At 53.4% G+C, this 55479-nt stretch carries 58 protein-coding genes, 1 pseudogene and 1 riboswitch (1 of these 60 only partly in view); of the genes and pseudogenes, 43 read left to right on the plus strand and 16 right to left on the minus strand.

All coding sequences use genetic code 11. The features are described from left to right. Both E0L35_RS18300 and tal read right to left on the minus strand, forming a co-directional pair. A pseudogene (locus tag E0L35_RS18300) lies at positions 1–298 on the minus strand (transketolase); the annotation flags it as partial. A gap of 39 nt (positions 299–337) precedes the next feature. Next, the gene (gene tal, locus E0L35_RS18305; RefSeq protein WP_138801060.1) at positions 338–1285 is read right to left on the minus strand and encodes a transaldolase; all 948 of its coding nucleotides are present in this window, start codon (positions 1283–1285) and stop codon (positions 338–340) included. A gap of 356 nt (positions 1286–1641) precedes the next feature. On the opposite strand from tal, the gene E0L35_RS18310 reads away from it, so the two are divergent. From E0L35_RS18310 to E0L35_RS18350, 9 genes are all read left to right on the plus strand, one after another. Then, entirely contained in the window at positions 1642–2115 is a 474-nt protein-coding gene (locus E0L35_RS18310) for an RpiB/LacA/LacB family sugar-phosphate isomerase (protein WP_138801061.1), read from the plus strand. Positions 2116–2208: 93 nt separating this feature from the next. Further along, positions 2209–3939: a dihydroxyacetone kinase family protein gene (locus E0L35_RS18315; protein WP_138801062.1), complete on the plus strand. Its 1731-nt coding sequence runs from the start codon at positions 2209–2211 to the stop codon at positions 3937–3939. Positions 3940–3977: 38 nt separating this feature from the next. Further along, positions 3978–4946, plus strand: coding sequence for a sugar-binding transcriptional regulator (locus tag E0L35_RS18320; RefSeq protein ID WP_022522469.1), 969 nt, complete (start codon positions 3978–3980; stop codon positions 4944–4946). 434 nt (positions 4947–5380) lie between these two features. Next, entirely contained in the window at positions 5381–6487 is a 1107-nt protein-coding gene (locus E0L35_RS18325) for an alcohol dehydrogenase catalytic domain-containing protein (protein WP_138801064.1), read from the plus strand. A gap of 58 nt (positions 6488–6545) precedes the next feature. Beyond that, positions 6546–7190, plus strand: a complete 645-nt coding sequence (locus E0L35_RS18330) for a DUF2291 domain-containing protein (RefSeq protein WP_022522471.1) — start codon at positions 6546–6548, stop codon at positions 7188–7190. 9 nt (positions 7191–7199) lie between these two features. Next, positions 7200–8747 carry a sugar ABC transporter ATP-binding protein gene (locus E0L35_RS18335; RefSeq protein WP_138801065.1) on the plus strand — a complete coding sequence of 516 codons (1548 nt, stop codon included), beginning with the start codon at positions 7200–7202 and terminating at the stop codon, positions 8745–8747. A gap of 25 nt (positions 8748–8772) precedes the next feature. Beyond that, entirely contained in the window at positions 8773–9870 is a 1098-nt protein-coding gene (locus E0L35_RS18340) for an ABC transporter permease (RefSeq protein WP_249362158.1), read from the plus strand. Positions 9871–9948: 78 nt separating this feature from the next. Continuing rightward, the gene (locus tag E0L35_RS18345) at positions 9949–10902 is read left to right on the plus strand and encodes a D-ribose ABC transporter substrate-binding protein (protein ID WP_138801067.1); all 954 of its coding nucleotides are present in this window, start codon (positions 9949–9951) and stop codon (positions 10900–10902) included. Between the two features lie 105 nt (positions 10903–11007). Further along, a complete protein-coding gene (locus E0L35_RS18350) occupies positions 11008–11913 on the plus strand; it encodes a ribokinase (RefSeq protein ID WP_171051190.1) in 906 nt (301 codons plus the stop codon). 104 nt (positions 11914–12017) lie between these two features. On the opposite strand, the gene E0L35_RS18355 is transcribed toward E0L35_RS18350, so the two are convergent. From E0L35_RS18355 to E0L35_RS18370, 4 genes are read right to left on the minus strand one after another with little or no spacing between them, the layout of a single operon-like run. After that, positions 12018–12806: an aldolase/citrate lyase family protein gene (locus E0L35_RS18355; RefSeq protein WP_138801069.1), complete on the minus strand. Its 789-nt coding sequence runs from the start codon at positions 12804–12806 to the stop codon at positions 12018–12020. Then, complete coding sequence (locus E0L35_RS18360) at positions 12803–14329, minus strand: tripartite tricarboxylate transporter permease (protein WP_138801070.1); 1527 nt, start codon at positions 14327–14329, stop codon at positions 12803–12805. Before E0L35_RS18360 ends, E0L35_RS18355 begins: the two co-directional genes overlap by 4 nt. A gap of 4 nt (positions 14330–14333) precedes the next feature. Then, positions 14334–14804 (minus strand): tripartite tricarboxylate transporter TctB family protein, encoded by a 471-nt coding sequence (locus E0L35_RS18365; RefSeq protein WP_138801071.1) that lies wholly within the window; start codon positions 14802–14804, stop codon positions 14334–14336. Positions 14805–14834: 30 nt separating this feature from the next. Beyond that, positions 14835–15833 (minus strand): tripartite tricarboxylate transporter substrate binding protein, encoded by a 999-nt coding sequence (locus tag E0L35_RS18370; RefSeq protein ID WP_249362159.1) that lies wholly within the window; start codon positions 15831–15833, stop codon positions 14835–14837. A gap of 264 nt (positions 15834–16097) precedes the next feature. On the opposite strand from E0L35_RS18370, the gene E0L35_RS18375 reads away from it, so the two are divergent. The 11 genes from E0L35_RS18375 (at position 16098) to E0L35_RS18425 (ending at position 25788) form a co-directional block, all read left to right on the plus strand. Continuing rightward, a complete protein-coding gene (locus E0L35_RS18375; RefSeq protein ID WP_009288683.1) occupies positions 16098–17120 on the plus strand; it encodes a LacI family DNA-binding transcriptional regulator in 1023 nt (340 codons plus the stop codon). Between the two features lie 3 nt (positions 17121–17123). Then, positions 17124–17378, plus strand: a complete 255-nt coding sequence (locus E0L35_RS18380; protein ID WP_138801073.1) for a hypothetical protein — start codon at positions 17124–17126, stop codon at positions 17376–17378. Between the two features lie 342 nt (positions 17379–17720). After that, positions 17721–18581, plus strand: coding sequence for a transketolase (locus tag E0L35_RS18385; protein WP_039860238.1), 861 nt, complete (start codon positions 17721–17723; stop codon positions 18579–18581). A 12-nt stretch (positions 18582–18593) separates the two neighbouring features. After that, on the plus strand, positions 18594–19589 hold the full coding sequence (locus E0L35_RS18390; protein WP_009288166.1) for a transketolase family protein: 996 nt from the start codon (positions 18594–18596) through the stop codon (positions 19587–19589). 89 nt (positions 19590–19678) lie between these two features. Then, positions 19679–20659 (plus strand): TRAP transporter substrate-binding protein, encoded by a 981-nt coding sequence (locus E0L35_RS18395; protein WP_009288167.1) that lies wholly within the window; start codon positions 19679–19681, stop codon positions 20657–20659. A 15-nt stretch (positions 20660–20674) separates the two neighbouring features. Further along, positions 20675–21238 (plus strand): TRAP transporter small permease, encoded by a 564-nt coding sequence (locus E0L35_RS18400; protein WP_009288168.1) that lies wholly within the window; start codon positions 20675–20677, stop codon positions 21236–21238. Continuing rightward, entirely contained in the window at positions 21235–22494 is a 1260-nt protein-coding gene (locus tag E0L35_RS18405; protein ID WP_009288169.1) for a TRAP transporter large permease, read from the plus strand. The genes E0L35_RS18400 and E0L35_RS18405 overlap by 4 nt, the downstream gene beginning before the upstream one ends. Before the next feature lie 7 nt (positions 22495–22501). Then, complete coding sequence (locus tag E0L35_RS18410) at positions 22502–23383, plus strand: NAD(P)-dependent oxidoreductase (protein WP_051052158.1); 882 nt, start codon at positions 22502–22504, stop codon at positions 23381–23383. Between the two features lie 9 nt (positions 23384–23392). Further along, a complete protein-coding gene (locus tag E0L35_RS18415) occupies positions 23393–24244 on the plus strand; it encodes a TIM barrel protein (RefSeq protein WP_009288171.1) in 852 nt (283 codons plus the stop codon). A 12-nt stretch (positions 24245–24256) separates the two neighbouring features. After that, positions 24257–25009, plus strand: coding sequence for a glucose 1-dehydrogenase (locus E0L35_RS18420; protein ID WP_039860240.1), 753 nt, complete (start codon positions 24257–24259; stop codon positions 25007–25009). Positions 25010–25068: 59 nt separating this feature from the next. Next, a complete protein-coding gene (locus E0L35_RS18425; protein WP_039860242.1) occupies positions 25069–25788 on the plus strand; it encodes an FCD domain-containing protein in 720 nt (239 codons plus the stop codon). Between the two features lie 128 nt (positions 25789–25916). On the opposite strand, the gene E0L35_RS18430 is transcribed toward E0L35_RS18425, so the two are convergent. Continuing rightward, positions 25917–26393 carry a 6,7-dimethyl-8-ribityllumazine synthase gene (locus tag E0L35_RS18430; protein WP_039860244.1) on the minus strand — a complete coding sequence of 159 codons (477 nt, stop codon included), beginning with the start codon at positions 26391–26393 and terminating at the stop codon, positions 25917–25919. Between the two features lie 97 nt (positions 26394–26490). Beyond that, a riboswitch (FMN riboswitch) is annotated at positions 26491–26659 on the minus strand. Positions 26660–26889: 230 nt separating this feature from the next. Here E0L35_RS18430 and E0L35_RS18435 point away from each other — a divergent pair. The 3 genes from E0L35_RS18435 (at position 26890) to E0L35_RS18445 (ending at position 30967) form a co-directional block, all read left to right on the plus strand. After that, positions 26890–27930: an AbrB family transcriptional regulator gene (locus E0L35_RS18435; protein WP_138801074.1), complete on the plus strand. Its 1041-nt coding sequence runs from the start codon at positions 26890–26892 to the stop codon at positions 27928–27930. Positions 27931–28019: 89 nt separating this feature from the next. Beyond that, positions 28020–29912, plus strand: coding sequence for an ABC transporter ATP-binding protein (locus E0L35_RS18440; protein ID WP_009288174.1), 1893 nt, complete (start codon positions 28020–28022; stop codon positions 29910–29912). Between the two features lie 47 nt (positions 29913–29959). Beyond that, complete coding sequence (locus E0L35_RS18445; RefSeq protein WP_009288175.1) at positions 29960–30967, plus strand: NAD(P)-dependent alcohol dehydrogenase; 1008 nt, start codon at positions 29960–29962, stop codon at positions 30965–30967. A gap of 83 nt (positions 30968–31050) precedes the next feature. Here E0L35_RS18445 and E0L35_RS18450 read toward each other — a convergent pair whose 3' ends face one another. After that, positions 31051–31317 (minus strand): hypothetical protein, encoded by a 267-nt coding sequence (locus E0L35_RS18450; protein WP_027959997.1) that lies wholly within the window; start codon positions 31315–31317, stop codon positions 31051–31053. A gap of 172 nt (positions 31318–31489) precedes the next feature. Here E0L35_RS18450 and E0L35_RS18455 point away from each other — a divergent pair, with 172 nt between their 5' ends. Next, positions 31490–32638 (plus strand): hypothetical protein, encoded by a 1149-nt coding sequence (locus tag E0L35_RS18455; protein ID WP_009288176.1) that lies wholly within the window; start codon positions 31490–31492, stop codon positions 32636–32638. A 39-nt stretch (positions 32639–32677) separates the two neighbouring features. Next, positions 32678–33514, plus strand: a complete 837-nt coding sequence (locus tag E0L35_RS18460; RefSeq protein WP_009288177.1) for a mechanosensitive ion channel domain-containing protein — start codon at positions 32678–32680, stop codon at positions 33512–33514. A 6-nt stretch (positions 33515–33520) separates the two neighbouring features. Here E0L35_RS18460 and E0L35_RS18465 read toward each other — a convergent pair whose 3' ends face one another. Next, positions 33521–34255, minus strand: coding sequence for a YebC/PmpR family DNA-binding transcriptional regulator (locus E0L35_RS18465; RefSeq protein ID WP_009288178.1), 735 nt, complete (start codon positions 34253–34255; stop codon positions 33521–33523). Positions 34256–34490: 235 nt separating this feature from the next. On the opposite strand from E0L35_RS18465, the gene E0L35_RS18470 reads away from it, so the two are divergent. Then, positions 34491–35108, plus strand: coding sequence for a LysE family translocator (locus tag E0L35_RS18470; protein WP_022522487.1), 618 nt, complete (start codon positions 34491–34493; stop codon positions 35106–35108). A 58-nt stretch (positions 35109–35166) separates the two neighbouring features. Continuing rightward, positions 35167–35658 (plus strand): glutathione peroxidase, encoded by a 492-nt coding sequence (locus tag E0L35_RS18475; protein ID WP_039860245.1) that lies wholly within the window; start codon positions 35167–35169, stop codon positions 35656–35658. A gap of 20 nt (positions 35659–35678) precedes the next feature. Here E0L35_RS18475 and E0L35_RS18480 read toward each other — a convergent pair whose 3' ends face one another. Beyond that, positions 35679–36065 (minus strand): hypothetical protein, encoded by a 387-nt coding sequence (locus E0L35_RS18480; protein ID WP_027960003.1) that lies wholly within the window; start codon positions 36063–36065, stop codon positions 35679–35681. A 289-nt stretch (positions 36066–36354) separates the two neighbouring features. Here E0L35_RS18480 and fabV point away from each other — a divergent pair, with 289 nt between their 5' ends. From fabV to E0L35_RS18495, 3 genes are all read left to right on the plus strand, one after another. Then, positions 36355–37566 carry an enoyl-ACP reductase FabV gene (fabV, locus tag E0L35_RS18485; protein WP_027960004.1) on the plus strand — a complete coding sequence of 404 codons (1212 nt, stop codon included), beginning with the start codon at positions 36355–36357 and terminating at the stop codon, positions 37564–37566. Positions 37567–37621: 55 nt separating this feature from the next. Beyond that, positions 37622–37837 carry a hypothetical protein gene (locus tag E0L35_RS18490; protein ID WP_022522490.1) on the plus strand — a complete coding sequence of 72 codons (216 nt, stop codon included), beginning with the start codon at positions 37622–37624 and terminating at the stop codon, positions 37835–37837. A 178-nt stretch (positions 37838–38015) separates the two neighbouring features. Then, positions 38016–38993, plus strand: a complete 978-nt coding sequence (locus E0L35_RS18495) for a GlxA family transcriptional regulator (protein WP_171051191.1) — start codon at positions 38016–38018, stop codon at positions 38991–38993. Between the two features lie 6 nt (positions 38994–38999). On the opposite strand, the gene E0L35_RS18500 is transcribed toward E0L35_RS18495, so the two are convergent. Further along, positions 39000–39794: an SDR family oxidoreductase gene (locus E0L35_RS18500; protein WP_027960006.1), complete on the minus strand. Its 795-nt coding sequence runs from the start codon at positions 39792–39794 to the stop codon at positions 39000–39002. A gap of 233 nt (positions 39795–40027) precedes the next feature. On the opposite strand from E0L35_RS18500, the gene E0L35_RS18505 reads away from it, so the two are divergent. The 9 genes from E0L35_RS18505 to E0L35_RS18545 all read left to right on the plus strand — a co-directional run bounded on the left by E0L35_RS18505 (position 40028) and on the right by E0L35_RS18545 (position 48869). Next, entirely contained in the window at positions 40028–41242 is a 1215-nt protein-coding gene (locus E0L35_RS18505; protein WP_009288183.1) for an aspartate aminotransferase family protein, read from the plus strand. Between the two features lie 50 nt (positions 41243–41292). Next, positions 41293–42357, plus strand: coding sequence for an arginine N-succinyltransferase (locus E0L35_RS18510; protein WP_027960008.1), 1065 nt, complete (start codon positions 41293–41295; stop codon positions 42355–42357). Beyond that, complete coding sequence (gene astA, locus E0L35_RS18515) at positions 42357–43388, plus strand: arginine N-succinyltransferase (RefSeq protein WP_138801075.1); 1032 nt, start codon at positions 42357–42359, stop codon at positions 43386–43388. Before E0L35_RS18510 ends, astA begins: the two co-directional genes overlap by 1 nt. A gap of 22 nt (positions 43389–43410) precedes the next feature. Further along, positions 43411–44883, plus strand: a complete 1473-nt coding sequence (gene astD, locus E0L35_RS18520) for a succinylglutamate-semialdehyde dehydrogenase (RefSeq protein ID WP_138801076.1) — start codon at positions 43411–43413, stop codon at positions 44881–44883. Continuing rightward, a complete protein-coding gene (astB, locus tag E0L35_RS18525) occupies positions 44880–46247 on the plus strand; it encodes an N-succinylarginine dihydrolase (protein WP_138801077.1) in 1368 nt (455 codons plus the stop codon). The genes astD and astB overlap by 4 nt, the downstream gene beginning before the upstream one ends. A 164-nt stretch (positions 46248–46411) precedes the next feature. Further along, complete coding sequence (locus E0L35_RS18530; protein ID WP_161463062.1) at positions 46412–47311, plus strand: alpha/beta fold hydrolase; 900 nt, start codon at positions 46412–46414, stop codon at positions 47309–47311. 74 nt (positions 47312–47385) lie between these two features. Beyond that, a complete protein-coding gene (locus E0L35_RS18535; protein WP_138801079.1) occupies positions 47386–47850 on the plus strand; it encodes a GNAT family N-acetyltransferase in 465 nt (154 codons plus the stop codon). A 63-nt stretch (positions 47851–47913) separates the two neighbouring features. Further along, entirely contained in the window at positions 47914–48420 is a 507-nt protein-coding gene (locus tag E0L35_RS18540) for a DUF523 domain-containing protein (protein ID WP_138801127.1), read from the plus strand. Positions 48421–48443: 23 nt separating this feature from the next. Continuing rightward, positions 48444–48869 (plus strand): GNAT family N-acetyltransferase, encoded by a 426-nt coding sequence (locus tag E0L35_RS18545; protein WP_138801080.1) that lies wholly within the window; start codon positions 48444–48446, stop codon positions 48867–48869. A 36-nt stretch (positions 48870–48905) separates the two neighbouring features. Here E0L35_RS18545 and E0L35_RS18550 read toward each other — a convergent pair whose 3' ends face one another. Further along, entirely contained in the window at positions 48906–49289 is a 384-nt protein-coding gene (locus E0L35_RS18550; protein ID WP_233974290.1) for a helix-turn-helix domain-containing protein, read from the minus strand. Between the two features lie 168 nt (positions 49290–49457). Here E0L35_RS18550 and E0L35_RS18555 point away from each other — a divergent pair, with 168 nt between their 5' ends. Beyond that, positions 49458–50684 carry a YbfB/YjiJ family MFS transporter gene (locus E0L35_RS18555; protein ID WP_138801082.1) on the plus strand — a complete coding sequence of 409 codons (1227 nt, stop codon included), beginning with the start codon at positions 49458–49460 and terminating at the stop codon, positions 50682–50684. Positions 50685–50867: 183 nt separating this feature from the next. Here the strand turns inward: E0L35_RS18555 and E0L35_RS18560 are convergent, their stop codons facing one another. Beyond that, entirely contained in the window at positions 50868–51506 is a 639-nt protein-coding gene (locus E0L35_RS18560; RefSeq protein WP_138801083.1) for an NAD(P)H-binding protein, read from the minus strand. Between the two features lie 21 nt (positions 51507–51527). Next, positions 51528–52454, minus strand: coding sequence for a DMT family transporter (locus E0L35_RS18565; RefSeq protein ID WP_138801084.1), 927 nt, complete (start codon positions 52452–52454; stop codon positions 51528–51530). 96 nt (positions 52455–52550) lie between these two features. On the opposite strand from E0L35_RS18565, the gene E0L35_RS18570 reads away from it, so the two are divergent. Beyond that, positions 52551–53039 (plus strand): MarR family transcriptional regulator, encoded by a 489-nt coding sequence (locus E0L35_RS18570; protein ID WP_027960018.1) that lies wholly within the window; start codon positions 52551–52553, stop codon positions 53037–53039. 19 nt (positions 53040–53058) lie between these two features. Here E0L35_RS18570 and E0L35_RS26890 read toward each other — a convergent pair whose 3' ends face one another. Next, the gene (locus E0L35_RS26890) at positions 53059–53217 is read right to left on the minus strand and encodes a LysR family transcriptional regulator (RefSeq protein ID WP_223828122.1); all 159 of its coding nucleotides are present in this window, start codon (positions 53215–53217) and stop codon (positions 53059–53061) included. Positions 53218–53305: 88 nt separating this feature from the next. Between E0L35_RS26890 and E0L35_RS18580 the strand changes: the two genes are divergently transcribed. Together E0L35_RS18580 and bluB are read left to right on the plus strand one after the other, a co-directional pair. Continuing rightward, complete coding sequence (locus E0L35_RS18580; RefSeq protein WP_138801085.1) at positions 53306–54061, plus strand: NAD(P)H-dependent oxidoreductase; 756 nt, start codon at positions 53306–53308, stop codon at positions 54059–54061. 57 nt (positions 54062–54118) lie between these two features. Beyond that, complete coding sequence (gene bluB, locus E0L35_RS18585; RefSeq protein ID WP_138801086.1) at positions 54119–54796, plus strand: 5,6-dimethylbenzimidazole synthase; 678 nt, start codon at positions 54119–54121, stop codon at positions 54794–54796. A gap of 8 nt (positions 54797–54804) precedes the next feature. Here bluB and E0L35_RS18590 read toward each other — a convergent pair whose 3' ends face one another. After that, on the minus strand, positions 54805–55479 hold the 3' portion of the coding sequence (locus E0L35_RS18590) for a GGDEF domain-containing protein (protein WP_171051192.1). It continues 846 nt past the right edge of the window; 675 of the gene's 1521 nt are visible here — the last part of the coding sequence; the start codon falls outside the window, past its right edge — the gene reads right to left on this strand; it ends in the stop codon at positions 54805–54807.

Below are 55479 nucleotides of genomic sequence, written 5' to 3' on the forward strand. Positions count from 1 at the left end.
GTCCGGCAGTAGGCGAGTGCAACTGGCGGAAATTCTGCAGCTGTTCCAGGCTCAGCTCGTAGCCGCTGAGGTGGAGCAGCGAGTAAAGCAGCATGGAGCCGTGGCCATTGGAGAGCACAAAGCGGTCGCGATCGGCCCACTTGGGGTCTTCGGGGTTGTGCTTGAGGTAGTCATTCCATAGCACCTCGGTGATATCAGCCATACCCATGGGGGCGCCCGGGTGGCCGGATTTGGCCTTCTGAACGGCATCCATGGACAGGGCGCGAATGGCATTGGCTAGCTCAAAACGGCTATTCATAGCAGTGGTACCTTGGTTGTTATATTGCGTAGCGTCTCGTTAGGCACGAGCAGTCAAGCGTTGAGTAATCAACGACTCTAATGTTTGCTGGTCGTTGGCGAAGCGTCGGATCCCGTCAGCCAGCATCTCGTTGGCCATTGCATCTTGGTTATGCTGCCAACGAAAGTCAGCTTCTGATAACGGTGTGAATGCTTTACGAGCGACGGTTTTCTGTTGGATTTTTGAGGCCACCTCTCCTTCCATGCTATCAAGCTGTTCTAGCAGTGCGGGAGAGATGGTCAGGCGATGGCAGCCCGCCAACGCTAATACTTGATCGGTGGTACGAAAACTTGCCCCCATGACGACAGTGTCATAATGACCAGTGGCAGCTCTCTCGCAAATCCCCTTTACAAATAGCACGCCAGGGTCTTCTTCTGGTGTGAACTGTTCACCTGTTGTCTTTTGATACCAATCGCTAACGCGGCCAATGAAGGGCGATATCAGGTACACCCCAGCATCAAAGCAGGCCTGTGCCTGAGCATCGCTGAACAAGAGTGTTAAGTTGCAGTTGATGCCTTCACGCTCTAATTGCTGAGCCGCACGGATCCCTTCCCAGGTAGACGCGAGCTTGATCAGCACACGGCTGCGGTTAATGCCCATTTTTTCATAGCGCTCAATCAGTTCGTAGGCCTTGTGAATACTGGCTTGGGTATTAAAAGAGAGGTGTGCGGACACTTCTGTCGATATTCGTCCAGGTACCACATTGGCAATTTGCCCGCCAATCGCAACCGAAAGTTGGTCAACTATTCGGCTCAGGTCGCTCTCATCACGACATAATTCAGCAAGCACCTTGTCGATCAACTCTTGATAACGAGGCAGTTCGAAGGCCTTGAGAATCAATGAGGGGTTAGTGGTAGCGTCCTGCGGTTGATAGCGCTTTATGGCATCCAAGTCGCCCGTGTCGGCCACGACCAGTGAGTGTTCGCGTAATCCATCCAGAAGCGACATTGCCTACTCTCCTTAAAAATGAACATGCTGTGTTCAAATGATTGTCCATTTAGACCGATTTAGTCAAATCAGCGTGCCACTGAAATCGATTTTAAGGTCATTGAACAAAAGTATAGTGCTTGGTAGATAATGCTTTATATTCATATAATTCTTTTATTATCAATATATTATTGATTGTTTCTTGGTTTTTATCCTGAATCCTCCAAAAAAATACAACTAGATCTTATGATCGGCGTGTTTACAAATGCTCGGTTAGTGATAGATTGAATAGCGTCAGTAGACGGCTGGCAACTGCGTGGTGGTATTCATCGTTGTTAGTCGTCCGCGTTTCTATTTCCTAGAAAGGGAGAGCATGAATGTCTAGTGCGACGTCTTCTCTCAGAGTCGCCATTGGCGGTGATGAGGCCGCTTACGACTTGAAAGAGATTCTCATTGGTTATATTCGAGAGTTAGGCTACGAGGTTGAAGATTTTGGCACTTTTAATGCCCAGCCGGTGCTGTACCCCGATATTGCCTTTGAGGTGGCTACGGCGATTAAGGAGGGGCACTTCGATCGTGCAGTACTGGTATGTGGCACGGGAATCGGAGTGGCTATTTCTGCCAATAAGGTGCCCGGTATCCGCGCTGCGCAGGCGCACGATACTTACTCAGCAGCAAAGGCGCGCACCAGTAATAATGCACAGATTGTCACGCTGGGATCCAGAGTGATTGGGCCAGAGTTGGCTAAATCAATAGTGGCAACCTTTTTGGGCAGCAACTTTTCGGGTGGAAATTCCGAATTAAAAATAGCAAAGATTGACGAATATGAGTCTCGATTGAATACTCCGTAACCGTGGTATCGCTCATATTCGTCGACGCTGATTAATAACAACAGCATGCAAGCTGTGATCACGCAGTTTGGCCTCACTCCAGAGGATATAATAATGACACGCCTATTTAATGATCCAAATGATTTCCCTGAAGAAGCTCGTTTAGGTTTAGTAGCTGCTCATCGCGATAAGCTGATGGCTGTGCCGGGAGGTGTCGTACGCAGTACGCGCAGCCAGCCAGATAGTGTTGCGGTCGTGGTTGGTGGTGGTAGCGGCCATTACCCCACCTTTGCGGGGTTGGTGGGGCAAGGGTTGGCCCATGGGGCGGTCATGGGCAATCTGTTTTGCTCGCCTTCTGCACAGCAAGTTTATTCCGTCGCCAAAGCCGCCAACAACGGCGGTGGTGTGCTGCTCTCTTTTGGTAATTATGCGGGGGACGTGCTGCATTTTGGTGAGGCGCGCGAGCGTTTGATTGCGGACGGTATTCCCTGTGAAATCGTGCTGGTCACTGATGATGTCGCCAGTGCACCCTTGGCGGAGATTGATAAGCGCCGGGGCATCGCAGGTGATCTAACCGTTTTCAAGGCCGCCGCCGCTGCAGCAGAAAAGGGATTATCACTGGAAGAAGTAGTTCAAGTGGCGAAAGAGGCAAATCGCTGCACGCGCTCTTTTGGAGTGGCGTTTGAGGGATGCACGTTACCGGGTGCAGCCGATTCGCTCTTTCATGTGCCCGAAGGCAGGATGGCCATAGGGCTGGGGATTCACGGCGAGCCGGGTATTAGTGAGACGGATATTCCTTCCGCAGATGGCTTGGCAGAAATCCTCGTTGCCCGATTATTGGAAGAAGTTCCTGACGGTATCAGGCTCCAAGGAGCTCGGGTGGCACCGATACTCAATGGCCTGGGTACTATTAAGTATGAAGAGCTGTTCGTTATTTATCGCAAGGTTGACGAGTTGCTGCAGGAAGCTGGATTAAGCATTGTGGAGCCCGATGTGGGCGAGCTGGTGACCAGTCTTGATATGGCCGGGGTTTCGCTGACGTTGTTCTGGCTTGATAAAGACATGGAGCCGCTGTGGACTGCCGCTGCGGATGCGCCGGGCTATCGAAAAGGCAGCGTGACGCCAGCGCAGGCGCTGGATCCTGCCGAGGTAGAGGTGGTTGTCCAAGATGAGATTCCCAAGGCGAGCGATGCCTCGCGAGCATTAGCCAGGGGCGTTGTTGAGGCGCTTGAAGTGCTCGCAAATACGGTCAATGAAAACTGCGAGATGCTGGGCCAGATTGATGCTGTGGCGGGCGATGGTGATCACGGCATTGGTATGCAGCGGGGTAGCAAGGCAGCGCTTGAAGCGGCCAAAGAGGCGCTCAATGGCGGGGCGGGCGCCGAGACAGTGCTGCATTGGGCTGGTCAGCGCTGGTCTGATAAGGCGGGCGGTACCTCTGGTGCTATCTGGCGGGTGATCTTAAAAGCGATGGGTGAATCGCTTGGCAATGAGCAGCCGCTCTCAGGGCAGCGTCTTGCTGCTGGTGTGGTCAATGCCCGCCAGCAAGTCATGGCATTCGGTAAGGCAGAGTTGGGCGATAAAACGCTTGTCGATGTGTTGGTGCCTTTTGCCGATGCCTTGTCTTGGGAAGCTGAGAAAGGCCAGACAGCTTTGGCTTGCTGGGAGTCCGCTGCACGCATAGCGAGTGAGGCGGCTGAGGCTACCAAGCAATTAATTCCCCGTGTTGGCCGCGCGCGCCCATTAGCCGAAAAAAGCGTGGGTACACCGGATGCTGGTTCAGTTTCATTGGCACTGATTGTTCAGGCGCTGATTCCTGTGTTGAAAAAGTGTCAAGCAAACTGACATGATACATGCCCTCCAACAACTCCTGGATGCCGAGGATGAACGGTCAAGACGCTGCAGATATAGACTTAATGACAGAGATTTCAACGCTCTACTATGTGCAGGGGGAAACGCAGGAAGCGATCGCCAATAGGCTCGGGCATTCGCGTGTGCGAATAGGGCGGCTGCTCAAGCGTGCCCAGGCAGAAGGAATTGTCGATGTTCGCGTGCGCCTGCATCCCGCTGTGAGTGTTGAGATTGAGCAGGAGCTCAAACGGCGCTTTGGCCTGAAGCGAGCGTTGATTGCTCTGGATAATGCCGACCCGGATGTGCAGCGCTCGTCAGTCGCTAGTCTAGTGGCAGACCATCTGTCGCGCAGTTTGACCGATGGCCAGATCGTAGCCGTTGGCATGGGTCGTAACGTGGCCGCCGTGGCGGATAACGTTTTCCTGGCGGAGTCGTTGAAGGTTTCATTTGTGTGCGCAATTGGTGGCTCGCTGCGCGCAGGCGAGCATATGAATCCCGATCATATTTGTCGACGTTTGGCGAGTAGGTTTGGCGGTGATAGTGAGACGCTTTATGCCCCTGCGCTGGTACAGAGCGGTGAACTTAGGGATGCATTGTATGAAAACTCTACCGTGCGCCAGACGCTAGACCGGGCTCGCCGTGCGGATACCGCTTTGATTGGCGTGGGTGACGTAAGTGAAGACAGTAATATGGTGCGTATGGGGTGGTTTTCGGCCCAGGAAATTGCAGAAGCACGGCTCTCTGGAACCGTGGGCGATATGATGGGCTATGACTTTATCGATATCCATGGGAAGCCTTCCGCAACGCAGATGCAGGGGCGTGTAGTGGGGCTTAATATACAGGATCTCACGCGTATTCCAGACGTTATTGCTATCGCCAGTGAAAATACTAAAGCGGTCGGCATACTGGGGGCGCTGCGTACCGGGGTTATCGATACCTTGGCGACTAGTGTCACTAACGCGCACACCATTCTGCGTCTCGATGAAGCGACTACCGGGTAAGTGCGCGCTTGATTTGTATTCAAAACCTAAGGTTTCTCGGCATCTTACGCTTAGGTCGGCCCAGCTTTCTCTGTTGCATTTATTGGCTTTTCTTGGGCATGTGGGCACTCTTTGGCATGCTTGGTTTCCCCCTTGTTCCTCGCTCCGATGCCTGTGGTATTTGACAGGTGCTTGTACATTTGATCGATGCTGGAACATATAGAATGGCTTAGGGCGATGTTTTTACATGGCCGAAATAATAAATAATTTCCATTTTTAAAATTTAGATATAAAAAACAAACAATTATGTTATTGGTCTAAAGTATAAGATTAGAAAATTCCATTATGGATTGACTCAGCTATGCTTAAAGCAGTTAATTCATATGTACACAACAAGATCTTTTGTAAAGCGTGCGCCGCTAGCCAAGCAATACAAGATATATTAGGAGTGAGTAATGCATAACGCCGATAACAACAATCACACCGAACTGCCTCTGACCATGCAAGCCGTCGTAGCCTACGCGCCTGGTGATTATCGTCTTGAAGAGGTGGGCGTGCCGAAGGTGGGAGAGGGTGAAGTCCTGATAAAGGTTGAAGCGTGCGGAATCTGCGCAGGCGATCTCAAAGCCTATGAAGGCGCCCCCAGCTTTTGGGGAGACGAAACCCAGCCCGCTTATATCAAGGCACCGATGATTCCAGGCCATGAGTTTATTGGTCATGTGATGGCTTTAGGAGAGGGCGTTAAAAACCTTGAGGTCGGTGATCGCGTTATTTCCGAGCAAATCGTGCCTTGCTGGGAGTGCCGTTTCTGTAACCGTGGGCAGTACTGGATGTGCGAAAAGCACGATGTGTATGGATTTCAGCACAACGTAAATGGCGGTATGGCTGAATATATGGTCTTTCCTAAAGAAGCCATTAATCACAAGTTGCCAGATGAGATTCCGATGGAGAAAGCGGTTCTTATTGAACCCTATGCTTGTTCGTTACATGCCGTTAAGCGTGCGCAGATTGAACTGGGAGATGTGGTTGTCCTCTCCGGGGCAGGCACCTTAGGGCTAGGAATGATCGGTGCGATCAAAAAGTCCGGGCCTTCCAAGCTGGTCGTACTGGATCTCAATAACAAGCGCTTAGAACTTGCTAAACAGTTTGGTGCTGACATTGTCCTGAATCCCGCTGAAATTGATGTTATTGACTACGTTAAAGGCATAACGGAAGGCTATGGTTGCGATATTTATATTGAGGCGAGCGGTGCGGTACAGTCGGTAGAGCAAGGTCTTTATATGATCCGTAAATTGGGTCGCTTTGTCGAATTTAGTGTATTCAAAGAGCCAGTGACTGTTGATTGGAGCATTATTAGCGATCGTAAAGAGCTGGATGTGCTGGGTGCGCATCTAGGCCCTTATTGTTACCCACCTGTCATTGAAGGCATTGGTAATGGTGATTTCCCAACGGATCATGTGGTGACCCATAAGCTGCCGTTAGCCGAATTCCATCAAGGGCTAGATCTAATGCGCAATGACCCTAACGCATTAAAGGTTGTGCTTATACCTGACGGGAAGTAGGTAGTGGAAGTTTCTTATTTATAACTTTTTTATAACTACAATGATAACCGGAGTGATTATGTCGGCGACATTAAATTCGGTGCCCGGTGATAAGCGTATAAAGGTCTATGTGGCAGCTGCTTTTGCGTTAGTGCTGTTTGCACTCATGGCGCTCGATACTAAAGTCATTAGTCTTACTGAACTTGAGAGCGCGGTGGGGTTTTCACCACAGCAATTTGCTCAGGAAACATTTCCAGAGATCCAAGCGTATGTCGAGAATAACGCTGTAAATGCATCGGTATTGGCGCCAGAGGTTCTCCAGGATGCCGGAGCGGCAGGTGAGAAATACGGCGTCGCTGCCGGCATTGGCCATATTGTGCCGGTCTCTTTATCCGGAGTTGCTGTAGAAAGCCGGGGGGGCGTTTACACCCTAGAGGTTGCCGATGTGCCTTCAGATATCGTCATTCGTGTGCAAACAGGCCCAGCCATTAATGGCACTACGCTGAGAGATACAACCGGCAATATTCAATTTGGCGACTTTACCAATCAGATTGAGTACCAAGATGTCGGCGCAGCGCTCAATGATGAAATGAAGCGTCAAGTGCTTGCGGATATTTCCGGGCAAGAGTTAACCGGAAAAACGTTAGAAGTAGTCGGCTCCTTTACCATGATAAATCCCAAAAACTGGCTAATTACTCCTGTGAGTATAGTGACCATTGAGTGAGGGGCGGCTATGAATATCGATACATCAACAGTGGAAGTGGCTCCACCCGAGGTGATTCTTTCTGCACGCAATATCGAAAAGCGTTTCGGTGCCGTGCAAGCCCTCAAAGAAGTGAACTTCGATATATATCGAGGACAGGTGACAACGCTGTTTGGCGAAAATGGAGCTGGTAAATCTACGCTGATGAAAATTTTGTCTGGTGTCATTGCTCAGACGGCTGGGGAGATTGTATTGGAAGGAGAGAGCGTCAGCTTTTCGTCGCCGTCGGATGCTGAAGCGCTGGGGATTACCATTATTCATCAGGAGTTAAGCTTGGCCCCTAACCTGAATGTGCGCGACAACATTTTTATGGGGCGTGAGCTGACTAAAGGAAGAGGCAGCGTCGACTATAAAGAGGAGGCGCGTCAGGCTGAATTGTTAATGGAGGAGCTGGATGAACCGATCCACCCTCTTACCCTGGTCGAAGATCTACGGGTTGGGCAGCAACAAATCGTTGAAATCGCGAGAGCGCTGTCCAAGAACTCTCGCATTTTGATTATGGATGAACCGACTTCCGCATTGAGTGCCACGGAAGTCGAGACGTTATTTAAAGTCGTCCAGGATCTCAAAAACAAGGGTGTCTCGATTGTTTATATTTCTCACCATTTGGAAGAGGCGCTACAGATTACCGATCATGCCGTTGTTCTCCGCGATGGGGTCATGACTGCTTACGCTCCACGTAGTGATATCGACCTGCAGTGGATCGTCAGGCATATGGTAGGAGAGAGTTTCGATCTTGGCTCACCGCCCACAGGGTATGAGCAGGGCTCCACCGCGCTCTCTATCCAGAACCTTTACATAAGCGACGATAAAGTGGCAGGTCGCTATGTTGTTGAGGATCTTTCTCTTGATGTGCGCGCAGGCGAGATTGTCTGCATTTATGGGCTAATGGGCGCTGGCAGAACTGAGTTATTGGAGTGTGTGGCAGGGCGAACCCGGCAGTCCAAGGGAGATATCTTGCTCAACTCAACTGACGTATCCCATTACAACATTGCACAGCGAATCGAGAGAGGGTTGGTGTTAGTGCCTGAGGATCGCCAGCGTGATGGGTTAGTACCCACCCTGTCAGTCGGTAGAAATCTGTCGCTAGCCAGTATCCATGCGTTTACTCGCAAGGGGCTTACTTCTTCCAGCTTGGAGGCAGAAATGATTAATTCAGCTATCGATAAGGTGCACATTAAAACAGACGGCGGGGAGGCTTCCATTGGTTCATTGTCTGGCGGTAACCAGCAAAAAGTGGTGATCGGTAAGATGTTGGCTACCCATCCAGACGTCATCATACTTGATGAGCCAAGCCGTGGTATCGACGTGGGTGCCAAGGCCGAAGTGTTCAAGTTATTGAGCCAAGGGGCTCGGCGGGGGTTAGCGGTTGTCTTTACAACATCTGAAGTGAGCGAGTGCTTGAGTATTCCACACAGAGTGCTGGTGATGAGCAAAGGACGGATCTCCGCTGAATTCAAACCGGGTGTAACGAAAGATGAAATTATGGCTGCTTCGGGCGAATCAGTTGCTGCATGATTATTCAATCGGATAGGTAATGACTATGTCTCATCACAACAATAACGCGTTACAAGTTGAAAAAGGCAGTATCGATATCGTCAAGATTTTGCTGGAAGGTAGGGCTTTTTTTGCATTAATCGTGATCATTATTGTCTTTTCCATGCTCTCGCCTGTTTATTTTTCAACGGGTAATTTTTTAACCATGTCTTCGCATGTGGCTGTTTTTGGCTTGCTAGGCATCGGCATGCTGTTTGTCATTCTGACTGGCGGTATCGATTTATCGGTTGGCTCTACGTTGGCACTTTGCGGAGTGTTCGCGGGTATGTTGTTAGAAGGAGTGGAGATTGAAGCATTTAATTTGGCTTTCTTTCCTTCAGTGTGGGTCGTCGTGGTCCTTACCTGCTTACTGGGCGGCCTCGTGGGGGCTATCAATGGCGTATTAGTTGCCTACTTCAAAGTGCCTGCTTTCGTGGCCACACTGGGCATGTTGTATGTCGCGCGTGGAGCCGCACTGCTGCTAACCGATGGGTTAACGTTCAATAGTTTAAGTGGTGACCCTACATTAGGTAATACTGGGTTTGAATGGCTTGGGTTTAATAAACTATTCGGTATACCTGTAGGTGTTTTGATTCTCTTTTGTGCTGCGGTTATTTGCATGTTGGCGCTCAGTCGTACGCCGTTTGGCCGGTGGATTTACTCTACCGGTGGCAATGCGCGTGCTGCAGAGCTATCAGGGGTGCCCGTCAATCGCGTTAAGCTCTCCGTCTACATTATTTCCGGCGTGTGCGCAGCCCTGGCTGGGATTGTGCTTGCCTCACAGTTGACCTCTGCTGGGCCTACGGCAGGTACTACCTATGAGCTGACAGCGATTGCTGCTGTTGTTATCGGTGGCGCCTCACTGATGGGGGGACGTGGCACGGTTCGAAATACTTTATTGGGCGCATTTGTAATTGGCTTTCTCGCCGACGGTCTGGTCATCATCGGTGTGTCTGCTTATTGGCAAATGGTCTTCACGGGTAGCGTGATTGTCTTTGCTGTCATGTTAAATAATGTCCAATACAGTGCTAAACACAAGTCCTCTCAACAAGCCGAGAAAACGACAGAAAGTAAGCGTGAAGGTTCTAGAGCAAGTGCTACTTAACGTAGCATTGCTTAGAAGTGTGGCCTGCTCAGGTCTACCGATTCAAAGACCAACAATCATAACTATGAGGTAATAATCATGCTTCCAAAAAGTAAAAAAATGCTTTTTACAGCTCTCGCCAGTGTCTCGATGCTCTTTAGTAGCTCTATAGTTGCTCAGGACAAGGGACTGATCTCAATTATTGTCAATGATATGTCAAACCCCTATTGGCAAACGGAAGGAACAATTGCTGAGCGTACAGCAGAAGAATTGGGCTATGATGCAAATGTAAGTTCCCATGTGGGTGACACCAACACTGAAAGCAATCAGGTCGATACGGCAATTACCAATGGGGCTAAAGCAATCATTCTCGACCCTGCTAATGCGGACGGTTCCATTGGCGCTGTGCGAAGAGCAATCGAGGCGGGAATTCCGGTATTTATTATTAACGCTGAGATTAACCAGCAGGGATTGGCCAAAGCGCAACTGGTTTCCAATAATGCGCAAGGAGCCGCGTTAGGAGCGCAACAGTGGGCAATGCAACTAGATGGCGAGGGATCCTATATAGAGTTAAAGGGACCCCCTTCTGATAATAATGCTGCGACAAGATCCAATGGCTATGAGACGGTGCTTAGCCAATACCCCGATCTTAGCCTTGCTGCGTCTGACATCGCTAACTGGGATCGGACGGAAGGGCGCAATAAAATGCAGAGCATGCTCCGTTCTCATCCTGATATTCGAGGCGTCATTAGTGGTAACGACGAAATGGCCTTAGGTGCCATTGTGGCTCTAAAACAGGAGGGGCGGCTAGACGATGTAATAGTAGGTGGTTTTGACGGTTCACCAGATGCTGTTGATGCGGTTCGCTCGGGTGAACTGGCCTATACCGTTCTACAGCCGGTGGCCGTATTTGCAGAACATGCAGTAAAAATTGCTGATCATTACATTAATACCGGAGAAACAGGGTTGGATAGTGAAAAACAGCTTTATGACTGTTTCCTTATTACTCAAGATAATGTAGATAGCTATACCTCCCCCTTTGTGTTGGAATAATAGGTTTTAGAAGAGTAAGCGTTAGAAGAGTAGGTGTTAGAGGAACTTGCCTAGAGGCCAGTCAGCTTTAAAGCTGGCTGGCTTTTTGAATAAGAGGGGGTGTCAATGATCTTTAATTTTGGTTCCATCAATATCGATTATACTTACCGTGTACCCTATTTTGTCCGCCCTGGCGAAACCTTGGAAAGCGGTGATTATAATATTGGGTTAGGTGGAAAAGGCGTCAATCAGTCACTGGCAATAGCGCGTGCCAAAGGAAGGGTGAGTCACTGGGGGCGAGTTTCATCGATAGATGCCTGGGTGACCAATGAGCTTGAGTCTGCGGGTGTTGGTGTGAAAGATGTCGAATTGACCTCAGAGCCAAGTGGGCATGCCATTATTCAAATTGACGCACTGGGTGAAAACGCTATTCTTTTGTTCTCTGGCGCCAATCATGGTTTTACGCAGGAGAAAATGACGGCTCTTATTGCGCAAACCGCTCCTGGCGACACAATACTTATTCAGAACGAATGTAACGGGCTTGATCAGCTTATTCCATTAGCAGTGAGCCACGGCTGCAAGGTGATATTTAACCCAGCACCAATGACCTCGAAGGTATCATCACTCCCTCTAGACCAATGTGAACTGCTTTTTTTTAACCGTACAGAGGCCGCCGCTTTATTAGAGGTGCCGGTAGAGTCGAGCGCCGCAGATTTGCTAAGGCGTTGTAAAGAATCGCTTGGCGATGTCGAGGTGGTTCTTACCCTAGGTAGCGAGGGGGCTTGGTATCAGTGCAGCAGTGAGACTCTTTTTCAAGCGGCTTTAAAGGTAAAGGCCATCGATACAACGGCCGCAGGCGATACCTTTGTGGGTTACTTCCTTGCTGCTAGGCAAGCTGGCCTAAAGCCTTCACAGTGCTTGCAAAGAGCAACAGCGGCGGCTGCTCTGGCAGTTCAAAAACGCGGCGCTGCCAGTAGTATTCCAATGGCGGAAGAGGTTGATAGATTGATGTGTCAACAAGAAGCGCTATAGAGTGCGCCAGCGATTTGTTTTCAGCATTATCTTAATCACTTTATCTTAGCGTCTTCAGAAGGTCGGCGGCAGTGACGCCCCGGCCACTAAGAACCATATCCGAATCAGGATCCTCCGAAATCAGCGGATTGCTCACGCCATAGTGCCGCCTCGTGGCGTAGGGTGCTGGCGAGCAGTGCGATGTCGTTGGGGCCGGCCACGAAGCGGTAGCCACTATTGGTAAGAGTGGTGACATCGCGACCGGGCCCGGTGATGGTGCCCATCCAGCACCCGCTATTGGCGATGCGGCGCTCAAGGTCCTCAATCAGACGGCGTACTTCGGGTGCCTCGAGACGTTCGAGCAAACCCATTGAGCCCGCCAGGTCGTTGGGGCCGATGAACAGCATGTCTATGCCATCGACCTCGGCGATCGCCTCGACGTTATCTGCCCCTTCAGTATGCTCGATCTGGGTGATCAACAGCAGGTCATCGTTGGCTTGACTGGCGTAATCACTGAAAGCGCCGTAGCCTGAGGCACGTACGATAGGAGCCGCATAGCCACGCTGTCCATGAGGAGGGTAGCGGCAGGCATCGACGATAGCTTGAGCCTGTGCAGCGCTATTGACCATCGGCACCATGATCGAGCGTACCCCCATATCCAGGATCTTCTTCAGGTAGGTGGGGTCGTTGGCGGGAATGCGTAAAACCGTTTCACCACCTGCTGCTTCTATGGCGCGAACTAGATGCGCGGTATGTTCGAGGCTGGAGACACCGTGCTCGTTGTCGATCAGAATGGTTTTCCAACCTGCCCAAACGGCAATTTCGGCTAGTTCGGGGCTGGCGCTTTCCAACCACAGGGCGCTAATGGCTCGACCCTGCTTAAGGGCAAGTTTGGTACGGTTGCGATGGTTCATGGATAGGTTTCCGTTTCCGAAGAGGGGCTAGGGTGGCGACGACGCTGAACACTCTCATAGATACCGCGAGTCAGCAGCAACGCCCAGAGCAGCAGGGTGAGTGTGCCTAGCGCCGCCGCCCAGGGGCGATCGAAGAAGGCCAGCAAGTCGCCTTGGGCCTTCATCATCGATGTCATGAAGTTTTCCTCGACGATTGTGCCGAGAACGATACCCAGTATGGCGGGCGCCAGAGGAAAGCCATTGGCCTCCATGGCGTAACCCAGGACACCCAGCGCCAATACTGTCCAGATGGCAATGACCGAGTTGGTAATGGCGTAAGCTCCCACCAACGAGAACAGTAGTACACAGGGCATGAGGACCCGACGCGGGATACGTACCACCTGACTGGAAGCCATGATCACCAACAGGCCAGCAGGGATCATCGCGAGATTGCTTAGTGCGAAGGCGCCGTAAAGGGTATGTACCAGTTCTGGTGACTCGGTAAATATCTGCGGCCCAGGTGACATCCCGTTGAGTAGCAGGATGCCGATGGCAATAGCCGTGACGCTATCGCCGGGGATACCGAACACCAATGCTGGCGTCCAGGCGCCACCGATAGCGGCATTGTTGGCGGAGCCTCCATCGGTTACGCCCTCAATGTACCCCGTACCGTAGCGTTCGGGATGGCGCGAGAAGCGCCGTGAAATCGCATAACAGATCCAAGCGGCGATATCTGCCCCGGCGCCGGGCAGCGCGCCGATCAGGGTGCCAAGTACGCTGGAGCGGGCGATGTTGCGCTTGAAGCGGCGCAGTACGAGCGCTGCCTCATGCAGCGCTTTGGAAAATGACTCTTGTACTGCATTGGCAGGTTGGTCGCGATGTCCTATCTGTGCACTGCGCAGAATCTCGCTGAGCGCAAACAGGCCGATGATGGCGGGAATAAAGCTAATGCCATCGAACAGTTCGTAATTGCCGAAGGTGAAGCGTGGATGGCCGACGGCGACATCGATGCCGATAGTGGCGATAAATAGGCCGAGGAAGAGGCTGGAAAAGCTCTTGGCGACGCTACCGTTACTAGTTAGTACCGCGCAACTCAGTCCTAGGCAGGCCAGCCAGAAGGTTTCGAAGCTGGAAAACTGCACTGCGACACGGGCCAACTGAGGGGCAATGAGCGCTAGAAGGGCGACACCCACCAGGCCTCCAATGCAGGCGGCGAACAATGACACCATCAGCGTCGAGCGGGAGCGTCCTGCGCGGGACAGACGGTAAGCGTCCTCGACGTAGGCCGCGGAGGCGGGCGTGCCGGGGATACGCATCAAGGTGCCGGGTACGTCGCCAGCGAAAATCGCTGTGGTAGTCGTGGCGACAATGGCGCTGATGGCGATCAACGGATCCATGAAGTAGGTAAAGGGCACCAGAAGGGCCACCGCCATGGTAGCGGTTAGGCCCGGCATGGCGCCGATGAAAGTGCCATAGAGCGTACAGGCGGCGATGACCGTTAGGGACGCTGGACTGAATAGGGAGGTGAGGGTCGAGGCGCTCATAGCGTCACCATGCCATTGGTGTCAGCAGGCCCCAGGGGAGCGGGACGCGCAGCAGTGAATAGAACAGCAGATGCACGCCGATCACCAGGGGGAGTGCTAGCAGCACTGCGCCCCCAGCACGCATCCCGAAGATCAGAGCTGTGGCGGAGACTGCCATGAAGGAAGCAATATGAAAGCCCAGGAGATCGAGCAATAGGCCATAGCCGAGTATCACGATCAGCAGGGCCATGGGGCGTGCTGCCATCCTCCAGCCTGTTTGCTGAGGTGGCATCGTCGAAGTGCTCGGCGCCTTCCGCCGCCCCCGCGACCCAAAGCCGATTAGCGCTCCGCAAACTATCAGGCCAATCGCCGCGATAGAGGGAAACAGGCCGGGGCCGTACTCCAGCCCGGCCAGGGACGGGAAGGTTGAGGCGCGCCAGAGCACCAGTGCGCCGAAGAGAACCAGTAGGCTCCCTGACAATCGATCATTGCACATGAACACCTCCTGCTTATCAATCGGCCTCGCTTATTTGGCGAGGCCGATCGCTTCGACCACTTCGCCCAATTGACGATCAGCCTCAGCGAGGAGTTGAGCGGTCTCGTGACGATTTTCGAACACTACCTGAGTGCCACTGCTGCGCTTGAACTCGGCCCAGGCTTCACTGTTGATAGCTGTCTCAATTGCTTGCTCGTAGGTGCAGGCGATCTCGTCCGGTAGGCCGTCAGGGCCGCTGACCGTCACAAAGGCACTCAGTGTCCATCCACTCTCCAGTGTGTCAGCTGTCAAAGGGACTTCAGGCAGCTGTGCCATCGGAGTATCGCTCATGTAGCCCAGCGCCTTTAGTTCCCCCTGTTCGATCAGGTTGCGGGCCTCAGCGAGTGAAGGTGTCGCAACATCAATGCCCCCTGCCATCAGTTCCTTGAGTGCAGGCCCAGCACCTTGGCTGGGGATCCAGCGAATGGCGTCGGGTGCCAGTCCTTCGGCCTTGAGCATACCGGCTAGGGCGAGGTGCCAGATGCCGCCCTGGGCGGTTCCCGAAGCGATCAATTCTCCGGGGTTCTGGCGTGCCTCGTCGAGCAGGGCATCAAGTGTTTCGTAGGGCGAATTATTTTGTACCACTACCCCAGGTGAGCTGCGGTTAATCAATGCAATGGGCGTGATGTCCTGGTAAGTCAGCGGCGTTAGGCCGAGCCAGTGCATGGTGTCGATCTCGACAGTGGCGGCACCAATGGTATAGCCGTCAGGTTTGCCTCGCGCGAGTGAGGTGTGGCCTACAACGCCGTTTCCACCGGTACGGTTGACGACGTTAAAGGGAACGCCCATTTCTTCTTCGAGCAGGCTGGCCAACCGACGTGCATTGGCGTCGGTGCCGCCACCGGTACCCCAGGGAACGATGAAGGTAACGGCTCGTTCGGGCTGCCAGTGACAGGTTTCAGGGTTATCGGCTGAGGCGGAAGTAGCTGCCAACGAGGCCCATAGGGCCAGTGAGATAGTCATCATTGTTGTCGAATTTGTGCTCATCATGCTGCGTGCTCCTGGCAGTGGCGAGGGATCTTGACGGCGTTTTTTGATAGTTGTTGGAATGCCTTCATTGTCATTTTTTACACAGTTCAATCGATTGAATAAATACAACTTTGGTCGTTATGGAATTGGAATTACGTGCTTATGAGGGCTTGCGATATCACTAAAAAATTCGCTATGAGAGTATGTTGCTCATAATTCCAAAAGGAGGCTGGCGTACTAAATCGCGTTCCGTCGCCTATAAATCATGGGAGTTGAGATTTTTATATGGCAAGTCGTCCGACACTTAAAACTATCGCCGATCAGGTAGGCGTTACCGTTTCCGCAGTATCATTAGCCCTGCGTAATGATCTGCGAATTTCCCAAGCGACACGGGAGCGTATACAACAGGCTGCGAAGGAGCTGGGTTACGTCTATAACCGGCATGCGGCGGGGTTGCGGAGAGGCGATAGCGGCACTGTAGCGGTATGCCTTAATGATCTGAGCAACCCCTTTTTCACCGAATTCCTCGGGCACATGGAAGCGTGCTTCCGCGAGGCGGATCGCATGATGCTGTTCTGCCATGCCCATGAAACACCATCGATCCAGGCGCGCTTCATTCGTCAGATGGCCGAGCATGGTGCCGCGGGGCTGATTTTAGTGCCTGTCGCCGGTACCACCCGAGAAGATCTTGATGGGCCGCAGGTAAGGCATCTACAGGATTTTCCGCTGGTGCTGATTTCCCGGGATGTCGCTGATACAAGTTTCGATCGAGTCATCAACGACGATGTGCTAGGCATCCGTCTTTTATTCGAACACTTATATGAAGCAGGGCATAGGCGCTTTGCTTGGTTGGGTGGTGGCGGTGATACGTCCACTGCCCGTGATCGAGAATGCTCCTTCCGACAGCAGATGGATGCTGCCGGTTTGCCTGTCACCAGTGATTCGGTTCACCACGGGCCAACGACACTGGAGTTCGGTGACGCCATGCTAAAGCGGCTGCTTGCGATGCCGGAACCACCGACCGCAATTATGTGTTTTTCGGACATTATCGCCTTTGGTGTGCTGGCGGCGTGCTACCGGCATGGGGTGCGCCCAGGTGTGGATATTTCTGTCACCGGTTTCGATGATATGGCTGCGGCCGCCTACTCGGCACCAGCATTGACCAGTGTGCGGGTGCGCACTGACCTAATTGGCCAGTGTGCCAGTGAGTTGCTGCTTTCTCGTATGGCGGGGGAGCAATTTCCGCCGGTTCGGAAGGTAATACCGCCCGAGCTGGTGGTGCGGGCGAGTACCGGGCCGGCAGCATGAGCTTTGCACTCACCTGACCTCCGCTACGGCGAAGATAGCGGTGATGGTAACCGAACGTCCTTAAATGGACGCCTATCGATCCGATCCTGCGCTACCCATCCTACCTACACCTACACCTACACCTACACCTACACCTACACCTACACCCATGATGCCCGCGTTATCAGCGTTAGGGCGTCACTTTGGCCGTACAAGAATGTAGGTGTCACTGGCAGCAGGGCATCACTGTTTGGTCTACCCGGTATGGAATTCTTTTAGCAGCAGCATTCGATACGTCAGTGCTTGTGCTGTCGTGAGGATCTATCCAGCTATTTTTAAAATGTTTCAAAATGGTTGACCATTTTGAGTGTTGAGGTGTTTTTATTTTTCCTCTGGTACTCAAAGTCAGTGATTGTGGTTTATTTCACTGGGCAGCGATGGTTTTTTTAAACAATTTCATATTGCTGTTTTTAAACACTATTATTTATCAATGAGCATTGGTTTTGAGCGATTTTACTGATGTTTAATGCGCGATTCCGTTATTGTTTAGACTAAAGTTTCGTTTCAAGCCATCGCAATTATCTCTATCTTGAAATGGTCAACCATTTGGAGGTGACTGGAATGAGTCAAACAGCTACCGTGTCGAGGGCTGGTGTTATTGAGGTGCTTCGGCAGCGAGCTTACAAAATTCGCCGCCACGCTCTGCGGATGGGTGAGGTGCAAGGGCAGGGGTACGTTGGTCAAGCGCTCGGGATTGCCGATGTTTTGGCGGTGTCTTACTTCCATGCCCTGAAGCTGGATCCCAAGAACCCTGACTGGGAAGGACGAGATCGTTTCTTGCTCTCTATCGGGCATTACGCCATCGCCTTGTACGCCGCTTTGATCGAGGCTGGTGTTATCAGCGAGGAAGAGATCGAAGACTACGGCAGCGATGACAGTATTCTGCCCATGTCAGGTATGGCCGACTACACGCCGGGCATGGAAATCACCGGTGGCTCGCTAGGTCACGGTCTGGGTATCGGCGTAGGAATGGCGCTGGGCCTCAAGCGCAAAGAGAGCACTTCACGGATTTTTAACCTGCTTTCAGATGGTGAGCTAAATGAAGGCTCGACCTGGGAAGCTGTCGCATCCGCAGCCCACTGGAAGTTGGATAACCTGATTGCCATTGTCGATGTCAACGATCAGCAGGCCGACGACAGGTCCTCCACCGTACTCAACTACGAGCCGATCGCTGATAAGTGGGTTGCGTTTGGGTGGGAAACCTACCGTGTTGATGGCAATGATCTTGAAGCGCTAGTCGAAGCCTTCGACAGTGCGCTAGCAAGTGACTCAAATAAGCCCCGGGTGATTATCTGCGACACCCTGATGGGGCGCGGTGTGCCTTTCCTCGAAGAACGTGACAAGAACCACTTTATTCGTGTTGATGAGAATGAGTGGAGTGTGGCGCTCAAACAGCTCGATGAAGTTTACGGTGTCCAGTAAGGAGGAAATGAAATGAGCGCCAAGAAGAAGCTAAAGACCTCGGCAATGATTGCGTCCATCGCGGGCGAAGACCAGCCAACGACCGCTGCGCCCTTCGGCCATGCGTTGGTAGAGGCTGCTGGGAAAAATCCCAAGATTGTTGGTATGACGGCAGATCTGGGCAAATATACCGACCTGCACATCTTCGCCCAGGCCTACCCGGATCGCTACTACCAGATGGGCATGGCTGAGCAGCTACTCATGATGGCCGGTGCGGGTATGGCACGCGAAGGCTTTATCCCTTTCGTGACGACCTATAGCGTTTTCGCCTCACGCCGTGCTTACGACTTTATTTGCCTAGCGATTGCCGAAGAGAAACTCAACGTCAAAATTGTTAGCGCACTTCCTGGGCTTACCACGGGCTATGGCCCGAGCCACCAGGCTACCGAAGATATCGCTATCTTCCGCGGCATGCCGAACCTGACCATCATCGACCCTTGTGATGCGGTTGATATCGAGCAGTCAGTTCAAGCGATGGTCGATTTTGATGGCCCCGTCTACTTACGCCTACTGCGTGGCAAGGTGCCCCGTGTTTTAGATCGCTTTGAAGGTTACCAATTCGAGATCGGCAAGGCTAAAAGGCTGCTAGATGGAGAAGATGCCTTAATCATCTCTTCTGGGCTGATGACGATGCGTGCGATTGAGGCTGCCGATGAGCTGAGAGAGAAAGGCACCAACGTGGCGGTTTTACACTGCGCCACAATCAAGCCGCTAGATACCGATACCATTCTGGCGGAGGTTCGTCGCTATCCTGAACGTCCCGTCTTCGTGGCCGAAAACCACTCAATCATTGGTGGTCTGGGCGAAAGCATTGCATCGCTGCTGATGAAAGAGGGTGTATCCGTCAAATTTAATCAGATCGGCCTTCCCGATGAATTTCTGGATGCCGGTGCTTTACCCACTCTGCATGATCGTTACGGTATTTCCACCAAGGAGGTGATCAAAACGCTAAAGCAGCACGTTGCCTGAATATACTAACTAAATCAAAAAACTAAGACTCCAGCTACGTTTGATAACCGCTATTTCTAACAACAAATATTTTAATAGAGAGAAACGTCATGAAAAAAACAGTCCTTGCTTCTGTCATTGCCAGCGCTTTTTTCATTAGTGGTAATGCTGCCGCTCAGCAAACCCTGCAACTTGCCCATAACGCGGCGGAAGGTAACCCCAAGTGGGATGCTTCAGAACTCTTCGCAGAGCTCGTCGAAGAAGGAACCAATGGGGAATTAATCGTCGATGTTGGTGGTAATGCGCAGTACGGCGACGATATGGAAGCCATCACTCAGATGAGAATGGGTACCTTAGCGTTTAGTACCAATAGCCAGGGCTCGACATCCAGCGTTGTACCGCAGTTCTCCGTTCTGGGACTACCGTTTCTGTTCAACTCTCTTCCCAGCGCTTGGGAGGTTATGGACGGCGAAGTCGGCGATGAACTGAAAAGGCTTTCTGAAGAGAAGGGGCTTGTACTACTGGCGCTGTGGGATAACGGCATTCGTCATGTCAGCAATAATGTTCGCCCTATTGAGACCCCTGATGACTTGGAAGGCCTTAAGATTCGAACCCCTCCCGATGAGATGACGGTTGATATCTTTGAGGCGCTTGGCGCAAACCCCACCCCAATGAATTTCTCTGAACTCTATATTGCTCTTGAACAAGGGGTCGTTGATGGTCAGGAAAATCCATTAATGAATATTTACTCATCCAAGCTTCACGAGGTGCAGGACTATATTTCCTTAACCGGCCACAAGTATGAGTCAACCCCGCTACTTATGAGCAAGATGGTCTGGGATACGCTTTCACCCGAATACCAAGAAGTGATTCAGCAAGCGGCCGTCGAGGCGGGTGAGTTCAATCGTCAAGCGTCACTTGAGGCCGACGATGCGCTGAGAAGTAAGATGGAAGAGGCGGGTGTCGCTTTTAACGAAGTAAATCCTGAACCTTTCATCGAAGCCACTTCATCCGTTTATGACCAGTGGGCAGAAGAGTACCCAGAATTGGTCGAGATGGTCGTCAATGCGGCTCAGCGTGAAGCGCAATAACGGAAGGGGCTTTTCATGACGCTCTCAATAGAGAGCCGCGACAGTGAAGTGGGCGGGACCACTTCACTGTTAGCGAGCTCAAAGCGTGTGATTTATCACACCTTCAAATGGGTATCCATCGTCGCTGTTGTGGCTATCTTCGTGTCGCTATTACTGGGTGTGGTGGTTCGCTATGTGTTTTCTACCAACTTGGGCTGGGTAGCGGAAGTGCCCAACTTGGTTTTTCCCTGGTTAACCATGTGCGCCATCGTCGCTGCTGCAGCAAGAAACGAGCACATTGGTGTCGAGTTGGTCGTCGAAAAGTTGCCAAGGCTACCCAAGAAGCTAGTGGTATTGGCCATCAACCTAATAGCAATGATCGCTTTTAGCTTCATGGCCGTTAACGGGTTGGATGTCGTTGAAATTGCAGGCTCCCAGCGATTGCCGATAACCCGGATTGGTATGTCCTGGGCTTATTGGTCAGTCGTCGTTGGTTTTATGGGGTTAGCTGTTATTTCGTTCATCAACATCGCAATGGTGCTCACCGGGGGAGATCAATCCTCTGAACCTCAAGTTTCTCACGGGGAGGAAGGGATATGACGGCCCAGATGCTCATTGGCTTTGTCTTGTTGCTGTTAATGGCGATGCCTGTTGGTTACTCGTTGGTTATAAGTGGTTGGGCGGCGCTATCCGTTTTTGGCCCTATGCCATCCAGTATGGCGGTTATGAAGATATTTCAACCGACGCAAAGTTTCCCTCTGCTGGCGATCCCCTTTTTTATACTCTCTGGTGGGCTAATGATGTCCGGCAAACTAGGACAGAAGTTAGTGGGTTTAGCCTCCATGTTGGTGGGTAAATATCACGGAGGGCTCGGCCAGGTCACCGTGGTGGGCTCCACTGTATTTGGAGGGGTCTCGGGGTCTTCTGTAGCAGAAGCGTCCGCACTTGGTTCCATGCTTATCCCTTGGCAAAAGAGAGAGGGGTATCCTGGCGCTTTCGGTGCTGCTGTTACCTCAGCCTCTTCTGTGATTGCTGGCCTGATGCCGCCTTCTATCCCACTCATCCTGTTTGCTACTGTCTCGAACACCTCCATCGCATCACTGTTCATTGCCGCAGTGATTCCCGCACTGATGCTCGCGGGTGGCATGATGCTGGCTTGCAATATCATTGGCAGACGACGCGGGTTCCCACGTCTTACGCTCAAGTACACTGGCGCTGAAATAAGAAACACGCTGTTCACCGCTTTGCCAGCGTTGTTGATGCCGGTATTTATCGTTGTGCTACTGCGTGCGGGGATTGCCACACCCACTGAGGTAAGTGTCATTGCCGTTGCCTATGCGCTGGTGGTCAGTACGGTTATTTATCGGGATCTGACGGCTGAACGCGTCATGAGTGCGCTGGTAAACACAGTGATTACCACGGGCATTGTGATGCTCATTATCGCAGCAGCCAACATTATTGCTTATATTCTGACGTCAGGCGGTGTCCCGCAGGCCGTCGCTCAATGGGCTGTCGAGTATCTAAAACACCCTATCTTGATCATTTTGGCGATCAACTTGCTGATGCTATTTATCGGCATGTTTCTCGATTTGCCCGCTGCCATCTTGCTGTTAGGGCCAACGCTGGTCTCCATCGCCAACGCGATTGGGCTAGATCTGGTGCAGCTTGGCATCATCATGTGCGTGAACCTCAGCATTGGTCTGTTCACGCCCCCCATCGGTACCACTCTGTTTGTCTCTTCTGCTATTGCCCGTGAACGTATTGGCGCCGTGGTAAAGGAGCTGGGGCCTTTCTATTTGGTGGCTATTGTCGTGTTGCTGCTGGTGTCCTACGTGCCAGCTCTGATTATTTACTGAGGTGGTTATGCAAACTATCGCATTTGCAGGGCTTGGCGCCATGGGGTGGCCTATGGCAACCCGGTTGAAAAAAGATGGTTTCCAGGTGCTGGGTATGGATGCCGTTGAGTCAACGGAAACGGCTTTCAACGACCAGGTGATGTCTCCCGAGCAAAAACAGCGCGGACTGACCCGCTGCGAAGCACTTTTTATCATGGTGGTAAATGCAGATCAGGTGCGTTCTGTACTGTTGGGTACCAACAGTATTGAGTCGCTTAGGCAAGGTGCTTGTGTTGTCCAAATGTCGACCATTTCCCCGGACGATGCGGCGGCTATCTCACAAGAAGTCGCGGCGATTAGGCCTGACCTTCACTTCATCGATGCCCCGGTGTCAGGCGGAGTGGTAGGCGCCGAGGCGGGTGAACTCACGATTATGGCAGCGGGCACCCAAGACGCTTTGTCGAAATGCCGTCAAGCGTTTGAAGTGTTGAGCAAAGTTGTGTTTGAAGCCGGGGAGCAGCCAGGACAGGGCTCGGCGATGAAAGCAGTCAATCAACTGCTGTGCGGTGTGCACATTGCCGCTGCTGCAGAAGCGCTGGCACTGGCAGAGAAGAGCGGTATTGATGCCTCAACAATGCTAACGCTGTTACAGGGCTCATCAGCTTCCAGTTGGATGCTGAAGGATCGTGGCCCTCGGATGATCGCTGAGCCCAGTGATATTACCAGTGTGATCGATATTTTCTGCAAAGACATGGGCATTGTCTGCGACTCAGCCAAGACCTCCAAGGCATTTACGCCACTGGCAGAAACCGCGCGTCAGCTATTTGTTTCCAGTGCTGAGCGAGGAGAGGGCAAGTTAGATGACAGCCAGCTGATTCGCACTTACCGACTGCTGAATGGAACGGCCTAAGGGGACACAATGCCCAGTTTTATATCTGTCAGTACCGCGGCTTACGACGGCTATGATTTCGATGTGATTCTGCCATCGCTAGCGCGGTGTGGCATAAGGAATGTGGAGTTTGCCTTTATTGATGGCTATGTAGAGGTCTTCACCGACAGCGATTTTACTGCTGCTTTCGCAGCTGAGCTAAAAAGTGAAATGCAGCGCCATGGCCAGCAGTGCCGCTATTTTTCCGGCCATATTGATTTGGGCATTGAGAACGCAGCCGCCAGGCTTGAAGCGCGCTGTCGTTTTGCTGCGTCTTTAGGGGCATCCTTTGTAATTACCAACGCTGCTACGCGCGAGCGCGCAGGAACCTTCTTTGCACAGGCCGATACCCTGGCTGCGATTGCTGAAAATTATGGTCTGCGCATTCTGCTTGAGAATCCCGGTAATGGTGTTCCCAATTTACTCGACCACGCCAGTGACGCACCCCTCTTGCTTGAGCGGCTGGACTCCCAGGCCTTCGGTATTAATTACGATATCGGCAACCTGTTAGCCCACCGCCCAGCCCGAGAACCGCTTGAAGATGCACGTGCGGCAATGAATATTGCCGATCATTTTCATCTTAAACCCTGTGCGCGCCGTGAGGGCGGCATCGATTTCGTCCCATTGGGAGCAGGAGATGTGAATGACACTGCTCTGGCGTTGGAGCTTCTTCGCCAGAATAAGCCGTTTTCACTCGAGCTTCCATTCCGCCTACATCGCGATGCCAATGCTCAACCTTGGCGTGATGAGCAACCACTGCCACTCGACGTAATCGAGTCGCGCATTTCCTGCTCTCTTATGGAGCTGTCATCACTCCACAAACAACTTACTACAACCCAATAAAAGGAAAACGCTATGTTACTTAAAGACAAGGTATGTATCGTCACCGGCGCCGCAGGTGAAAAAGGCATTGGCTTGAGAACTGCCAAGCTCTTCTATGAGCACGGAGCCTCAGTCGTCATTTCCGATATCAATGAGCAAGCCTGCGAGCAAGTGCGCAGCGAATTTGACCCTGAGCGCTCACAAATAGTGGTTGGAAACGTGGTGAACCGTGATGATTGCTTCAATTTGGCGAAGGCTGTCATGGATAAATTCGGCCGCATTGATGCGCTCATCAATAACGCTGGTATTACTCAGCCGGTAAAGTTCGAAGAGATTTTGCCAGAAGACTATGATCGCATCCTGGATGTTAACCTCCGTGGCATGCTCTATATGTCGCAGGCTGTCGTACCACATATGAAAGCGGCAAAATCAGGCTCAATTATTAACACCTCTTCGGTTTCCGCGCAGAGGGGGGGCGGTATTTTTGGGGGCCCGCACTACAGTGCCGCCAAGGCTGGCATGTTGGGGCTGGGCAAGGCCATGGCACGAGAGCTTGGTGCTTTTGGCATTCGCATTAACTCCGTTACCCCGGGGTTAATTGCTACAGACATCACCGCTGGCAAGCTTGACGATCAGATGAAAGCCAAGATTTTAGAAGGTATTCCGCTGGCACGAATGGGCACCCCCGAGGATGTAGCCAAGGCCTTCCTGTTTTTGGCGAGTGACCTGTCCAGCTACATTACAGGGGCCACTCTGGATGTTAACGGCGGTATGCACATTCATTGATTATGCTAAGCTGCCCCTATACTTACGAAACGGTATAGGGGTGGCGTTTGGATGATGTTATGAGTCAGATCGATCCGAATCTTTTGGATAGACTTAAGGAGTTTGTGTCGGTCTCCGAACTGTCTAAGGATGGCCGGTTAAAGCTTCCTGCAGAAAGAGCGCTGTGTGAACATTTTGATATGCATCGTTCGTCGGTTAGGAACGTCCTTTCGTTATTGCAAAGTCTTGGCTTCATCGAACGCAAGCAGGGTAGTGGCACCTTTCTTAAAATGCCCGAACCTGTCTTTATCCAGCTCTATTTTGAGCTGGCGCTTAAGCTCAACTACATCTCAGTAGACCATCTTGAAACGGCTAGAGAGATGTTTGAAAAAGAGATCGTACAGGCGGCAGCAGTCAACCATCAGCCTCATGAGCTGAGAAGGCTTGAGTTGCTTTGCGAAAAAATCGTGACGTCATCCGATGTTCTTGAAGGGATTCAGGCGGATTATGAATTCCATGAACTGTTGGCCATTATGGCCAAAAATCCTGCCATATTGATTATTTTCCAAGGGTTATCATCGGTATTGAAAAAGGTGCTTCACCAGCGCAGGATTTTGGCCCGGCAGTCTAAAGAGGCACAAAAGAAAACTAACGAGACGCATATTGCTATTGTCGCAGCAGTTAAAACCCGCGACCGGGAGCTCGCGCGTCAAGCTATGCATGATCACTTTGAAACATGGAACCAGCAGACGATGCGCAGCTTTCCCAAAGCTGAGGATTCAAGTCTTTTTGCCGAGTAAGTGCTACTACTTTGCAGCAAAGAGCCTAAACGGCTAGTTAAGCGTCAACCGTCTATGAATTGACTCAGGTAGCGAGCTAACATTCAGATTGCCCGCTACCTAAGCATCTCCACAATTTTAGCAGTGACTTATTTTAGCCCTTGAATCCGTCGATGGTTTTCCAAAGTCATTACCAACGCTTCAGCCGCTTCCTTGCCTTTGGCACGGAAATGGTCATAGAAAAAATCATGATGTGTGCTGTGTTCATGGAAATGATGCGGCGTCAGCACGACAGAAAGTATGGGAATTTCTGTGTCCAGTTGCACCTGCATCATGCCTTCAACCACTGCCTGAGCAACGAAGTCGTGGCGATAGATGCCTCCATCAATAACAAAGCCCGCACCCACAATGGCGCTGTAACGACCTGTTTTGGCTAGCAACTTAGCTTGAAGAGGCACTTCATAAGCCCCCGCAACTTGGAATATTTCTATTTGATCAGCGGAAAAGCCATGCTCACTGGCAAGTTGAGCAATAAATGCTTCTCTGGCTTGGGCAACAATATCGTGATGCCAAGACGCTTCGATAAAGGCAACGCGAGGGAATGAAGAAAGTTGGGTCTGATTCATGGTCATCCTAAGGGGATTGGTTACCAGAACCAGGGCATGAGGCATCCAATAGCACAGCACCCGCATGCGTTGGAACGCTACGGGTAATATCACTAGGAAACCTTCTCTTTTATCCGGACTATTACCGTCGGCTTCGGGATCTCACCGAATCTGCTGTCCTCAACCGTTAGGTGACACCTCTGGTTGAGCGCTCGTGGGCTTATCCGCATCAATAAAGATATGGCATCACCACCGGTGGGGACTTACACCCCGCCCTGAGAAAGTTCGCCATTACTGGCGGAAGACATTATACGCTGGCTGGCCGACAGATACAGATAGCATGACCAAAAAATTAAGATGATGGATGACGTCTTGAAAGGTGAGCTTAGCAACCAAAAGCATACCTCTTCGCCATCATTGAAGCCCAAACCACTGGTTAAGTGCTAGACTACTGGATGTCATTAGCAGGTTAATTATTGCGTCAATAGGGACAGATTTTAAGATTTAGGGAGTCGATGTGGAGGGCGTCGTGTTGAATGCAGGGAGCGCAAAAGCGCTGGCAATATCACTAACCGTTGGCGCCGTTGGCGGTACGCTGTTTCAACTGTCCGGTTTGCCCCTTGCATGGATGCTTGGCCCTCTTATTGCCAACCTAGTGGTCTCTTCACAAGGCGTGAAGGTCGAAGTGCCTGAGCCACTGCGTAACGTATTTCTAGCCGTCATGGGGTTGGTGTTGGGTAGCCAGGTGACGCCGCAGCTGGCTCATCGCGTACTGGATTGGCCGGTTTCTGCTGCTCTCTTGCTGCTGGGAGTAGCCGCCTCCACTGCCGTAGCCGCTGCCTGGTACCGGCGCTGTGGTTTCGACCCCGTCAGTGCCTGGTTTGGTGCCTCGCCCGGCGCGATGACGGCGATGATTCTGTTGGGCGAAAAGTGCGGTGGCGACCCCCAGCGTATTGCAGTCGCGCAGTCGCTGCGCATCATTTTAGTGATTCTTTTTTTGCCGCCGCTATTTTGGGCCTATGAGGGCGGAGGCGAGGGCATCGGCCCTGTTCATAGCAGTTTTGAACACGGCTGGATGCTTCTGATGATCCCGCTGCTGTTGCCGCTAGGACGCTGGCTGCGAATTCCCAGCCCTGCACTGCTGGCACCACTGCTAGCCGCTGCTCTATTATCCGGTGTTGATATTGCCAGTTTCGCTCTCCCAGAGTGGGGGATGAACCTGATGCTGTGGGTGCTGGGCAGTGCCATTGGTTCGCGCTTTAAGGGCATGACGCGAAAGCTTTTTGGCCGCTATTTATGGCAGTCTGGTGTGGCGACGCTGTTAGCGTTGCTGGTACTTGCACTATTTGCCGAGCTGATTCATCAACTGCTAGGGGTAGGGCGCGATGTGGCGCTGCTGGCGCTGGCGCCGGGGGGCATTGGCGAAATGGCTATTTTGGCCGTCGCGCTCAATATCGACCCGGTGTTTGTTGCCTTTCACCACCTGCTGCGCATGGTAACGCTGATGATCATCGCGCCTTTTTGGGCGCGTTGGCTGCTGCGCCACGCCACTTCTTAAATCTTAAACAATCAAACTGTTACATAAATAAGTTAACGTCTGTCACATCAATCTCAGACACACCAACGCCAGTCACGTAAGGAAGCCTCATGCTATCGCGTGTTTTACAGCCGCTATTTCGTTACTTCGAAACGCGGGTAAACCCTTATCCGGAAGGCGAGGTTAAAACGCCGCCTAAGGGCTTAATGCCGTTTATTGTGCACTTTTCCCGTCCGATGCTGCCGCTGTTGCTGCTAATGACGCTGTTCACGGCGCTGGTCTCGGCGGCTGAAGTGGTTTTCTTTAGCTACATGGGGCAACTGGTCGATTGGCTGGGCAACGTTGAACGTGCAGGCTTTTGGGCTGAAAACGGCCTGTGGCTTGCTGGTCTGGGGCTATTGCTGCTGATCGGTTTGCCGCTATTGGTGCTGATGCAGTCATTGGTCACCCATCAGAGTATTTTCGGTAACTACCCGATGATCGGCCGCTGGCTATCCCACCGCCATATGCTTAGCCAGAGCCTGGCATTTTATCAGGACGAATTTGCCGGGCGGGTGTCGCAAAAGGTGATGCAAACGGCGCTGGCGATCCGCGAGACCGTCACCAAGGTGATGGATCTATTGGTCTACGCCATCGTCTATTTCACTGGTGCGGCCTACCTGCTGGGCCGGGCGGATCTTTTGCTGCTGATCCCACTGGGCCTGTGGCTGGTGGGCTACCTGTCGATCATGCGCTACTTCGTACCGCGCCTGCGAGATGTCTCTATGGCGCAGGCAGACGCCCGTGCCCAAATGACCGGGCGCGTGGTGGACAGCTACAGCAATATCCAAACCATCAAGCTGTTTGCCGACACCGAGCGCGAGCAGCGCTACGCCAAAGATGCTATGGAAGGCTTTATGGTCACCGTTCACCGCCAGATGCGCTTGGTGACGATCATGAGCGTGGGTTTGACGCTGCTCAACACGGCGCTGTTGGTGGGTACTGCGGCCATGGCGATCAGCGCCTGGTACACGGAGGCGATTTCCCTAGGCGTTTTGGCGATTGCCATCGCGCTGGTTATGCGTATCCGCTTTATGTCTGACTGGATATTGTGGGAAGTCGCCGGGTTGTTTGAAAATATCGGCACGGTTCAAGATGGCATGAACACCATCGCTCAGAAGCCCACGATCAACGATGCGCCCAATGCTAAAGCGCTTCAGGTTCCCCATGGCGAAATTGTGTTTGATGCGCTGCGCTTTCAATACGCCCAGGCGAAAGGGGAGAGTAAAAACGTCTTTGATGGACTCAGCCTGACCATCAAGCCCGGCGAGAAAATCGGCCTGATCGGCCGTTCCGGGGCGGGCAAATCCACTCTGGCCAATCTGCTGCTGCGTTTTTATGACTTGCAAGGTGGGCAGATTTTGATTGATGGGCAAAACATTGCCGAGGTGACTCAAACCTCTTTGCGCCACCAGATTGGCATGGTCACCCAGGACACCTCACTGTTGCACCGCTCACTGCGTGACAACATCCGTTACGGCAGCCCCCACGCCAGTGACGAAGACGTTTGGAACGCGGTGTGCCGCGCCCATGCAGATACCTTTATCAATGATCTGGTCGACCCGAAAGGGCGTCGCGGCCTGGATGCCCATGTGGGCGAGCGCGGAGTGAAGCTTTCCGGTGGGCAGCGCCAGCGGATCGCGATCGCCCGGGTGCTGCTCAAAAATGCCCCGATTCTGGTTCTGGACGAGGCCACCTCGGCGCTGGACTCGGAAGTGGAGGCCGCCATTCAAGAGCAGCTGGATACGCTGATGGAAGGCAAAACGGTGATTGCCATCGCGCATCGGCTGTCGACCATTGCCATGCTCGATCGGTTAATTGTGGTGGATGAAGGGCGCATGGTGGAAAGTGGCACGCACCAGGAGCTGCTTGCACGCAACGGCATTTATGCCAGCCTTTGGCAGCGCCAGTCAGGTGGCTTCCTGGGCCTTGATATCGACGGCAACGGCCCCAACCAACAGTAGATACATAAATCAATGTACATATTCGAACTGTACATACTGAGGTAACGATGAAAGCGATCAAGCTGAATCAGCCCGGCGGTTTGGACAAGCTGGACGTTGTCGACATGGAAGCGCCTGGGGAGCCGGGCCCTGGTGAAATCCGAGTACGTCTACACGCCAGCTCTCTGAATTTTCACGACTACGCCGTGGTCGCTGGGATGATTCCCACCGACGATGGGCGTATTCCCATGTCAGACGGCGCAGGTGTTGTCGAAGCCGTGGGCGATGGTGTCAGTGAGTTCGCGGTGGGCGACCACGTGGTATCGACCTTCTTTCCCCACTGGTTGGAAGGCCCGGCGCGTGTCGGTGATTTTCGCACCACGCCAGGTGACGGCGTGGATGGCTACGCTCGTGAGCAGGTTGTACGCCCGGCTGAGTGGTTTACCCATCAGCCCAAGGGCTATAGCCATGCGGAATCCGCTACCTTAACCACCGCTGGCTTGACCGCTTGGCGGGCGCTGGTCGTCGATGGTGGCATTAAAGCGGGGGATAGCGTGCTGGTGATGGGCACGGGCGGGGTATCCATTTTTGCCCTGCAGTTTGCCCGATTAATGGGCGCGCGGGTAATTGCTACCTCATCATCTAACGAAAAGCTGGCGCGGCTGCGTGAGATGGGCGCCGAGCACACCATCAACTATAAAGAGACGCCTGATTGGGGTAAGCGCGTGAAAGAGCTGACCAACGGCGAAGGCGTTGATCATATCGTCGAAGTGGGCGGGCCAGGTACGCTGCCGCAATCCTTTGATGCGATCAAAATCGGTGGGCATATCGCTTTGATTGGTATCCTCACTGGGCGTGAGGGTGAAATACCGACGGCTAAATTAATGGCCAAGCAGGCGAGTTTGAAAGGCTTGATTGTGGGCAGTCGTCGCCACCAGATCGAGATGATTCGTGCGCTGGAAACATTCGATATGCACCCGATCATTGACCGCGAATTCCCGCTTGCCGAGATCGCCGACGCTTTCCGCCACCAGGAATCTGGCCAGCACTTCGGCAAGATCTGCCTGACGTTTTAAAACAGTTGGCTTACTTTCGAGGAAGTGAGTCATAGATAAATAGTTTGCACGCCTTGCGCACTTGCCGGGCGTGCAAGTGCAGACTAATCTGGCAAGCGGCTGTAGACCACGCCTTTTACTTCAAGCTCCAATATCTCATCGTAGGGCACCATCACGCCTTCAACGTCACCCGGTGTGCGATGGCTGTTCTTAATCTCGGTTTCAGGTATCACCTTTACGCCCATTAGCCCAACGTGCTGGATTCTGGCGCTAAAGCGATTGCCCTCATGCTCAATCAGTAGCCGCTCACCGGCAATACACTTCTCGAGCTTGGCGTGGAGTTCTGTTTCGCTAACGTGGACAACACTCATTGCTTTCTCCTTTAGCTTTTGCCATTGCTCTCGCAATAAAATAATAATCCGTTATGTGCGCTAACGACTGTCTATAAAGACTTTATTTTAGACCATAAGTTCGTCTATGAGGTTAGAAGCTGCGCGCACCGTGCTAAAGTGAACGCTTATTGCTAACCATAGGGACAAGGTCATGGGGGAGCATTCATCATCAGCCGACACGCCGCTGTGGGCGGTCGTCGAGCTCGATCAGTTTCGTACCCCTGAGCAGACCCAGGCAAGCCAATGGCGACGTTCGTTGCGTTCGGCTTCGACGTGGCTGGTAGGCAAAAACAGCGCTGAGCAGCAGGTAAAAGAAGAGCATGAACTGCGTGCGTTGCCCGAGGTTAAGCTAGCGCATTTAGTGCCGCCCATCGATTGGGCGCCCGCCGCAAGGGCTTTGGCGCAGCAGCTAAAAGGCCAGCAAGCGCCGGTTACGTTTTTTATTACCCCGCCGCACAGCGGCCATGTTTCTGTGGTGAGTCAGTGGGCGGAACAGCACCACTTTGCCTGTTTGCCGCCACCCACGCTCAGCGAGCTTGCCGAAGGCGACACTCAGTGGGTAGAGCGTTGTGCCAATCAACGCGAGTGGGCTGTTCCCGCATTAGAACGCTACTTTTTACGCCACACTCAGGGTATTCAGGGCGTACGTGAATTTCTTGAGCGCGCCTTAAGTGGCCGCTTGGGGCAGGGTGTGATTGGCTGTGACAGCTGGGCGTATGCCTACCTACAAGAAGTGGTCGGTATCGAGGGCGCGCCGGTATTTACCCTTCAAGCCATGGAGGGCGAACAGCTGTCGCAGTACTTTGCGAAGATTGCGACCCATGAGGGGCAGTCTCCGTTGGTCTACAGCACGCGAACCGGTAAGCCAGTATTGACTGAATCAGCAACCCAGCATGGCGACAAAGCCCCTAACAAAGAGCTACAGCGCTTAGCTGCTCACTGTCGTGGTCATATAGGTCTTGCTTGGCACTACTGGCGCGAGCGGCTGCGTGAGCCAACAGCAGACGATGAAGAGGCGCTGTGGCTGGTCGATGCCCTCGCCGAGGCAGAACTCTCCACAGATACCGGGGATATCGCCACGCTGGTGCTGCATGCGTTATTGGTTCATGGCGGTCTGGATGACCACTCCCTCGGGCAGGTGTTGCCGTTTTCACACCACGAGGCACTCAATGCCCGGTTAGCTTTGCAGCGCAAAGGGATTGTTTCAAGCAGCGAAGGGCGTTGGCAGATCACACCGTTAAGCTACGCAAGCGTTCGCCAGCTATTGGAATCGCGCAATTATCTGGTTGATCCCCTTTAAGTCGCCGCGCTAACAGCGACAGGCCTGCGGAGGGCACCCATGGACGAACAACAAAAGTACGCACGATTGTTTAACGATATTGATAGCCAAGCGATGATTACCCTTGGGGTGGTGCTGCTATCGACCATTGTGCTGATTATTGTCAGCCAGCGGGGGCTTAACTGGCTGGCCACTCGGTTACACGGGCAAGTGCGTTTCCGCATTTTTGCCTTGGTGCCTCTAACGCGCCTACTGATTTTGATTACTGCACTGGCCATCATCGTACCGATTATTATCGAGCCATCGCTACGTAATATGGTCACGTTGCTGGGAGCACTTGGCTTAGCCATTGGTTTTGCCATGAAGGATTACGTAAGCAGCTTGATTGCGGGTGTTGTTTCGGCGATTGAACTGCCTTATCGCCCAGGGGACTGGGTTAATATTGAAGGCACTTACGGCGAGGTTAAGCACGTCGGTTTGCGCACGGTAGATATTCAGACGCCCGACGATGATTTAGTCGCCGTGCCGCACTTAAAGTTGTGGGATCACGCCGTTTACAACGCTAATAATGGCGGTACCAGCCTGCAGTGCGTGGCGAGTTTTTACCTTCACCCCGAGCACGAAGCAGGCTGGGTACGTAAAGCGCTGCGCGATGTGGCGTTAACCAGCGCCTATCTGAAGTTCGATAAGCCAATTATTGTGGTGGCCGAAGAGAAACCCTGGGGCACCCACTACCGCATACGCGCTTACCCGGTGGATCCGCGCCAGCAGTTTTTGTTTATTACCGATCTAACTGTGCGCGGTAAAACAGTGCTGAGTGCCGCAGGCGTGCAGTCAGCGATGTTGCCACCGGATGCTGCCCTGGATGCACGCAACGCGGCAGAATCTTCTTACTAACAGGCCTTAGGCGTCTGTAGACTCGGGCAGCTCACCGCTGTGATAGACGTTTTGCACATCGTCCAGTTCGTTGAGCATGCCTAGGAATTTTTCGAACATCGCTACATCATCGCCTTCCACCGGGGTGGTGGTTTGCGGCAGGAACTGAATCTCGTCTGCCTCAAAGTCAATCTCACCGAAGGCATCTAATAATGCCTGTTTGGCTTTGGCGTAGTCGGTATGTGGGGCAAAAACGGTGATCCGCTCACCCTCTTGCTCAATATCGGTGACATCCACATCGGCTTCCATCAGCGCTTCAAGCACGGCTTCTTCATCGTTTCCGGCGAAGGAGAAGATAGCGCAGTGGTCAAACATATGGCTGACGCTACCGGGAGTGCCGATTTTACTCTTGGTTTTGGTGAAGCAGCCGCGCACATCGCCAAAGGTGCGGTTGGGGTTGTCGGTAAGGCAGTCGACAATCACCATCACATTGCCAGGGCCGAAGCCTTCATAGCGTGCAGGCGAGAAATCCTCGCCACCGGCACCGCTGGCTTTGTCGAGCGCTTTATCAATAACGTGAGAGGGCACCTGATCTTTTTTGGCCCGCTCCATTAAGCCGCGCAGCGCCAGATTGCCATTAGGGTCGGTGCCGCCCGCTTTAGCGCAAACGTAAATCTCGCGTCCATATTTGCTGTAGACCTTGGTCTTTGCATCGGCCGTTTTGGCCATGGATTCCTTACGGTTCTGAAAAGCCCTACCCATGTTGCCGTCCTATGTTTTCTAGACCTATGTTCTCTATATGCCCCGCGCAATGAGCGGCGGGGCGGATGTTTTCAAAAGAGCGAATAAATCGCATAGAGCAAAAGATTAAATTTTACCCAACAGCGTACCATGCTAACAGCGTTATTTAAGACGCTTACCGAAGTGTTGCTTGGCTTGGCGTATACTGGCCATCATTGCTCATATTTTGATTTTGACCCCTCAAGGAGGAAAAGACATGCCGTTAACACTCTGGCTATCGCTCGCCGCGATTTGTGCCATGGGCGCTATGTCGCCGGGGCCGAGCTTGGCACTGGTGCTGCGCCATACGTTAGGCGGCGGGCGTTTTACTGGAGTGACCGCGGCAGTTTTCCATGCCTTTGGTGTAGGCTTTTATGCGCTCCTTACCGTTTGGGGGCTAGGCGCGATAATCGCCGGTTTTCCGCTGCTGTTCCAGCTGATTACCTGGTTCGGCGCGGCTTATTTGGCGTGGCTAGGGGTTAAAGCGCTGCGTGCCGGGAAAGCCGGTGCCTTAGAGCCTAATGCGATTGTCACTAGCCGAGGGCAGGCGGCCAAAGAGGGCGTGCTGGTGGCATTAGGCAACCCGAAGCTGATTCTGTTTTTTGTTGCACTACTGAGCCAGTTTGTGACCCCGGAGATGAGTGGGGTAGCTAAAGCTATCATTGTGTTAACGGCGATGATTATTGATGGCGGCTGGTACGTGCTGGTGGCGGTGGTGCTTTCCCACTCGCAGATTCTGCCCTGGCTACAGCGGCGTGCCCATTGGATTAACCGCATCACGGGCGTACTGTTAATCGCGCTGGCGCTACGAGTGGTCGCCGGACCGCTGGTGTAAAAAGCATAGCCGTGGCATGGTGATACCCATGCCGTTTGGGGTTTTGTGGGGCTGATTGATGCAAATATACGACCAAGACTGCTATACCCACCAAGGGCTGCCGTTCAATTTACGTGCGCTACGCGGCCAAGTGCTGCTGGTGGTTAACGTTGCCAGCCAGTGTGGCTTTACCCCGCAGCTAAGCGAACTCGAAACCCTTTTTCAGCGCTACCGGGATCGTGGCTTCACTGTGCTCGGTTTCCCGTGTAATCAGTTTGGCCGCCAGTCGCCGGAAAGTGCTCAAGCGTTTTGCCAGTTTGGCGAGCAGCAGTTTGGAGTCAGTTTTCCGCTACTGGAAAAGGTCAATGTCAATGGGAGTGATGCCCATCCACTGTTTGTGCTGCTCAAGCGCGAGGCGCCTGGAGTCCTAGGCACACAGCTGATCAAATGGAATTTTACCAAGTTCCTGGTGGGCCGTGATGGCAAGGTGATAGCCCGATTTGGGCCGCGCTATCACGGGCGCCCGCTACGCCTGGCATTAGAAGAAGCCTTGGATCAAACATACCCATAGCCCCACAGGGCACTATCCCTCTATACCTGCTCGCCCCGCGCGACTGCTACACGATTCATGAGTGCGTTCCAGCGGTGACGCACCATCATGGTCGTTAAGCCTGAAAACAGCGCCCAGCTTTTGCGGCGCCAGCCCTTCAAGCGCATATTGTGATTGACCAACTGCTTCATCAGCTTATAGTCGTCAAATTGTCGCCACTCGCTGGCGATTGAAAGCTGATGGCGAGACATCACCGGTGCCATTTCCAGGCGAAACATCCATTCGAGCTCGTTAAGCGTCATATCATAACGCTCTATGACTTCGACCATACGCGCGTAATCGCGTTCGCTGGGTTCACGATCCAGCCACAGCGGGGCTAGCGCTAGCCATAGATCGCCGCGTTCATCTACTAGCTGCTGTGCATTCATGATCGCCTCGTGGGAAGTCGTTGCTGATATAAGTACTTTGGCAGCTATCGTGACGCGAATGCGCCCCGAGCTCAAGGGCGGGCAGGAGCTCAAGGATGGAGAGTCGCTCATGGGAGGACGATAGCTCAGGAGCGGACAGAGCGCACGGAGGCAGCTAGAATAGCCTCTATGAGTCATGACACTGCTATGCCACAAACTATGCCAAAAGCTATGGCAAAACGGTGTCGCTAGTTATGATGTTGCCAGTTACGATATTAAAAGCTAAATCAATCCGATAAAGAGGTTCTCTGTGATTATTAAACCCAAAGTACGCGGCTTTATTTGTACCACTACTCATCCCATCGGCTGCGAGCAGAACGTTCGCGAACAGATTGAAGCGACCCGTGCTCGCGGTTTGGATAAGCAGGCTGGCCCAAAAAAAGTACTCGTCATTGGGGCTTCAAGTGGCTATGGGTTGGCAGCCCGTATTACCGCAGCTTTTGGCTACGGCGCCGATACCCTGGGCGTTTTCTTTGAAAAGCCTGCCACCGATAAGAAACCCGGCACCGCAGGCTGGTACAACAGTGCCGCCTTCGATAAGTTTGCCAAGCAGGAAGGGCTGTACAGCAAATCGATTAACGGCGATGCGTTCTCCCATGAAGCGCGGGAAAAAGCCATTGAACTGATCAAGCAGGACATGGGCGAGATCGATCTGGTGGTGTACTCGCTGGCATCACCCGTTCGCAAGCTGCCTGATAGCGGCGAACTTAAGCGCTCGAGCCTAAAGCCAATTGGCGAAACCTACCGCGCCACTGCTATCGATACCAATAAAGACGCGATTATCGAAGCAGAAGTAGAGCCAGCCACCCAGCAGGAAATCGACGACACCATTACGGTAATGGGGGGCGAAGATTGGGAACTGTGGATGGAAGCGCTTGACCAAGCTGGTGTGCTGGCAAAAGGTGCGCGTAGCGTGGCGTTTAGCTATATCGGTACTGAAATCACTTGGCCGATCTACTGGCACGGTGCGCTGGGTAAAGCCAAGGAAGACCTTGACCGCGCTGCAGCGGCTATCGACGCCAAGCTGAAAGAGAGCGGTGGCGGTGCCAATGTGGCGGTACTCAAGTCGGTGGTCACCCAGGCGAGCGCGGCCATTCCGGTAATGCCGCTTTATATCGCCATGGTCTACCGCATCATGAAAGAGCAGGGTCTGCACGAAGGCACGATCGATCAATTGAACCGTCTATTCGGCGAGCAGCTCTACTCAGCCCAAGGCAAGCGCGGTGAAATGGTCACTGATGAGGTAGGGCGCCTGCGTTTGGATGACTGGGAACTGCGCGATGACGTTCAGCAAGCGTGTCAGGATCTTTGGCCTGAAGTGACGACTGAAAACTTATTCGAGATTACCGACTATGCTGGTTATAAGCACGAGTTCTTGAAGCTGTTTGGCTTTGAGCGTGACGATGTCGATTACGATGCCGACGTCAATCCAGAGGTTACGTTTGATGTCGTGAATCTGTAAGCCATTCACAGAGGCGGTAGCGCCGCCCAATTCGACCGGAACGCTGGAGGTGTTTATGGACACTAGGGAAAGCAAAACCCCGGAAGAAGAGAAGCAGCATATTATCAATGAGCGGATACCTGAGGATTATGAAACCTCAAAACCTCATCTACAGCCTGAAGCCAAGAAGCGGCCAGGCGGGCTGTATAAGCTACTCCCGATAGTGGTGATCATTGTCGGCGTGATTGTGGTTAGTATCGTCGTGTTAGGCATTATTAACCGCGGTAATTAGTACTTAACCATTCTCTCTTTTTTGCCGGGCCTTGCGCCCGGCAATTTGCATTCATGCGTCACGTTTTTGTTGCAGTGGTCATAACGCTGCCATCCTCTACGCAATTGGGTAAGATGATCGTTTATCTATGTCGATGGCGGTCTTTCATGCATCTTTTCATGCAACTCAATCAGTTATCATGCAGCCCAACCCGTTAGCCTCACAGGCAGCGCTACCGCGTCGGCGGGTGGCCTTTTTGCTGCTGCCAGGTTTTTCGTTATTGACCCACGCCAGCGCACTGGAACCGCTACAAATGGCTAACCAGCTGAGTGGGCAGATGCTTTACCACACCGTCACATTAAGTCTCAATGACGAGCCCGTGCGCAGTGGTGCTCAGCTTTCGCTCATTGCTCAGCACGCACTAAGTACCGCATTAGGCCCGCTTGACCTGCTGTTGATATGCGCACCAACACCGCTGCCCTATACGCTTCCTGCAAAGTTGAATGAGTGGCTCCGTGGGCACCAGGGGCGTGGTGTGGCACTGGGTGGGTTGGCAGGGGGCACTGAAGTGTTGGCACGCTGTGGGTTGCTTGAAGGCTATCGTGCGACGCTGCCCTGGCAGCGTTTTGAGGCCTTTGCTCAAGCCTATCCGCAAGTGACGCTTTCTCAACAGCTGTTTGAAATTGATCGCGACAGGCTGACCTGCGCGGGGGGAACCGCGGCCATGGATTTGATGCTCACGCTGATTGGCCAGCATCACGGTGCGCGCTTGGCGGAGCAGGTGTCTGAGCAGTTTGTCTGCGACCGCATCCGCTTGGCAGATGAGCGCCAGCACGTGCCGCTGCGTAGCCGCCTGGGGCATGCGCCGCAAAGTCTGGTGGAGGCTGTCACGCTTATGGAAGCCAATATTGAGGAGCCGCTCTCGACCCTGGAACTGGCCGAACATCTGGGTATCTCTCGGCGTCAGTTGGAGCGGCTATTTAAGAAGTATCTGCAGGCGGTCCCTAGTCGCTACTACCTGGATTTACGCTTACAAGAGGCGCGCAAACAGCTTCGCGATAGTGACCGGCCGGTAGGCGATATTGCGTTTGCCACGGGATTTTCCTCAGGCGCGCACTTTTCTACCGCCTACCGTCACCATTTCGGCATGACGCCGAGAGAAGAGCGCCTGGGTTAGAAAGATTCAGGTTAATGTATCCACAATGCCACCTTCCACACGCAGTGCCGCCCCGCTGGTTGCACTGGCTTGGGGAGAAGCGGCGTAGACGCTCATACTCGCGACTTCTTCGGGTGTTGCTAAGCGCTGGATAATTGAAGAGGGGCGGTTCTCTTTAACAAAGCGTTCTTCCATCTCTTGCTGAGAGATGCCCTCTTTTTCCGCCATTTCCCCCATCATCTTGATCACGCCTTCTGAACGGGTCGGCCCAGGTAGAATGGCATTCACGGTGACCTGGGTGCCGCTGAGCACTTTGGCCAGCCCGCGAGAGACGGAGAGCAGCGCCGATTTGGTCATGCCGTAATGCACCATTTCACTAGGGATGTTGATCCCCGACTCGCTGGAGATAAACTGTATGCGGCCCCAGTCGCGCTCGCGCATGCCCTGGGCGTAGTGACGGGAAAGCCTCACCGCGCTCATGATATTAATATCGAAAAATTGCTGCCACGTAGCGTCATCTACATCGAAAAAGTCCTGCGGGGCGAAAATGCCTACGTTATTGATCAGGATATCCGCGCTGGGCTGCTGTTTAATAAGCGTTTGGCAACCTTCAGCGGTGCCGAGATCAGCCGCCACGCCTTCTACCTTGGCATTGGGAGTGTCTTTTTTAAGTGCGCTGATGGCACCATCAACACGTGCTTGGGTACGCCCTGTTATAACCACGTCAGCGCCTGCCTTGGCGAGCCCTTGAGCAATTGCAAAACCGATGCCCGCTGTAGAACCCGTGATAATGGCGTGTTTGCCGCTTAGATCAATCTGCATATGCTGGTCTCCTCTCATCCTGAGTGTCGGTGCTCATCACTATGCAACGCAGCTCAGCGAATAACCGCATAGCTTGCTAATAAGTATGGGGCTCTTTTAGAGTTCTTCAAGGCGGTTCAGTGATACGCCGAGACGCCGCTATTCATAATTTGCCGTCCCATTGCTGAAAGCGCTTGGACTCTTTACCACCTTATACTGTTGTTACTACTTTCCTCCACTGGAGCTAGCGACCCATGAGCCATACCCCAAGCCGTCAAGATTACGACCACTACATGACGCCCAACTACTCACCACAGCAGGTCATTCCCGTGCGTGGTGAAGGTAGCCGCTTGTGGGATCAACAGGGCCGTGAATATATCGACTTTGCCGGGGGGATCGCGGTTAACTCCCTTGGTCATTGCCATCCAGTACTGGTCAATGCGCTCAAAGAGCAGGGCGAGAAGCTGTGGCACCTTTCCAACGTATATACCAACGAGCCAGCGCTGAACTTGGCCAAGACGCTGGTCGAGCGCACCTTCGCCGATAAGGTGTTCTTATGCTCCTCCGGCGGTGAAGCCAACGAAGCTGCGCTTAAGCTGGCACGCCGCTGGGCGGTGGATAATCACGGTGAGCAGAAAGATAAAATCATCTCGTTCTACCAATCTTTTCATGGCCGCACCTTCTTTACCGTCAGCGTGGGTGGCCAGCCCAAATACTCCCAGGGCTTTGGGCCGGTGCCGGGCGGAATTCTGCACGCTAATTACAATGACCTGGATAGCGTTCGCAAGCTGGTTGGCGACGACACCTGCGCAATTATGGTTGAACCCATGCAGGGCGAGGGCGGTATCGTGCCCGGCACGCAAGAATTCCTCCAAGGGCTGCGCGATCTCTGCGACGAGCACAATGCGCTATTGATTTTTGACGAAGTGCAAACCGGCGTTGGTCGTAGCGGAGAACTCTACGCTTATAAGAACTACGGCATTACGCCGGATATTCTTACCAGTGCCAAATCCTTGGGCGGCGGTTTCCCCATTGGCGCCATGCTGGCTATCGACTCGGTGGCTAAATCGCTGGTTGTTGGCACCCACGGTTCTACTTACGGCGGCAATGCGCTGGCATCTGCCGTTGCCTTGGCGGCGGTGGAGCTTATCGATACGCCCGAGGTGCTCGAAGGCGTTAAGCATCGCCACGATCTGTTCCGCGAGCATTTAGAAACTATCAACCGCAAGCATGGCGTGTTTAAAGAGATTCGCGGTATGGGCTTATTAATAGGTGCCCAGATGTCGGATGCCTATGAAGGGCGTGCCAAAGACATACTACCGCTGGCGATTGAAGAGGGCTTGATGGCGCTGATCGCCGGGCCGAACGTACTGCGCATGGCGCCTTCTCTGGTCATTCCTGAAGCGGATATCGCCGAGGGCATGGCCCGCTTAGAGCGCGCGATTGAGCGATTAGTTGCGGCAGCATGAGTGAACAGCAGGCTGCGTCAATCGTGTTAACTGAAGGGGAGGCATCGAGGATGCTGGTAGTTCGACCCGTTAAAGCGTCTGATCTCACGGCGCTTGAGCAATTAGCCGAGCATGCAGTACCTAAGCTTACTAACTTGCCTGCTAACCGTGAGCGACTTCAGGAGCGCATTGCGCGCTCTCAAGACGCCTTTAATGGTGACGTCGAGTTTCCAGAAAACGAGCACTATACGTTTGTTCTCGCCGATGACACACGCGAGGAAGTGCTCGGTACCGCCACCATACGTGCCCAGGCGGGTGCCAATGAGGCCTACTACACCTACCGCCAGGAAACGCTGATTCACGCCTCCCAGCAGTTGAACGTACGTCGTGAAGTGCAGACGCTAGCGCTCTCCCATGAAGTTTCTGACGCTACCCTGCTGTGCGCCTTTTCGCTTAACCCGCGTTATAAAGGCACCAGCGCGGAGAGCCTGCTGCGCCGGGCGCGGTTGATGTTTATCGCCCAATACCCAGAGCGGTTTTCGCGTATTCTGGCGGTGGCGTTTCCCGGCTACTTGGATACGCGCAGTGAATCGCCGTTCTGGGAAAGCGTGGGGCGGCACTTTTTCGCCCGCAGTTTCCAGGATATTAACCACATTGCCGGGGTGCGCTCGAAAAGCTTTATCGCCGAAGTAATGCCCCAGTTCCCGCTCTATTTGCCGCTGCTAACACCCCAGGCGCGGGCGGCGATAGGTCGTGAGCACCCTGCTCATGAAGAGGCGTTGGAGGAGATGCTGGCGGAGGGCTTCGTGCGTTCGCGCCATGTGGATATTTTCGACGCCGGACCGATTGTCAAAGCCGAGCGCGAGCGGTTGGAAACCTTCCGCAGTGCTGCCTGGCACCCGGTGCGCATTCGCCCTGAACACGCTTTGCCGGATGCTGAACCCGCGCTGGTTGCCAATCAAAAGCTGGGCGAGTTTCGCTGCATCGTCGCCCGCTACGCGCTGTCACCCACGGGCCAGTTGATGCTCTCAGCGGAGCATGCTGAGCGGCTGGGTGTCACGGAAGGGCGAGCGGTGCTTGCTGCGCCGCTGACGCTACCCACCGTGGTAGACGCGCTCGATGAAGGAGAAATGTAATGCGCATTCGACCCATTGCCCGTGATGATCTGGATGGGCTTCAGGCGCTTGCGCAGCAGGCGGGCGTTGGCTTTACCTCGCTGCCGGATAATCGCGAGTTTCTAGCCGGTAAGATTGAAGCGGCTGCCAGTGCCTTTGAAGAGCGCACTCCGGTGGATGATCGGCTTTATTTCTTTGTGCTAGAGGATGAAGTAAGCGGCGAGTTGGCGGGCTGCTGCGCCATTGAGGGGCAGGTGGGGCGCGAGGTGCCGTTCTATAACTATCGGCTGGGAACCCTTGCGCACTCATCCATTCAGCTGGATCTTCACCGCACTATCGACACGCTGTTTTTAAGCTCCGACCACACCGGCGATGCCGAAGTATGCTCGCTGTTTCTGCGTCCTGAGTATCGCGGCGAAGCCAACAAACATTTGCGCAATGGCGCGCTGCTCTCCAAAGCGCGCTGGCTGTTTATTGCCCAGTTTCGTGATCGCTTTCCCGATAAAGTGCTGGCGGAGATGCGTGGGGTGTTTGATGAGCACAATACCAGCCCCTTTTGGGAGAGCCTGGGCAAGCACTTCTTTCCCATGGATTTCAGCGAAGCGGATCGCTTAACCGGCCTGGGGCAGAAGAGCTTTATTGGCGAGCTGATGCCCAAGTTCCCCATTTACACCACCTTTATGGCCGAAGAGGCGCGGGCTTGTATTGGTCAGGTGCATCGCCACACCCGACCGGCGCTGGAGATGCTTAAGAAAGAGGGGCTGCGCTGGGAAGGCTATATCGATATTTTCGACGGTGGCCCGACGGTGGAAGCTTACATTGACGATGTGCGCGCCATCCGTAACTCACGGCTCTGCCAAGTGGAAGTATCCAATAGCGCAGCAGAAGAGAGTGTCAGCCGCTGGCTGGCCGCCACCACCCAGATGCTGCACTTTACCGCCAGTTGGGTAGGCCGCGCGCCTGCTGATGACAACACCATCGTGCTTAGCGAACAAGAAGCGAAGCGCTTAGGCGTTGCCACCGGCGATACCCTACGGCTACTCGAGACCTAGGCGACGTTTACAGGAGAGTTTTATGCACGCCCAACAGCAGCAACTGATCAATGGCGCCTGGGTCGCAGGCGACGCCGAGCCGTTGAGCAAGCACGATCCCGTTTCCGGACAGCCGTTATGGCAAGCAGCGACGGCCAGTACTAAGCAGGTCGCAGCCGCTGTAGAGGCCGCCCGCGGTGCCTTCCCCGGCTGGGCGCGCACACCTTTTGCCGAGCGCCAGGCGCTTGTCGAGCGATTTGCCGAGGTGCTAAAAACACGTGGTGAAGACCTGGCCGTGGCGATTGCTTCAGAGACCGGTAAGCCGATCTGGGAGGCGCGTACCGAAGCGGGTGCCATGGTGGGTAAGGTGGCGCTGTCGGTTAAGGCGTATAACGAGCGCACCGGGGAACGGGCAAAAGTGGTGGGCAGTGCAAATGCGGTGCTGCGCCATCGTCCTCATGGTGTGATGGCGGTGTTTGGCCCTTACAACTTCCCTGGCCACCTGCCCAACGGCCATATGGTGCCTGCGCTATTGGCGGGTAACTGTGTGGTCTTCAAGCCCAGCGACCAAACCCCGCTTACTGCGGATTTGACCCTACAGTGCTGGCTAGAGGCCGGGCTTCCGGCAGGCGTCATTAACCTGGTGCAGGGCGGTGTGCCGGTAGGCCAGGCACTGGCAGGTAACCCGGATATTGATGGCCTGCTGTTTACCGGTAGCGCCAAAGTGGGCGGTATGCTGCACCAGCAGTTTGCCGGACAACTGGATAAAATTCTGGCGCTGGAACTAGGCGGCAATAACCCCCTGGTAGTGAAGGATATCGACGACGAGCGTGCCGCGGTATTGACCATTCTGCAGTCGGCGTACCTCTCCGGCGGCCAGCGCTGCACCTGCGCGCGGCGTTTAATGGTGCCTGAGGGCGCAGTAGGCGATCGATTGATCGATGCGCTTTCTGAGGCGATCGCCAAGTTACACGTGGCGGGCCAGTTCGAAGAAAATCCTGCGCCGTTCTATGGCGGTTTGGTCAGCGTAGCGGCGGCGGACGGCCTGCTCAAGGCCCAAGAGGAGCTGGAGGCCATGGGCGGTACGGTGATCAATCGTATGAAGCGCCAGAAAGAGAACACCAGCCTGTTAAGTCCCGCGCTAATTGATGTGACCGGTCTTGACGTGCCGGACGAGGAGCACTTCGGCCCGCTGCTGAAAATCCACCGCTATCGCGATTGGGATGAAGCGCTACAGCTTGCCAATAACACCCGCTACGGGCTCTCCGCCGGTTTAATTGGCGGTGATCGAGCCGATTGGGATGACTTCTTGCTGCGTATTCGTGCCGGAATCGTCAACTGGAACCGCCAAACCACCGGTGCATCCGGCGATGCACCTTTTGGTGGTGTGGGTGACAGCGGCAACCACCGTCCCAGCGCGTTTTACGCGGCGGACTACTGCGCCTACCCAGTCGCCTCCATGGAAGCTGGCAGCCTGGAGATGCCCGAGACCCTGCCGCCGGGAGTGAGCCTGTGAGTGCCGCCGACATCAGCAGCGTTAGGGAAGTCAATTTTGACGGCCTAGTCGGCCCAACCCATAACTACTCTGGGTTGGCCGTGGGCAATGTCGCGTCCATGAGTCACGGCGGCTTAGTCTCCAATCCCAAGGAGGGCGCGCTGCAGGGGCTGCTTAAGATGAAGTCGCTGATGGACGCGGGCTATGCCCAGGGCGTTCTGCCACCCCAACAGCGCCCCGATATTGGCGCACTGCGCGATTTAGGTTTTAGCGGTAGTAATGGTGAGGTGCTGGCTCGTGCTTCTAAAGAAGCGCCGCAACTGCTTCGGGCGGTGTGCTCGGCTTCGAGTATGTGGACGGCTAACGCGGGCACTATTACCCCCAGCATTGATGCACCCGATAGTCGGGTACACTTCACACCAGCGAACCTACAGTCCAGCTTTCACCGCTACCTGGAGCCACAAACCACGGGATGTGTGCTGAAAGCGATCTTCCGTGACGAACAGCACTTCTGCCACCACCCGGTGCTGCCCGCTACTCCAGCCTTTTCCGATGAGGGTGCGGCCAATCACACCCGTCTATGCGGTGAGCACGGCGAACCCGGTGTTCACCTATTTGTATATGGCCGTCAGGCGTTTGGTGACGTGCGTAGCGGTGAGCGAGAACCCAAGCACTATCCGGCCAGGCAAACCCTGGAAGCCAGTCAGGCGGTGGCCCGCCAACATGGGTTAACAGAGGCGCAAACGGTATTTGCCCAGCAGCACCCGGACGCCATCGACGCGGGCGTCTTCCATAATGACGTCATTGCTGTGGGCAACGGCCCCGTGCTGCTCTACCACGAAATGGCCTTTCTGGATGAAGAAGGCACGCTCGATGAGCTGCGCACCAAAATGGCCAGCCCGCTGATTCCCGTGCGCGTGCCCTTGGAAGCGGTAAGCATGGAGGATGCGGTAGCCTCGTATCTATTTAATTCGCAGTTGCTCTCCAACCCGGATGGCACCATGACGCTGGTAGTGCCCGGCGAATGCCAGGAGCGCGAGGCGGTATGGCGCACCATTCAGGATTATCTGCTGGCGGGCAATAATCCGATCAGTGAAGTGGTCGTTAAAGACGTCAAACAAAGCATGCGCAACGGCGGCGGCCCGGCTTGCCTGCGCCTGCGCGTGGTGCTAACGGAGGCCGAACGTGCAGCGCTCTCTGGCCGCGTGCTGCTCACCAATGCGCTGTACACTGACCTGACCGCGTGGGTGGAGCGCCACTATCGCGTTCGCCTCGCCCCGGACGATTTGGCCGATCCACAGCTGGCGGAAGAGTCGCTTGCAGCACTGGATGAACTCACTCAACTGCTGAAAATCGGCCCGGTTTATCCCTTTCAACTGGGGTAGGGTGTGATGTAGTGAGGGAAAATAATAAACGCCATGGCAGTGCCTTGGCGTTTGGGTTTAAAGTTTGCAGCGAAAGCTTAGCCGTCGCTTTGCCCGGCGTATGCGATTAGGAGGGAGCAGTGCGACAATATATGCTGGCCTTGGTGATAGGAGTATTTTTAATAATGTCGACAGGCACTAATGCGAACGGCTTGGATTTCGAAGCGTTAGTGTCTGAGCAAGGCGCAGCAGGCCCACTGCCAGCACTTCAGCCGTTTGAAGCAAGGGATGGCACCACACTTTCATATCGGCATTATCCAAGTGAATCCGACACGGCGCTGGTGCTTGTGCACGGCTCAGGGACCGACAGTCGATATCTGGCAACCTTTGCTCGCGGATTGGCAGCTTCAGGCGCCGCCGCTGTTTACACCCCGGATATTCGAGGGCATGGGCCATCTCCCGTTCGGCGCGGCGATATCGACTATATCAAGCAGCTTGAGGATGATCTTGCCGATCTTATTGCCCACATCGAAGTGGTCAATCCTCAATTAACGCGTATCGTCGTCGGTGGGCATTCGTCAGGTGGCGGGTTAGCAATACGTTTTGCTGGTGGCACGCATGGGCACCGTGCCAACGCCTATCTGCTGCTAGCGCCTTACCTAGGATACGACGCACCTACTGTTCGGAAAAGCTCGGGCGGGTGGGCAGACCCCAAAGTGACCAGGATCATTGCTATATCCATTTTGAATGAACTCGGTATTACCCACTTCAATAAGCTACCGGTGCTGCACTTTAATTTGCCGCCCGAATACCGCCAGGGCTCAGAAACGCTAGCGTATTCGTACCGGCTTATGAAGGGCTTTGCTCCCGCCAATTGGCAGAACGATCTCAGTTCTATGGCGGCTCCAGTCCTTCTTATTACTGGATCTGATGACGAAGCATTTTTTGCGGAGCGCTTCGAGCCCACTTTGCGGCCCATCGTTCCACACGCTGATATCGTCACGGTGCCTAATGCATCGCATCTGAGCCTTGTTGTGAACAAAGAGGGCATCAAGACAGCTTACCATTGGCTTCAAGCGTTATAAGAGCGAAAACCTCATGTGTATGGGATGGTGGAAACACTTATGGTTCTCACACCTAGCACTAGGATTACGTCAATATGCCCTTAATCGACATCCGTGCTGCACTCGAAACTGATGTTCCGGACATTCAATCCTGCGCACGACTGGCCTATTCAAAGTATATCAGTCGCATTGGTCGTGAACCCGCGCCCATGCATGCAGACTTCGCAAGCCTAATCGACTACGGCTACATAGATGTTGCCATCCTTGATTCACATTTTGTGGGCTATGTTGTGTTCTACCCCGAAGGCGATCATTTTCACCTCGAAAACGTTGCCATACTACCCGAGTATGGTGGCCTCGGCATTGGGAAGCGATTGATCGATCACGTGGAATGTTCAGCCGAGGAAAAGGGGTACGAAGCCGTGGAACTTTATACGAATGAAGCCATGATAGAAAATCTCGCCATGTACCCCAAACTGGGATACGTCAGGGTCGAGTGTCGGCATGAAGCGGGGTTTAATCGAGTGTATTTCCGAAAGCAGCTAAAGTTAAATGGCTGACAAGAAGAGCTTTCCTAGTTGGGTCGATTCAGTGAACGCGTCACTCTTGAGTTCATCACCGTATTGGAGATTGGTGATTTGAGAAAAGTATTAATGAGCGCCTGTCTCTTGGGTAAAAAGGTTCGCTATGATGGTGGCGCCCTTTCCGTGGATGATCAGATCGTTGAGCAGTGGCGTTCTGAAGGCCGAATCGTTTCTGTTTGCCCCGAAGTTGAGGCGGGGATGAGTATTCCCAGGCCGCCCGCGGAGATTTTCAAGGGCAGTGGTAAGGGCGTTTTAAACGGTGGGGTCGATGTTATCGAAAACGATGGAGGCAAGGTGACCAATGAATTTTTAGCAGGTGCCTCTATCGCTTTGAACCTGTGCCGTAAATTCGCTATCGATATCGCAGTGCTTGCTGAGTTCAGTCCTTCATGCGGAAGCACCGCTATTTATGACGGCAGTTTCTCTGGTAAAAAAGTACCGGGTATGGGAGTAACAGCCGCATTGCTTCGGGAACATGGTGTGCACGTGTTTAGTCAGTATGAAATAGCCCAAGCTAACACTGCACTTCTTGCTACAAGTTCGTGAAAGCAGCACTAGGATATCGAGATATGACGCCTATTATTCGGTCTACTAACGACAAGGCGTTCGCGGAAAAATTAATTCGCCAAAATATGTCTGCTTACTACGAACAGTTGGATATGCGCTGGAATACAGCCCTGTTTGATAAACAATGGGATGAGTTAGACAGTTACGAATTAGTTATTAACGCTAGCCCAGTAGGGTTGTTATGCATAAATCACGATGAAGCCGCTTACTATATTCGAGAGCTACAAATTGATCAGAAGTGGCAGCGCCAAGGCTTAGGTACAGCGGCAATCCGCCACACGAAGGAAATCGCCCAACAGTCGGGCATCCGCTTACTTCGGCTGCGTGTGTTTTGTATCAACCCAGCAATAGCGCTATACGAGCGTATGGGGTTTCGCGTGCGTAAAACCGAGGGCGGGATTCACTATATGGAGAAAAGGATTGATTAGCTGCTCAAACTGAATCGTGTTGTACTCCCTGATGCCTTACTCCTTTACTGTCGCAATGATGTCTGTCATATCGTTCACTTCTAAACCATCCTCCCGTATTAGTTTCGTTTCAACACGCAGTCCATCCCTCGTTTGTAGCTGAAGGCGAAGCGGTGTATTGCCAGGTTCTAAGTGCTCTCCGCCCCACTCGCGAAGGGCGATAACCACGGGTAAGAGTGCGTGGCCTTTCGCTGTTAGCGCATAGCCTTTGCGGGCTCGTTGTCCTGAATCACGGTATTGATAGCGCTCTAAAATACCTTCTTGAACCAATCTGGCAAGCCGGTTGGACAAAACTGAGCGAGTAATACCCAGGTCTTCTCTGATTTGGTCGAAGCGCTCAGCACCACATATCACTTCTCGCAGAATCAGCAGCGACCACATATCTCCCACAGCCCGGATCGCCTTGGCAAGCGAGCATTCTGAGACGGGAACACATGTGTGGGAAGTGTGTGTTTCGGTGTGGTTTTTCATATCCCAATGATAGCAAAGTTTGAAAACAGAACTAAGCGCGACTAACCTGAGTCTTTATTAAAGATTCAGGTGGCCGATATGACACAATCTGACTTTCTCCACGAGCGCGATCCTACAGCGCTCACAACTGACCTTCGTACACTCGCTGCGCTGGCCTTGGTACCGGCAATCGGCCTAGGTATCGCACGATTTTCCTACGCATTACTTCTGCCCTCTATGAGCTCAAGTCTTGGGTGGAGCTATGCCGATGCAGGCTGGATGACCTCGGTAAACGCGGCAGGGTATCTTATTGCCGCGCTGATTTCGGCCCGTTTTATTGGAGTTGTTGGGGCCAACCGAGTCATGCGTACGGGGATCTTCGCATGCGTGATCGCTTTGATCATGATGGGGGTATTTCGCCACACTGCATTACTCAACATCTCCTGGTTTTTGGCTGGACTAGGCGGCGCTAGTGCGTTTATTGCTGGTGGGGTTATCGCCGCCCAGGTATCCCAACGCCATCCGGCACGAGCGTCGTTTTTACTCGGCATCTTCTATGCGGGGCCAGGTTTAGGCATTGTGCTTTCGGGGGTTGGCGTTCCCTGGGTTCTGAGCCAGTGGGGCGCGACGGCATGGCCTACTGCTTGGTTAGCATTGGCGGCCATATCAGTGGTGCTCGCACTCGGCGTCGTATGGGGTGTTCGCGTCATGCCACAAAGCCGAGTTCAGGCACATGCATTGGCACCATTAGCTTCTATGCAGTGGATGCTGGTTGGCTATGGCTTTTTCGGGGCAGGCTATATTACTTACATGACGTTCATGATCGCCTGGATACAGTCCCACGGTGAGAGTGCCGCGTTTCAATCGCTATTCTGGGTCGTGCTGGGCTTGGCTGTGACTGTCTTCCCTTGGCTTTGGGCTGGTGTGCTGCAAAATCAGCGCCACGGCCATGCATTTGCGATTCTTAATGGATTGACCCTGATTGGTGCTGCATTGCCGCTTATATCAAGTGCTTGGCCTGTTTTACTGGCGTCGTCTGCGGTTTTCGGTTGTGCCTTTTTTGGTGTCGTGGCGTCTACGACGGCCTTCGTGCGGAGAAATTGCCATGCTTCGTCATTGGCGTCGGGTATTGGTGCGATGACGGTCGCGTTTAGTATTGGTCAGACATTGGGGCCAACGCTAAGTGGTTGGTTGAACGATCTAGCCGGGGGGCTGACGGTAGGATTATTAACGTCAGCTGTCTTTTTAATCGCCGCAGCGCTAATAGGTTTATTGCAAAAAGATTTCGGAGCAGCAGGTCATAGAGAAAGCGCGGATACTGATTAGGGCTTGTTGATGTTTCCGCGCACCACGATGAAACGTCAACAAGCCCTAAATGAGTTATGTATTCCACCTAGCTGCAGAAGGCGAGTTTCGAGTGTCAGTGGCTTACTATGTGTCAAAAGTTTCTGGATCGGGCGGCGCTTTGATAGAAGAATTCTTTGGCGGGGTGGTTGCCGAATTTTCGGTTTAATACCCTACGGTAAAGGCTTTCTGAATATGTTGAGGGGTCTCTGCTTCATCAAGCATCGCTACCGCGAAATCCTCCATTGAAATGCGAGATTCTCCGTTATTGTCCACGACGAGGGTATCGGTGCCAAGACGATATCGTCCCGTACGCTCTCCAGGCATGAGCATGGCGGCAGGGGAGAAGTAAGTCCACGCTGTGCTGGTTTCACCCAAGCAGAGTTCATACTGAGCTTGGCATGCCTTGGCAATTTCTAGCGCAGAGGCAGGAAGGAAATCGGGGGCTGTTAAGACCGTATCACCGGCGCGCCCGGGGATTAGCAATCGTGCGGCTCCGCCTACCAAGAGCACTCGCTGACTCGGGAGGGCACTCGCCATTAGAGAACGGGTTAGCGCTACCAACGTCGCTTCTTTTCCATCGGGTGGGCGAACGGCGCTGATCAGCACGTCTTGTCCTTGAATAACATGAGCTAGCTGGTGTGAGTCCGCTATATCCGCGACACAGCGGCTGGCTTCAGCGGGCAGTTTGTTAAGCTGACTCTCTGTTCTCACCACGCCGGTTACGTTATGACCACGTGCTAATGCTTCATTCATAATGCGTTTGCCAACGTCGCCAGCGGCACCAAATATTGCAATTTTCATGATATATCTCTCTTGGGTTCATTAGTTAAGTTGTTTGGCTTTGCCAATGTTGAGCAGGGTAATTCCGGCTCCAATTAATAGGGTGCCAAGCAGTAAGCCTTCGGGAGCGGTTTCTCCTTGCAGTAATATGGCGACCGGAACGCCCACCACGGCGCCGACGGAACCCAATAGGCTCAGAAACACCGGGCCGCCGCTTTTCTGTAGCAGGAAGAGCAGTAAGAACTGGCCTGCGAAGACCATCGCCTGGAGTGCAATCAGCAAGAATGGCAGGGGACGTTCTGTCGGAACGTTCAGTGAGAAGCCAGGCAGAAACCCCACGCTGAGGAGAATGATGGCCGCTGCGATAAGCATCCCCGGCGCCAACGCATCGCTGGATACGCCTTCTGGCCAGCGTAAGGTTCGGTAGATGTTGCCGATAGCCAGCAGAACGGGACCAATTAAAGCGAGGAGAATCCAGAGGTAATTGGCATCCGGCGCCGAAAGCTTATGGAAGGCCAGGGTGACGGCCCCCGCGAGGGCTGATATAACCCCCGCCGCACGCAACACCTGAAACCGCTCCATTTTTAACGCTAATGCGCCGATGTAGGTGAGTAGCGGTGGCAGAGTGATGATTAATGCCACGAACCCCGCACCCACATGGGGGATAGCTGAGAAAAAAAGCAGGTTGGCACCCGCTACGCCCAGCAGACCTGAAATAGCGTAATACTCAACGGTGCGAACGTTAACCGGCGGCAGATTGCCGCGGAAGGCCGCGAGAACCAATAGAATAAGCGCCGCTCCTGAAATTGACCAAAACAGAAAAGCGAGCGCCGGTAGCTGAATGTCACCGGCAAGTTTTGCCAAATTAGTCGATAGACCCAGCAAGGCGCCGCCGGATAACAGATACACCAGTGGGGCAAGCCAAGCTCTTTTGCGTGAGTGTGTGCGGGTAGTGCTTAATGATGTCATTCGCGTAGTTCTCATTGGTACCGTTTCGAAGTGTCTTGATGTCAAGATATGTGTGATTAATCTTGACGTCAAGATAATTAAGCGCAAAATACGCTCATGGATCATGTAGACAACATTCTCAAACAGTGGCGGCAGGAGCGGCCTGACCTCGATGTAGCGCCGATGGCTACCATCGGGCGGGTCAAACGGCTGAATCACACCTTAATGCGCGCAATGGAGAAGACCTGGGCGAAATACGGTCTGACTGACGCGAGCTTTGACGTTCTGGCAACTCTTCGCCGTGAGGGGGCGCCCTACGCGCTATCACCGGGGGATTTGATGGCATCCACCATGGTGACTTCAGGCACCATGACTCACCGCATCAATCAACTGGAAAAGGCGGGTTTGATCAAGCGGGTCAAAAACCCCGACGATGGTCGTGGTTTTCTCATCTCTCTTTCCCAGCGTGGATTCGAGTTAATCGATGAAGCCGTTGCTGCTCATGTGGAAACCCAGGCGCAGCTGGTGAGCGGCCTAACTGAAGAGCAACGAGCGCAACTCGATGAGCTGCTTAAGCAGTTCTTGGCGGGATTGGAGCAGGAGTGATGTGTGTCGTAGCGGCAACTTAGCCACTATTGAAAAGAGTCACGCCTAGACTTTGTTCCATCTCGCTTAAACACTTGAATACGTTGGCATGGCTGATACACAGCGCTCGGCTGGCGCCGGATAGCGACCCCGCCTCTGCAATCGCTAGCTCGTCCCACCTTATTTGCTGTTCATTCATGCAAACTGAGTTGTCATTTTCCGCGAATGTTTGAGCGTATTTGAACAGGTTAGTCTGTCGTTGAACCAATCAATAGGGGAAACGCAGAATGAATGTGTTGATCGTCTTGGCTCATCCTGAACGCAAGTCGTTTAATGGCGGCCTAGTGGATGAGGCGGTAGAACAGCTGGTGGGCGAGGGGCATACAGTGGAAGTGGATGATCTCTATGCTGAGCAGTTTGATCCGGTGGAGCGCCCTGAGCAATATCCGCATAGCGCCGTGGCGTCGGACTACTTCTATCCCCTCAATGAGCAGCGGGCTCACTACGAGAAAAACACATTACCGCAGGATGTCCAGCGGGAGTTGGCGCGGCTGGAGTGGGCTGACTTGGTGATCTTCCAGTTCCCGTTGTGGTGGCACGCCCAGCCCGCCATTTTGAAAGGCTGGTTTGATCGGGTGTTGGTGTATGGCGGGCGCTATACAAGCCGCATGCGTTACGACAGGGGCTACTATCGCGGTAGGAAGGCGATGCTATCAGTCACCACGGGCTCACCGGAGAAAGCATTTCAGCCTTTTGGCCGAGCTGGCAATATGGTGCACTGGCTGTGGCCCATACACGCATCGTTGTACTACGTTGGCTTTGACGTGCTGGCGCCTCAGGTGAGCTACGGTATTCAGGGCGGCGGTATTCGTTACCAAGAGGAAGCTGACATCATTGGTCACCTAGAGGCCTGCAAAGCGGCCTGGGTAGCTCGTCTGAGAAACTTGGACAGCGAACTGCCCATCCCCTTTACCGGATGGGATGACTGGGACGAAGATGGCGTTTTACGCCAAACAAACCCGCTGAGATGGCGGCTAGGCTGAGCTCGTGTAGACTCTTACTGTCTATAAAACAGATCAGCAAAAGGCCCAATCAGCGCCATGACTACCTCGAACCACCGTTTTTCCGATGCTGAGCGCCGTGGGCTCTACCGCGCCATACACGAGCGGCGCGATGTGCGCTCGCAATTTCTGCCCGACAGGATACCTCCTGATGTACTGGCCCGCCTTTTGGAGGCTGCGCATCATGCGCCTTCAGTGGGATTTATGCAGCCCTGGGATTTCATCGTGATTGAAAGTCGCAGCGTCAGAGAAGCAGTGCTGGCGATGTTCGAGCAGGAGAATCAGAAGGCCGCCGAACGCTTTGAAGGCGAGCGTCAAGCGCATTATCGCAGCCTTAAGCTGCAAGGTATTATGGAGAGCCCGCTTAATCTCTGTATTACCTGTGACCGAAGCCGGGGCGGCCCTCACGTGCTGGGGCGGAATAGTATTGTGGATACCGATCTTTTCAGTACTTGTCTCGCTGTACAAAATCTCTGGTTGGCTGCGCGGGCAGAAGGTATTGGCGTTGGTTGGGTGAGTATTCTCGACCAAGAACAGCTAAGCGCAGCGTTGAACCTGCCTGAGCACGTTTATCCCTTGGCGTATCTCTGCCTTGGCTATGTGAGCGATTTTTTAGACCAGCCAGAACTTGAAGCCAAAGGCTGGCGCTCTCGCTTGCCATTAAGTGAACTAGTACATGGCGATAAGTGGGGGCAACCGCTTGCCAGTGGTTTGTGAGGAAGTTTTTATAAGGGGGGCCAGCTCGCTGTGCCCAAGTCATCTACTCTTTGCTTGCGGCGCTGGTTCTTGTCTTCGTACATGCGCTGGTCTGCCAGAGCAAATACCTGTAAGGCAGGCACTTCGCTGGAGCTGGCGAATCCCAAGCTCAAATGAAGCGTCAGTTCTTCACGTTCACCGCTAGCGGTGTCGATAATGCAACGCTGTTCAGGCAAATTGTCTCTGATCAAGTTGGCCATACGCTTGGCTGCCGTCAAGTCGGCAGAAGGAAATAGAATGACGAATTCATCGCCACCGCAGCGTGCAAGTATGTCGCTGTCCCTGCAGTGAAGTTGCAGGTACTTGGCAACGCTGGAAATCAGTTGATCGCCTGCAACATGGCCATAATGGTCGTTCACTTCCTTAAGCTTGTCGACGTCCATCATCAATACAGCAAAATCCAGGCTCGGCGTCTGCGCCTTGCCTTGAATGCTCATTTGCAGCGCGGCTTCCAAGAAACCGCGGTTATAAAGGCCGGTGAGTCCGTCACGCTCAGCTGTTTTCTTCAATTCCAAATGTAGCAATTTATTTTCGGTAGCGGCCGCTAGTTGGTCGGCAAAGAGGGAAAGTATTTGCTCCAAGCCGTCTTCTCGGCTGGGAGCTTTCATGATCAGCCAGCCTTCGTACAAGCTTAGACGGCCTTC

Source organism: Halomonas sp. ATBC28, assembly GCF_005937175.1.
In the GTDB taxonomy this organism is placed as follows: domain Bacteria; phylum Pseudomonadota; class Gammaproteobacteria; order Pseudomonadales; family Halomonadaceae; genus Vreelandella; species Vreelandella titanicae.

What these genes read in the sequence shown, in the direction of transcription:
- tal (WP_138801060.1), bottom strand. Translation starts at nt 1,285, where the DNA reads ATGTCGCTTCTGGATGGATTACGCGAACACTCACTGGTCGTGGCCGAC.
- E0L35_RS18310 (WP_138801061.1), top strand. Translation starts at nt 1,642, where the DNA reads ATGTCTAGTGCGACGTCTTCTCTCAGAGTCGCCATTGGCGGTGATGAG.
- E0L35_RS18315 (WP_138801062.1), top strand. Translation starts at nt 2,209, where the DNA reads ATGACACGCCTATTTAATGATCCAAATGATTTCCCTGAAGAAGCTCGT.
- E0L35_RS18320 (WP_022522469.1), top strand. Translation starts at nt 3,978, where the DNA reads ATGAACGGTCAAGACGCTGCAGATATAGACTTAATGACAGAGATTTCA.
- E0L35_RS18325 (WP_138801064.1), top strand. Translation starts at nt 5,381, where the DNA reads ATGCATAACGCCGATAACAACAATCACACCGAACTGCCTCTGACCATG.
- E0L35_RS18330 (WP_022522471.1), top strand. Translation starts at nt 6,546, where the DNA reads ATGTCGGCGACATTAAATTCGGTGCCCGGTGATAAGCGTATAAAGGTC.
- E0L35_RS18335 (WP_138801065.1), top strand. Translation starts at nt 7,200, where the DNA reads ATGAATATCGATACATCAACAGTGGAAGTGGCTCCACCCGAGGTGATT.
- E0L35_RS18340 (WP_249362158.1), top strand. Translation starts at nt 8,773, where the DNA reads ATGTCTCATCACAACAATAACGCGTTACAAGTTGAAAAAGGCAGTATC.
- E0L35_RS18345 (WP_138801067.1), top strand. Translation starts at nt 9,949, where the DNA reads ATGCTTCCAAAAAGTAAAAAAATGCTTTTTACAGCTCTCGCCAGTGTC.
- E0L35_RS18350 (WP_171051190.1), top strand. Translation starts at nt 11,008, where the DNA reads ATGATCTTTAATTTTGGTTCCATCAATATCGATTATACTTACCGTGTA.
- E0L35_RS18355 (WP_138801069.1), bottom strand. Translation starts at nt 12,806, where the DNA reads ATGAACCATCGCAACCGTACCAAACTTGCCCTTAAGCAGGGTCGAGCC.
- E0L35_RS18360 (WP_138801070.1), bottom strand. Translation starts at nt 14,329, where the DNA reads ATGAGCGCCTCGACCCTCACCTCCCTATTCAGTCCAGCGTCCCTAACG.
- E0L35_RS18365 (WP_138801071.1), bottom strand. Translation starts at nt 14,804, where the DNA reads ATGTGCAATGATCGATTGTCAGGGAGCCTACTGGTTCTCTTCGGCGCA.
- E0L35_RS18370 (WP_249362159.1), bottom strand. Translation starts at nt 15,833, where the DNA reads ATGATGAGCACAAATTCGACAACAATGATGACTATCTCACTGGCCCTA.
- E0L35_RS18375 (WP_009288683.1), top strand. Translation starts at nt 16,098, where the DNA reads ATGGCAAGTCGTCCGACACTTAAAACTATCGCCGATCAGGTAGGCGTT.
- E0L35_RS18385 (WP_039860238.1), top strand. Translation starts at nt 17,721, where the DNA reads ATGAGTCAAACAGCTACCGTGTCGAGGGCTGGTGTTATTGAGGTGCTT.
- E0L35_RS18390 (WP_009288166.1), top strand. Translation starts at nt 18,594, where the DNA reads ATGAGCGCCAAGAAGAAGCTAAAGACCTCGGCAATGATTGCGTCCATC.
- E0L35_RS18395 (WP_009288167.1), top strand. Translation starts at nt 19,679, where the DNA reads ATGAAAAAAACAGTCCTTGCTTCTGTCATTGCCAGCGCTTTTTTCATT.
- E0L35_RS18400 (WP_009288168.1), top strand. Translation starts at nt 20,675, where the DNA reads ATGACGCTCTCAATAGAGAGCCGCGACAGTGAAGTGGGCGGGACCACT.
- E0L35_RS18405 (WP_009288169.1), top strand. Translation starts at nt 21,235, where the DNA reads ATGACGGCCCAGATGCTCATTGGCTTTGTCTTGTTGCTGTTAATGGCG.
- E0L35_RS18410 (WP_051052158.1), top strand. Translation starts at nt 22,502, where the DNA reads ATGCAAACTATCGCATTTGCAGGGCTTGGCGCCATGGGGTGGCCTATG.
- E0L35_RS18415 (WP_009288171.1), top strand. Translation starts at nt 23,393, where the DNA reads ATGCCCAGTTTTATATCTGTCAGTACCGCGGCTTACGACGGCTATGAT.
- E0L35_RS18420 (WP_039860240.1), top strand. Translation starts at nt 24,257, where the DNA reads ATGTTACTTAAAGACAAGGTATGTATCGTCACCGGCGCCGCAGGTGAA.
- E0L35_RS18425 (WP_039860242.1), top strand. Translation starts at nt 25,069, where the DNA reads ATGAGTCAGATCGATCCGAATCTTTTGGATAGACTTAAGGAGTTTGTG.
- E0L35_RS18430 (WP_039860244.1), bottom strand. Translation starts at nt 26,393, where the DNA reads ATGAATCAGACCCAACTTTCTTCATTCCCTCGCGTTGCCTTTATCGAA.
- E0L35_RS18440 (WP_009288174.1), top strand. Translation starts at nt 28,020, where the DNA reads ATGCTATCGCGTGTTTTACAGCCGCTATTTCGTTACTTCGAAACGCGG.
- E0L35_RS18445 (WP_009288175.1), top strand. Translation starts at nt 29,960, where the DNA reads ATGAAAGCGATCAAGCTGAATCAGCCCGGCGGTTTGGACAAGCTGGAC.
- E0L35_RS18450 (WP_027959997.1), bottom strand. Translation starts at nt 31,317, where the DNA reads ATGAGTGTTGTCCACGTTAGCGAAACAGAACTCCACGCCAAGCTCGAG.
- E0L35_RS18455 (WP_009288176.1), top strand. Translation starts at nt 31,490, where the DNA reads ATGGGGGAGCATTCATCATCAGCCGACACGCCGCTGTGGGCGGTCGTC.
- E0L35_RS18460 (WP_009288177.1), top strand. Translation starts at nt 32,678, where the DNA reads ATGGACGAACAACAAAAGTACGCACGATTGTTTAACGATATTGATAGC.
- E0L35_RS18465 (WP_009288178.1), bottom strand. Translation starts at nt 34,255, where the DNA reads ATGGGTAGGGCTTTTCAGAACCGTAAGGAATCCATGGCCAAAACGGCC.
- E0L35_RS18470 (WP_022522487.1), top strand. Translation starts at nt 34,491, where the DNA reads ATGCCGTTAACACTCTGGCTATCGCTCGCCGCGATTTGTGCCATGGGC.
- E0L35_RS18475 (WP_039860245.1), top strand. Translation starts at nt 35,167, where the DNA reads ATGCAAATATACGACCAAGACTGCTATACCCACCAAGGGCTGCCGTTC.
- E0L35_RS18480 (WP_027960003.1), bottom strand. Translation starts at nt 36,065, where the DNA reads ATGAATGCACAGCAGCTAGTAGATGAACGCGGCGATCTATGGCTAGCG.
- E0L35_RS18490 (WP_022522490.1), top strand. Translation starts at nt 37,622, where the DNA reads ATGGACACTAGGGAAAGCAAAACCCCGGAAGAAGAGAAGCAGCATATT.
- E0L35_RS18495 (WP_171051191.1), top strand. Translation starts at nt 38,016, where the DNA reads ATGCAGCCCAACCCGTTAGCCTCACAGGCAGCGCTACCGCGTCGGCGG.
- E0L35_RS18500 (WP_027960006.1), bottom strand. Translation starts at nt 39,794, where the DNA reads ATGCAGATTGATCTAAGCGGCAAACACGCCATTATCACGGGTTCTACA.
- E0L35_RS18505 (WP_009288183.1), top strand. Translation starts at nt 40,028, where the DNA reads ATGAGCCATACCCCAAGCCGTCAAGATTACGACCACTACATGACGCCC.
- E0L35_RS18510 (WP_027960008.1), top strand. Translation starts at nt 41,293, where the DNA reads ATGCTGGTAGTTCGACCCGTTAAAGCGTCTGATCTCACGGCGCTTGAG.
- astA (WP_138801075.1), top strand. Translation starts at nt 42,357, where the DNA reads ATGCGCATTCGACCCATTGCCCGTGATGATCTGGATGGGCTTCAGGCG.
- astD (WP_138801076.1), top strand. Translation starts at nt 43,411, where the DNA reads ATGCACGCCCAACAGCAGCAACTGATCAATGGCGCCTGGGTCGCAGGC.
- E0L35_RS18530 (WP_161463062.1), top strand. Translation starts at nt 46,412, where the DNA reads ATGTCGACAGGCACTAATGCGAACGGCTTGGATTTCGAAGCGTTAGTG.
- E0L35_RS18535 (WP_138801079.1), top strand. Translation starts at nt 47,386, where the DNA reads ATGCCCTTAATCGACATCCGTGCTGCACTCGAAACTGATGTTCCGGAC.
- E0L35_RS18545 (WP_138801080.1), top strand. Translation starts at nt 48,444, where the DNA reads ATGACGCCTATTATTCGGTCTACTAACGACAAGGCGTTCGCGGAAAAA.
- E0L35_RS18550 (WP_233974290.1), bottom strand. Translation starts at nt 49,289, where the DNA reads ATGTGGTCGCTGCTGATTCTGCGAGAAGTGATATGTGGTGCTGAGCGC.
- E0L35_RS18555 (WP_138801082.1), top strand. Translation starts at nt 49,458, where the DNA reads ATGACACAATCTGACTTTCTCCACGAGCGCGATCCTACAGCGCTCACA.
- E0L35_RS18560 (WP_138801083.1), bottom strand. Translation starts at nt 51,506, where the DNA reads ATGAAAATTGCAATATTTGGTGCCGCTGGCGACGTTGGCAAACGCATT.
- E0L35_RS18565 (WP_138801084.1), bottom strand. Translation starts at nt 52,454, where the DNA reads ATGACATCATTAAGCACTACCCGCACACACTCACGCAAAAGAGCTTGG.
- E0L35_RS18570 (WP_027960018.1), top strand. Translation starts at nt 52,551, where the DNA reads ATGGATCATGTAGACAACATTCTCAAACAGTGGCGGCAGGAGCGGCCT.
- E0L35_RS26890 (WP_223828122.1), bottom strand. Translation starts at nt 53,217, where the DNA reads ATGAATGAACAGCAAATAAGGTGGGACGAGCTAGCGATTGCAGAGGCG.
- E0L35_RS18580 (WP_138801085.1), top strand. Translation starts at nt 53,306, where the DNA reads ATGAATGTGTTGATCGTCTTGGCTCATCCTGAACGCAAGTCGTTTAAT.
- bluB (WP_138801086.1), top strand. Translation starts at nt 54,119, where the DNA reads ATGACTACCTCGAACCACCGTTTTTCCGATGCTGAGCGCCGTGGGCTC.